General features: G+C 66.4%; 48 protein-coding genes (2 of these 48 only partly in view). 25 read left to right on the forward strand and 23 right to left on the reverse strand.

The window, feature by feature from the left end; all coding sequences use genetic code 11:
• From deoC to AC5RVG_RS13960, 3 genes are all read left to right on the forward strand, one after another.
• A protein-coding gene (gene deoC / locus AC5RVG_RS13950) for a deoxyribose-phosphate aldolase (RefSeq protein ID WP_494014388.1) crosses the window boundary here: on the forward strand, positions 1-492 show its 3' portion. It extends 231 nt beyond the left edge of the window; only the last 492 of its 723 coding nucleotides appear in the window; the start codon falls outside the window, past its left edge; its stop codon occupies positions 490-492.
• Positions 493-524: 32 nt separating this feature from the next.
• Positions 525-752 carry a hypothetical protein gene (locus tag AC5RVG_RS13955; RefSeq protein ID WP_494001347.1) on the forward strand — a complete coding sequence of 76 codons (228 nt, stop codon included), beginning with the start codon at positions 525-527 and terminating at the stop codon, positions 750-752.
• Positions 753-1,055: 303 nt separating this feature from the next.
• Positions 1,056-2,771, forward strand: coding sequence for a sensor histidine kinase (locus tag AC5RVG_RS13960; RefSeq protein WP_494014286.1), 1,716 nt, complete (start codon positions 1,056-1,058; stop codon positions 2,769-2,771).
• A 23-nt stretch (positions 2,772-2,794) separates the two neighbouring features.
• Here the strand turns inward: AC5RVG_RS13960 and AC5RVG_RS13965 are convergent, their stop codons facing one another.
• Positions 2,795-4,309, reverse strand: a complete 1,515-nt coding sequence (locus AC5RVG_RS13965; RefSeq protein ID WP_494014287.1) for a M20/M25/M40 family metallo-hydrolase — start codon at positions 4,307-4,309, stop codon at positions 2,795-2,797.
• A gap of 291 nt (positions 4,310-4,600) precedes the next feature.
• On the opposite strand from AC5RVG_RS13965, the gene AC5RVG_RS13970 reads away from it, so the two are divergent.
• From AC5RVG_RS13970 to AC5RVG_RS13980, 3 genes are all read left to right on the forward strand, one after another.
• Positions 4,601-5,044: a VanZ family protein gene (locus AC5RVG_RS13970; protein ID WP_494014288.1), complete on the forward strand. Its 444-nt coding sequence runs from the start codon at positions 4,601-4,603 to the stop codon at positions 5,042-5,044.
• A gap of 49 nt (positions 5,045-5,093) precedes the next feature.
• Positions 5,094-6,407 (forward strand): UDP-glucose dehydrogenase family protein, encoded by a 1,314-nt coding sequence (locus AC5RVG_RS13975; protein WP_494014289.1) that lies wholly within the window; start codon positions 5,094-5,096, stop codon positions 6,405-6,407.
• 179 nt (positions 6,408-6,586) lie between these two features.
• On the forward strand, positions 6,587-8,623 hold the full coding sequence (locus AC5RVG_RS13980) for a M1 family aminopeptidase (RefSeq protein ID WP_494014290.1): 2,037 nt from the start codon (positions 6,587-6,589) through the stop codon (positions 8,621-8,623).
• A gap of 100 nt (positions 8,624-8,723) precedes the next feature.
• Here AC5RVG_RS13980 and AC5RVG_RS13985 read toward each other — a convergent pair whose 3' ends face one another.
• The 6 genes from AC5RVG_RS13985 to AC5RVG_RS14010 form a co-directional block, all read right to left on the reverse strand.
• Positions 8,724-8,975 (reverse strand): SHOCT domain-containing protein, encoded by a 252-nt coding sequence (locus AC5RVG_RS13985; protein ID WP_494001353.1) that lies wholly within the window; start codon positions 8,973-8,975, stop codon positions 8,724-8,726.
• Between the two features lie 177 nt (positions 8,976-9,152).
• Positions 9,153-10,136, reverse strand: a complete 984-nt coding sequence (locus AC5RVG_RS13990) for a hypothetical protein (RefSeq protein WP_494014291.1) — start codon at positions 10,134-10,136, stop codon at positions 9,153-9,155.
• On the reverse strand, positions 10,133-11,041 hold the full coding sequence (locus tag AC5RVG_RS13995) for a hypothetical protein (RefSeq protein WP_494014292.1): 909 nt from the start codon (positions 11,039-11,041) through the stop codon (positions 10,133-10,135). Before AC5RVG_RS13995 ends, AC5RVG_RS13990 begins: the two co-directional genes overlap by 4 nt.
• A gap of 1 nt (position 11,042) precedes the next feature.
• Positions 11,043-11,726, reverse strand: a complete 684-nt coding sequence (locus AC5RVG_RS14000; protein WP_494014293.1) for a signal peptidase I — start codon at positions 11,724-11,726, stop codon at positions 11,043-11,045.
• An 11-nt stretch (positions 11,727-11,737) separates the two neighbouring features.
• Positions 11,738-12,313 carry a SipW-dependent-type signal peptide-containing protein gene (locus tag AC5RVG_RS14005; RefSeq protein ID WP_494014294.1) on the reverse strand — a complete coding sequence of 192 codons (576 nt, stop codon included), beginning with the start codon at positions 12,311-12,313 and terminating at the stop codon, positions 11,738-11,740.
• An 81-nt stretch (positions 12,314-12,394) separates the two neighbouring features.
• Positions 12,395-12,934 (reverse strand): alternate-type signal peptide domain-containing protein, encoded by a 540-nt coding sequence (locus AC5RVG_RS14010; RefSeq protein WP_494014295.1) that lies wholly within the window; start codon positions 12,932-12,934, stop codon positions 12,395-12,397.
• 376 nt (positions 12,935-13,310) lie between these two features.
• Here AC5RVG_RS14010 and AC5RVG_RS14015 point away from each other — a divergent pair, with 376 nt between their 5' ends.
• A complete protein-coding gene (locus tag AC5RVG_RS14015) occupies positions 13,311-14,150 on the forward strand; it encodes a response regulator transcription factor (protein ID WP_494014296.1) in 840 nt (279 codons plus the stop codon).
• Here the strand turns inward: AC5RVG_RS14015 and AC5RVG_RS14020 are convergent.
• On the reverse strand, positions 14,117-14,581 hold the full coding sequence (locus tag AC5RVG_RS14020; protein ID WP_494014297.1) for a hypothetical protein: 465 nt from the start codon (positions 14,579-14,581) through the stop codon (positions 14,117-14,119). The genes AC5RVG_RS14015 and AC5RVG_RS14020 overlap by 34 nt on opposite strands.
• A gap of 190 nt (positions 14,582-14,771) precedes the next feature.
• Between AC5RVG_RS14020 and AC5RVG_RS14025 the strand changes: the two genes are divergently transcribed.
• On the forward strand, positions 14,772-15,128 hold the full coding sequence (locus AC5RVG_RS14025) for a hypothetical protein (RefSeq protein ID WP_494014298.1): 357 nt from the start codon (positions 14,772-14,774) through the stop codon (positions 15,126-15,128).
• Between the two features lie 7 nt (positions 15,129-15,135).
• Here the strand turns inward: AC5RVG_RS14025 and AC5RVG_RS14030 are convergent, their stop codons facing one another.
• Positions 15,136-15,552 carry a MarR family winged helix-turn-helix transcriptional regulator gene (locus AC5RVG_RS14030; protein WP_494014299.1) on the reverse strand — a complete coding sequence of 139 codons (417 nt, stop codon included), beginning with the start codon at positions 15,550-15,552 and terminating at the stop codon, positions 15,136-15,138.
• Positions 15,553-15,671: 119 nt separating this feature from the next.
• Between AC5RVG_RS14030 and AC5RVG_RS14035 the strand changes: the two genes are divergently transcribed.
• Positions 15,672-17,453, forward strand: coding sequence for an ABC transporter ATP-binding protein (locus AC5RVG_RS14035; protein WP_494014389.1), 1,782 nt, complete (start codon positions 15,672-15,674; stop codon positions 17,451-17,453).
• A 12-nt stretch (positions 17,454-17,465) separates the two neighbouring features.
• On the opposite strand, the gene mfd is transcribed toward AC5RVG_RS14035, so the two are convergent.
• Positions 17,466-21,080 (reverse strand): transcription-repair coupling factor, encoded by a 3,615-nt coding sequence (gene mfd, locus AC5RVG_RS14040; RefSeq protein ID WP_494014300.1) that lies wholly within the window; start codon positions 21,078-21,080, stop codon positions 17,466-17,468.
• A gap of 150 nt (positions 21,081-21,230) precedes the next feature.
• Between mfd and AC5RVG_RS14045 the strand changes: the two genes are divergently transcribed.
• The gene (locus AC5RVG_RS14045; protein WP_494014301.1) at positions 21,231-21,731 is read left to right on the forward strand and encodes a DUF2505 domain-containing protein; all 501 of its coding nucleotides are present in this window, start codon (positions 21,231-21,233) and stop codon (positions 21,729-21,731) included.
• A 16-nt stretch (positions 21,732-21,747) separates the two neighbouring features.
• Entirely contained in the window at positions 21,748-21,969 is a 222-nt protein-coding gene (locus AC5RVG_RS14050) for an SCO4848 family membrane protein (RefSeq protein ID WP_494014302.1), read from the forward strand.
• A 71-nt stretch (positions 21,970-22,040) separates the two neighbouring features.
• On the opposite strand, the gene sufU is transcribed toward AC5RVG_RS14050, so the two are convergent.
• Both sufU and AC5RVG_RS14060 read right to left on the reverse strand, forming a co-directional pair.
• Positions 22,041-22,502, reverse strand: coding sequence for a Fe-S cluster assembly sulfur transfer protein SufU (gene sufU / locus AC5RVG_RS14055; RefSeq protein ID WP_494014303.1), 462 nt, complete (start codon positions 22,500-22,502; stop codon positions 22,041-22,043).
• A 1-nt stretch (position 22,503) separates the two neighbouring features.
• Complete coding sequence (locus tag AC5RVG_RS14060; protein ID WP_494014304.1) at positions 22,504-23,820, reverse strand: cysteine desulfurase; 1,317 nt, start codon at positions 23,818-23,820, stop codon at positions 22,504-22,506.
• A 256-nt stretch (positions 23,821-24,076) separates the two neighbouring features.
• On the opposite strand from AC5RVG_RS14060, the gene AC5RVG_RS14065 reads away from it, so the two are divergent.
• Entirely contained in the window at positions 24,077-25,720 is a 1,644-nt protein-coding gene (locus AC5RVG_RS14065) for a RecQ family ATP-dependent DNA helicase (protein ID WP_494014305.1), read from the forward strand.
• Positions 25,721-25,772: 52 nt separating this feature from the next.
• Here AC5RVG_RS14065 and AC5RVG_RS14070 read toward each other — a convergent pair whose 3' ends face one another.
• The gene (locus AC5RVG_RS14070; protein WP_494014306.1) at positions 25,773-28,682 is read right to left on the reverse strand and encodes a PKD domain-containing protein; all 2,910 of its coding nucleotides are present in this window, start codon (positions 28,680-28,682) and stop codon (positions 25,773-25,775) included.
• Between the two features lie 245 nt (positions 28,683-28,927).
• On the opposite strand from AC5RVG_RS14070, the gene AC5RVG_RS14075 reads away from it, so the two are divergent.
• From AC5RVG_RS14075 to AC5RVG_RS14100, 6 genes are read left to right on the forward strand one after another with little or no spacing between them, the layout of a single operon-like run.
• Entirely contained in the window at positions 28,928-29,800 is an 873-nt protein-coding gene (locus AC5RVG_RS14075) for a hypothetical protein (RefSeq protein WP_494014307.1), read from the forward strand.
• 23 nt (positions 29,801-29,823) lie between these two features.
• Positions 29,824-31,197 carry an O-antigen ligase family protein gene (locus AC5RVG_RS14080; protein WP_494014308.1) on the forward strand — a complete coding sequence of 458 codons (1,374 nt, stop codon included), beginning with the start codon at positions 29,824-29,826 and terminating at the stop codon, positions 31,195-31,197.
• Positions 31,194-32,432, forward strand: coding sequence for a hypothetical protein (locus AC5RVG_RS14085; protein ID WP_494014309.1), 1,239 nt, complete (start codon positions 31,194-31,196; stop codon positions 32,430-32,432). The genes AC5RVG_RS14080 and AC5RVG_RS14085 overlap by 4 nt, the downstream gene beginning before the upstream one ends.
• Positions 32,433-32,439: 7 nt before the next feature.
• Positions 32,440-33,291 carry a sulfotransferase gene (locus AC5RVG_RS14090; protein WP_494014310.1) on the forward strand — a complete coding sequence of 284 codons (852 nt, stop codon included), beginning with the start codon at positions 32,440-32,442 and terminating at the stop codon, positions 33,289-33,291.
• 11 nt (positions 33,292-33,302) lie between these two features.
• On the forward strand, positions 33,303-34,130 hold the full coding sequence (locus AC5RVG_RS14095; RefSeq protein WP_494014311.1) for a hypothetical protein: 828 nt from the start codon (positions 33,303-33,305) through the stop codon (positions 34,128-34,130).
• A complete protein-coding gene (locus tag AC5RVG_RS14100; protein WP_494014312.1) occupies positions 34,127-35,062 on the forward strand; it encodes a glycosyltransferase family 2 protein in 936 nt (311 codons plus the stop codon). The genes AC5RVG_RS14095 and AC5RVG_RS14100 overlap by 4 nt, the downstream gene beginning before the upstream one ends.
• Here AC5RVG_RS14100 and AC5RVG_RS14105 read toward each other — a convergent pair.
• Positions 35,037-36,086 carry a sulfotransferase domain-containing protein gene (locus AC5RVG_RS14105; RefSeq protein WP_494014313.1) on the reverse strand — a complete coding sequence of 350 codons (1,050 nt, stop codon included), beginning with the start codon at positions 36,084-36,086 and terminating at the stop codon, positions 35,037-35,039. The genes AC5RVG_RS14100 and AC5RVG_RS14105 overlap by 26 nt on opposite strands.
• 341 nt (positions 36,087-36,427) lie before the next feature.
• On the opposite strand from AC5RVG_RS14105, the gene AC5RVG_RS14110 reads away from it, so the two are divergent.
• From AC5RVG_RS14110 to cysC, 5 genes are all read left to right on the forward strand, one after another.
• Positions 36,428-38,086: a P-loop NTPase family protein gene (locus AC5RVG_RS14110; protein WP_494014314.1), complete on the forward strand. Its 1,659-nt coding sequence runs from the start codon at positions 36,428-36,430 to the stop codon at positions 38,084-38,086.
• A gap of 15 nt (positions 38,087-38,101) precedes the next feature.
• A complete protein-coding gene (locus AC5RVG_RS14115) occupies positions 38,102-39,745 on the forward strand; it encodes a lipopolysaccharide biosynthesis protein (RefSeq protein WP_494014315.1) in 1,644 nt (547 codons plus the stop codon).
• A 148-nt stretch (positions 39,746-39,893) separates the two neighbouring features.
• Complete coding sequence (locus AC5RVG_RS14120; protein ID WP_494014316.1) at positions 39,894-40,805, forward strand: glycoside hydrolase family 26 protein; 912 nt, start codon at positions 39,894-39,896, stop codon at positions 40,803-40,805.
• Positions 40,806-40,956: 151 nt separating this feature from the next.
• A complete protein-coding gene (locus tag AC5RVG_RS14125; RefSeq protein WP_494014317.1) occupies positions 40,957-41,919 on the forward strand; it encodes a sulfite exporter TauE/SafE family protein in 963 nt (320 codons plus the stop codon).
• Positions 41,916-43,235, forward strand: coding sequence for an adenylyl-sulfate kinase (gene cysC, locus AC5RVG_RS14130; RefSeq protein ID WP_494014318.1), 1,320 nt, complete (start codon positions 41,916-41,918; stop codon positions 43,233-43,235). The genes AC5RVG_RS14125 and cysC overlap by 4 nt, the downstream gene beginning before the upstream one ends.
• Positions 43,236-43,337: 102 nt before the next feature.
• On the opposite strand, the gene cysN is transcribed toward cysC, so the two are convergent.
• The 7 genes from cysN to AC5RVG_RS14165 all read right to left on the reverse strand — a co-directional run bounded on the left by cysN (position 43,338) and on the right by AC5RVG_RS14165 (position 54,608).
• Entirely contained in the window at positions 43,338-44,588 is a 1,251-nt protein-coding gene (cysN, locus tag AC5RVG_RS14135) for a sulfate adenylyltransferase subunit CysN (RefSeq protein ID WP_494001396.1), read from the reverse strand.
• Positions 44,588-45,508 (reverse strand): sulfate adenylyltransferase subunit CysD, encoded by a 921-nt coding sequence (gene cysD / locus AC5RVG_RS14140; RefSeq protein ID WP_494014319.1) that lies wholly within the window; start codon positions 45,506-45,508, stop codon positions 44,588-44,590. Before cysD ends, cysN begins: the two co-directional genes overlap by 1 nt.
• Positions 45,509-45,551: 43 nt before the next feature.
• Positions 45,552-46,361, reverse strand: coding sequence for a 3'(2'),5'-bisphosphate nucleotidase CysQ (locus tag AC5RVG_RS14145; protein WP_494014320.1), 810 nt, complete (start codon positions 46,359-46,361; stop codon positions 45,552-45,554).
• A 73-nt stretch (positions 46,362-46,434) separates the two neighbouring features.
• Positions 46,435-47,997, reverse strand: a complete 1,563-nt coding sequence (locus AC5RVG_RS14150) for a sugar transferase (protein ID WP_494014321.1) — start codon at positions 47,995-47,997, stop codon at positions 46,435-46,437.
• A 124-nt stretch (positions 47,998-48,121) separates the two neighbouring features.
• On the reverse strand, positions 48,122-48,907 hold the full coding sequence (locus AC5RVG_RS14155) for a NeuD/PglB/VioB family sugar acetyltransferase (protein WP_494014322.1): 786 nt from the start codon (positions 48,905-48,907) through the stop codon (positions 48,122-48,124).
• A gap of 359 nt (positions 48,908-49,266) precedes the next feature.
• Entirely contained in the window at positions 49,267-51,894 is a 2,628-nt protein-coding gene (locus tag AC5RVG_RS14160; protein WP_494014323.1) for a LuxR C-terminal-related transcriptional regulator, read from the reverse strand.
• Positions 51,891-54,608 (reverse strand): AAA family ATPase, encoded by a 2,718-nt coding sequence (locus AC5RVG_RS14165; protein WP_494014324.1) that lies wholly within the window; start codon positions 54,606-54,608, stop codon positions 51,891-51,893. Before AC5RVG_RS14165 ends, AC5RVG_RS14160 begins: the two co-directional genes overlap by 4 nt.
• A gap of 458 nt (positions 54,609-55,066) precedes the next feature.
• Between AC5RVG_RS14165 and pssD the strand changes: the two genes are divergently transcribed.
• Entirely contained in the window at positions 55,067-55,516 is a 450-nt protein-coding gene (gene pssD / locus AC5RVG_RS14170; RefSeq protein WP_494001403.1) for a PssD/Cps14F family polysaccharide biosynthesis glycosyltransferase, read from the forward strand.
• Entirely contained in the window at positions 55,513-56,139 is a 627-nt protein-coding gene (locus tag AC5RVG_RS14175; RefSeq protein WP_494014325.1) for a glycosyltransferase, read from the forward strand. Before pssD ends, AC5RVG_RS14175 begins: the two co-directional genes overlap by 4 nt.
• 699 nt (positions 56,140-56,838) lie before the next feature.
• On the opposite strand, the gene pth is transcribed toward AC5RVG_RS14175, so the two are convergent.
• Together pth and AC5RVG_RS14185 are read right to left on the reverse strand one after the other, a co-directional pair.
• A complete protein-coding gene (pth, locus tag AC5RVG_RS14180; RefSeq protein ID WP_494014326.1) occupies positions 56,839-57,432 on the reverse strand; it encodes an aminoacyl-tRNA hydrolase in 594 nt (197 codons plus the stop codon).
• Positions 57,433-57,546: 114 nt separating this feature from the next.
• Positions 57,547-57,671, reverse strand: the end of a protein-coding gene (locus tag AC5RVG_RS14185; RefSeq protein WP_494001406.1) for a 50S ribosomal protein L25/general stress protein Ctc. Its footprint extends 475 nt past the window's final position; 125 of the gene's 600 nt are visible here — the last part of the coding sequence; its start codon lies beyond the right edge, outside the window; it ends in the stop codon at positions 57,547-57,549.

A 57,671-nucleotide genomic window follows, 5' to 3' on the forward strand; every position in this document is an offset into this window, starting at 1 on the left:
GTCGTCGGTTTCCCGTTCGGCGCCACTCCCACCGATGTGAAGGTACACGAGGCCCGCGGCGCCACTTTGGACGGCGCCGACGAGATCGACATGGTGATCAATATCGCCGCGGCCCGGGCAAACGACCGCGCCGCGATCATCGATGACATCGCTGCGGTGGCCGAAGCCGTCCACGCCGGCGGCGCCATCCTCAAAGTCATCCTGGAAACCCATTTCCTGAGCGACGAGCAAAAGCGGATGGTCTGCGAAGCCGCCGCCGAGGCCGGGGCCGACTTCGTCAAGACGTCCACCGGTTTCAGCGGTGGCGGCGCCACCGTCGAGGACATCGCCCTGATGCGGGATGCGGTCGGGACGCGCCTGGGCGTAAAGGCCTCGGGCGGCGTGCGATCCGTCGATGATGCGCGCGCCATGCTCCGGGCCGGCGCAACACGAATTGGTGCCAGCTCATCAGTGGCTATTGTTAAAGGTGAGCAAGCCGCCGGCGGCTACTGACGCCGCATCGCACTATTGAGGAGAAACACCCCATGGCCCACCCCAAGCAGCGCACCCATTCGGGCGAGGGACACCTGGTCGGCAATCTGGTCACCTTCGCGGTCATCATGCTGATGTTCTTCGGTTCCCTGTACGCCTTCAGCCTGGAGCCGGTCATCGGCCCCATCCCGGCCTTCGCCATCGGGCTCGGCCTGTTCACGCTGGCGTTCTTCATTCCCAAGCAGTTCCTGGGCCGTTCCGACACGCACCACAACGCCTGACGTTTTTCGCGGGCTTTCGCGGGCGCCCAGTCAGGAGGCAGGCAGGTCCTGTTTCCCATGGCGGGGCGCCCTGCGTATTTAAGGGCGGAGCCGGTCCCGGGCCCGAACGGAACCGGCGCGCAGCGGACTGATCCGCCAACCCGTCTGCGCCACACCCAACCCGCACCGCTGCGACTTGCGTCACAGACCGCATAGTTCCACGGCGCGGGCCAACACGCGTGCCATACTGAACCAGTCATGGCCAGCCCGGCTCCGCAACGCAACCGACAACGAGGGCTGCCCGGAGTAAGGGGACCTTCGATCATGTCTGCCGCACCAAGCCCGTTGTTGTCCTGGCTGACCGGACGCCGTCAGTTCCATGAGCTGCCCCTGCGCGCACGCGTTTTCCTCAGCCATCTGCCGCTCTGCATTTCGGTGACGCTGACTGCGGTGATCGCCGCCGCATTCTTCCCCCAACTGCTGGGCAACGCGCAATTCACCGGCGGACTCATCGGCATTGCCGTGTTGTGGATCCTCGGCGCCGCCATCCCGTGGGACCGGCTGCCCTATCCGTCGTACTGGGTGATCCCGCTGCTGGATTTCGTCGCCATCGGGGCCCTTCACCAGGGCGCCGGGACAGAACTGGCCGGCGTGGCCCTGTTGGCGGTTTTCCCGGTGTTCTGGATGGCTTGGTCGGAGATCGCCCCCGCCGCCGCGCGCATCGTCAGCTTCGCCGCGCCGCTGCTCATCGTCTGGATTCCGGTGTTCACCGGCCCGGAGCCGGTAACGCCGGAAACCCTGTTCGGCCCGATCCTGATCCCCATCGTGACCCTGGGGGTCTCCATCACCGCGTCCGTTTTCTCCCTGAGCATGACGGCGCAGCAGCAAGCCTTGGCCGGCAAAGACCGCGAACTGCGGGCCTTGCTGGAAGAAAGCAAGGTCCACGTGCGACGGCTGGACACCGTCCTGAACGCCGTCGCGGTGGGGGTGCTCGTCACCGATGCAGACGGCCGTGACATCCTGAGCAACGTGCAACAGGATCGGGACCGTTTGCTGGCCATGCCCCAAGGCATCGACAATCCGGACGAGGCCGATTTGCTGGTCTTCGAACCGGACCGGGTGACCCCGGTGGTCCCCGAAGACCGCCCCATTCGCCGTGCCATTCAGGGGGAGTCTTTTTCCGACCGGCTGGTGTGGATCGGCGACGGCGACAGGCAACGGGCCATGTTGTGCACGGCACGCCCCATGCAGAATGACCTCGGCCAGTTCGACGGCACCGTGATGGCCTTCAGCGACGTCACCGACCTGGTCAATGCGTTGACGGTGAAGGAAGAGTTCGTCGCCGGCGTCTCGCACGAGCTCCGCACTCCCCTGACCTCCATCATGGGCTACCTGGACCTCGCGCTCGAGGACGCCGACCAGCTGCCGCAACATGTCACCGCTTCCCTCGGCATCGCCATGCGCAACTCCGAACGCCTCCTGCAACTGGTGGAAGACCTGCTCGTCACCGCCTCCGGAACGCTGAGCATCGAGCCCCGCCGCACGGCGCTGGCCGACCTCGTCGCTACCAGCGTTGCGTCGGCCATGCCGCGGGCAGAACACGCGGGCGTGGAGTTGGTCATCGACGCCGTCGACGGGCTGGAAGCAGAGATCGATCCCAACAGGATGGGTCAGGTGCTGGACAATTTGCTCTCCAATGCCATCAAGTACTCCCCCGACGGCGGACGCGTCACGGTACGGACCCTGGCGGCCGACGGCGCCGTCCTCCTGGAGGTCAGCGACACCGGCATGGGCATGTCCGAAGCGGATCAGGCTGAAATCTTCACCAAGTTCTTCCGCACCAGTGCCGTCCGTCAAGCGGCCATTCCAGGGCTGGGGTTGGGGCTGGCCATCAGCAAGTCGATCGTAGAAGCCCACGGCGGCACGCTGACCTTCACGAGCGTCCTGGGAGCGGGCACGACCTTCAGCGTCGCGATTCCGCAGCGCAGCGAAGAGGGAGGCCGTCCGGAGACGGCCTCCCTGGGCCAACTGCTGCCGTAGGAGACAGCGCCGGTCCGGTGGGGTCAGCGAACGGCGTGCGGCCCCTTGAACGGCATCTTGGTGCTGCCCGTTCCCTTGCCCTTGGCCGTGCCGTTGACCGCTGAGGTCGTTTCGGCGAAGGTCAGCGTGGCATGCGCAATCGCATCAGCCATCTGATCGAGTACCACAAGGTCCACATTGGCAAGCGTGTCGCAGGCCTCGTGGTAGCAGGGATCGTAGGCCACGCCCGCGGTGCCGCCGTAGATGGCCGCCTGCTCTTCGGTCTTGATTTCCTCGGCACCGGTGAACAGGCCGCCGGCGGGAATGCCGTTGTTGATGAAGCCGAAGTAGTCCGAGCGCCCGTCGAACGCCGTCGGTTCCGTGGCGAGTCCCTGCGAAGCGAAGTAGTCCTCGAAGACGCGCTCGATGGTATCCGAACCCTTCGGCCCGGTCAGCCCAAACGCGTCGCCGTCGCCGTCGTACACGAAGCGAACGGCATTGGGCGAACCGACCATGTCGAAATTCAGGTTGAGCGCATGCTGCTTGATCTCGCGCTTGCTCAACTGGGACACGTAGTAGTCGGAGCCGAGCAGCCCATCCTCTTCACCGCCCCAGAACGCGAACCGCACCCGGTTTTCCGGGGCGTCACCCGATGCCGCCATCTGAAGCGCCGTTTCCAAAATCGCCGCGCTGCCGGAACCGTTGTCGTTGATGCCCGGACCCTCGGATACAGAATCCAGATGCGCACCGACGACGACGGTGCGGTCCGCGCGCCCGGCCGTGTCGGCGAGGATGTTGAACGTCTCCGTCACGACGATCTCGGCGTCCACCGCGATCCGCAGTTCCAGGCCGGCGGTCCCGGCGAGCTCGGCCCCCAGGTCGAAGCTGGTGCTGACGGCCGGGATGGCCTGCGGCGTCCCCAACGTGCCGCCGAACAGGTCCGTCCGGTCCGGTGTTCCTCCGTTGCCCTGATTGAAGATGACCACGCCGGCGGCGCCTGCTGCCGCGGCATTCGAGACCTTCGTGGCGAAATCGCACGTACCGCGCTGGATCAAGGCGATGTTTCCGGCGGGGAAGCTTGCGAAGTCGGTCGCCTCGCAGCCGCTGGTGGATGCCCTGTCGCCTGCGAGGTTGATATCCACCGCGGTCACCGGTGCCGTGACGTCGCCGGACGCGGAGTAATCCATGGCCAGAAACTCCTCCCCTGCCGTGTAGATCGTCGGCGTCGGGGCGACCTGCTCGAACTCTGCGCCGTGGAGCACGAACCGTTCATAGGAGAACGCCTGCCGAACGGGCGTGTACCCGGCGGCCGACAACTGGGCCTCGATGTATTGGGCCGATGCCTCGTAGCCCGGCGTGCCCGCAGCGCGGTTGCCGCCGTTGGCATTGGCCGCGTCCTGCAGGGCCTGCAAGTGGCTGACGATGTTCTCGACGGTGACCGCGTCCCGCAGGGTGCTGGTGTCTGTCCCGATAGCGGCTTGGGCGGGCAACCCGGTTCCGAACGCCAATGCGGTGGCGGCAGCGATGGCCGCACCCCGCCTGAAACTGTGGGTCTGCATGCTGGTTCCTCCATAAGGTGTGGATGCAAGAATCCCGCTGTCCCCGCAGCAGGATCCTGCCCGGAAGCTACCCCATGGCCCCGGAAAGCGACAGACCCAGCTCGTGATATCCCTCACAAACACCTGAAAGAACCATTTCAGCCTTGCAAGCGGCCGGTCTCGCGTCGCCGAGGCAGTGTCCCACACCGGCAGGCTGGAGCGGGCGGGCGGCCGGTCTTGGTGGCGCACCGGTACCATGGCATTCCGTCGCCCGCGCATCAGCGCGGCCGCCCACACCGGAGAGGAAGACCGATGCGGCTTGGCACGTCCCGGGAGCCGTCCCGCCTGCTGCATTTTTGGCTGTTGGCCGGCTATACCCTCCTGGTCGCCGTCGCAATGTTGTGGCCTACCCCAATTGATGCCGGCGCGAACAGCACCCTCCAGGCAGTTCTCGCGGCTCTGCATGACGCAGGCGGGCCGCGCTGGGTCGACTACAACCTGGTCGAATCCGGGGCCAACGTCCTGATGTTCGTGCCGCTCGGTCTGCTGGCCGCCCTCCTGATGCCGACCGGTTGGCGCTGGTTGACCCCGGCCGGAGCCTTCCTCCTCTCCGGTGCCATGGAGTGGGCGCAACGAGAGTTCCTCCCCGGCCGCTATGCCTCGCTGCAGGATGTCTGGACGAACACCCTGGGCGCGGCACTCGGCACGGTGCTGGCCTATGCCTGGCTGGAATTCCGGCAGAACCGGCACCGGTAACGCGCTAAAGTCGAAGTAGTCTCTACTCAGGCACGCGTAAAGGACCACTATGCGAATCTCCGTCATCGGCTGCGGCTACTTGGGGGCCGTGCATGCCGCGGCCATGGCCAAACTCGGGCATGACGTGGTCGGTATTGACGTGGACGAACGCAAGGTCTCCGAACTCCAGGCCGGCCGCGCCCCGTTCTTCGAGCCCGGGCTGCCCGAACTGCTCGCTGAGGTTCAGCAGACCGGCCGGCTGACGTTCAGCACCGAGATGGCCGACGCGGCCGGAGCCGCGGTGCACTTCGTGTGCGTGGGCACACCGCAGCGCAAAGGCGAGAACGCCGCCGACCTGCGCTATGTCGATGCCGCCTTCACGTCCCTGGCCGTGCACCTGCGCCCGGACGACGTGGTCGTCGGCAAGTCGACCGTGCCGGTGGGAACAGCATCACGGTTGGCAGAGGAAATCCGGGATATTGCCCCGGGGGCCATCCTGGCGTGGAACCCCGAGTTCCTGCGCGAAGGCCACGCCGTCAAGGACACGCTGACTCCGGACCGCTTTGTCTACGGTGTGCCTTCGGGTGCACCCGGTGAAGCCGCCACCGCGGCCATGGACCAGGTCTACGCGACGCCGCTGGCCGACGGGACTCCGCGGCTGGTGGTCGACTATGCCACCGCAGAGCTGGTCAAGGCCGCTGCAAACTCCTTCCTGGCCACCAAAATCTCCTTCATCAACGCGATGGCGGAAGTCTGCGAAGCCGCCGGCGCCGACGTCACCGCCCTGGCCGACGCGATCGGCATGGACGAGCGCATCGGGCGCAAATTCCTCAACGCCGGCGTCGGCTTCGGCGGCGGCTGCCTGCCCAAGGACATCCGGGCCTTCATGGCCCGGGCGGGCGAACTCGGCGCGGACCAGGCCCTGACATTTCTGCGTGAAGTGGATGCCATCAACATGCGCCGGCGCACGCGCGTGGTGGAACTGACGCGAGAGCTCTGCGGCGGGTCGCTGATCGGCAAACGCATCACCGTGCTCGGAGCCGCCTTCAAGCCGCAGTCCGACGACGTCCGTGATTCCCCCGCGCTATCGGTTGCCGCGCAACTGCAGCTGCAGGGTGCCACGGTAACCGTCACCGATCCGGAGGCGCTGGCCAACGCCAAGCAGCGTTTCCCGGAGCTCAGCTACGAACCGGATACCAAAACGGCCATCGCCCGTGCCCACGCGCTCGTGCTGCTAACGGAGTGGAACGAGTACCGCGAGCTGGACCCGGTCGCCGTCGGAAACCAAGTGGATGAAAAGAAAATCCTGGACGGACGCAACGTGCTGGACCCGGCAACGTGGCGCCAGGCCGGCTGGGCCTTCAAGGGCATCGGCCGCCCCTAGCGTTTTCCCAAGTCCGGCCTTCCAGAATGTGCCCGTACAGCCAGGTTGTGCGGGCCCATAGTCGTATCCGTTGACAGGGGTCCCGAACAGGAGCATCTTATGTAGATGGCCAGCGCGTGAAGCCGCCGACCCCGCATATCCACGGGTCCGTGCAGCATTGGCCGATGGGGGGACGTTGCATGATGGCTCGGAGGGGTCTTGCCCTGGTTGCGGCCGCGCTCGTTGGTGTGTCCGGCGTGGGCCTGTCTGTCGCCCCGGCCGCAGCAGCACCCGATCCCGGCCGGCACGTCTTCGAACCCGGCTCCGCCACCCTGCATGACGAGTATTTCCCTGACGCCGGGAACGGCGGCTACCAGGTGTCCCACTATGGACTGGATCTGCTGTACGACCCGCCCACGGACCGGCTGGAGGGCACCGCCACGATCACGGCACAGGCCACGCAGAACCTTTCGGCGTTCAGTCTGGACCTGGATGGCTTGGCCGTCGACTCCGTCAGCGTCGACGGGCGGGACGCACGGTTTGTCCGGACCGGCACCAAGCTCGCCGTCACCCCCATCCGGGGTGTCCCGAACGGCGACCGCTTCACCGCGGTCGTGGCGTACTCCGGCACCCCCCGAACCCTCGCCCTCCCCGGTCCCGCCGGGTTCATCCATACCGACGACGGTGCCCTCGTCACCGGCCATCCGCTGAGTGCGCCAACTTGGTTTCCGGTGAACAACCATCCCAGCGACCGTGCCGGCTACACCTTCAGCATCTCGGTGCCCGACGGCTGGCAGGCGGTGGCCAACGGCTTGCCGGACGGCAGGGAGGCCGAGTCCGGCCGCACCGTCTACACCTGGAAGGCCGACGAGCCGCTGTCTCCGCATTTGGCGACCATCGCCGTCGGGCACTTTGACGTGGCGGAGCGCACCAAGGGCGGCATCAGCTACGTGGACGCGATGGATCCGGTGTTGAAGGAGGCGGTGGTCCCGCGCAACGGCGACGGGCTTGCCTGGTCGCAGAGCGACAATGCCAGCTACAAGCGGCTCACCCGCACGGTCAGTGTCCCCCCATCCGGCGGTGAACTCTCGTTCTGGATGCTGCGGGACACGGAGCCCGGTTGGGACTATGCCTTCGTGGAGGCGCGCACGCCCGGCGGCAGCGATTGGACCACGCTGAAGGATTCCACCGGACTCGCGAACGACGAAACGGGTAATTCCTGCCCGGCGTGGCATCACGTGCACCCCTTCCTGAAGCACTACCAGACGGACGACGGCGGCGGTTCCTGCACCGCAGAAGGCGCCACCGGCCAATGGTGGGCGGCCACCGGCGCCAGCGACGGCTGGGAGCACTGGGAGTTCGACCTGGCAGATTACGCCGGCCAGGATGTGGAGCTGTCCATCACCTACGCCAGCGACATCACGGGACAGAACGACGGGGTCTTCGTCGAAGACATCAAGGTGCCGGGCGGCGGAGGGTCCACGTCCTTCGACAGCGACGGCGACCGCTGGGACGGCTGGAAAGCGCAGCCTGAACCGGACGGCAGCCCGGAGAACGCGAACGGCTGGACGGCCGGGTCCGCTGCTCCGCCGTCGCAGGCGTACAGGATCCAGCAGTCGCTGGACAGGCAGCCGCAGATCATGCAGTTCCTGTCCACCGTGTTCGGCAAGTATCCGCTCAAGAGCGCCGGCGGCATCATTGACCGTGCCGAGGACCTTGGCTTCGCCGTTCAAATGCAGGGTCGGCCGGTCTACCCCGTGGACGGCTTCTACAGCGAGGCCAGCGGAAATGCCATGATCGCCCGGGAGTTGGCGCACCAGTGGACCGACTCGCAATTGCCTCCACCGCGGTGGCAGGACAGCTGGCTCAACCAAGGCCTTGCTACCTATGCCGAGTGGCTCTGGAACGAACAGCAAGACCTGGGCAGCGCCGATGACACGTTCTATTTCTACGCCGGCATCCCGGCCGACGACGACTTCTGGCAGGTGCGGGTGTCGGATCCTGGCGTCGATCAACTTTTCGCCGGTAATGTCCAGACCCGGGCCGCCATGGCGCTGCATGCACTGCGGGAAACCGTGGGCGACAGAGACTTTTACAGGCTCCTGAAGACCTGGGTCCGGAACGGATCGGGCAAGCCGGTCGATTTCGAAAAGCTGGCCGAGGATGTCACTGGCAAAGACCTCGCTGCACTCTTCAAGGCCTTTGTATCGACGGCTGGGAAACCAGGGGTTTTGTAGCGGCAAGGCGTCGCGGAGGGCAGGCCGGGAGCCACCTGTCAGCGACTCCATTCACCGGCTAGCCGTCTCCGGCTAACGGTCCTCGCCTGGCCGTCTGCTGCTAGCGGTCTTCGCCGAGGACGCGCAGGCCTTCTCGGTAGGCATCTGCCGTCAACTCGCCGCGGGCGAACCTTTGGTCGAGGATCTGTCGGGCGGTGCTCCGCCGGTGCGACTGCTGTATTTGACCGCCTGCTGCTGCCAAAGCATCTTCCACGTCGCGCGGTCTCAGCCCCATGAACGCACGTATCACCAGGACGGCCAGCAACGCCACAATCGCCAACAACAGCAGCCCAAACAGCCATGCCAAGCCCATATCTACCATGATGAAAGCACCCCTTCGATCACGACGGAACGATGGCTTTTCTACTCCGTTCCCCTAGGGTCAGGATACGCGTCCGGTCCGACAACCAACAGGGACGGGTACACCGAAGCGCCGCCTGTCTTCAGGGTTTTTGGCAGGCCGACATTCCGAAGCCCGGGGGCATTCCTACTACTCCGGCGAGGCAGCCTCATGGAGTGTCGTGCCCCATGGGAAATACTTCAGGGTCTTGTAGACGGGATCGCCGGCAACAGTTCCGTTCATGGGCTGGATCCGCAAGCGGTAATCTGCAAAGAATTCACCGCCGGTCTGGGAGAACGGCAGCTCAAAGTCGGCGCTGGTCGCCTGCACCCTCGTTTCAGCGCCCCAGCCGTTGGCGCCCTGCAGGGACACCTCGTAGGAGGTCGCGCCGGCCGATTCGTTCCAGCTGAAGGACACGTGCCGGCGGTCGTCGGCGGGCGCCCTGACTGCGTGCTTCACACTCGTCAACAGCCCCAGGGGCGGATGCTGTTTGGCGTCGTAGTAGCAGTTTTCCACGTTTGAGTGCTGGTACTCGTACGCCAAGTAGGCAGCATCGCCGGCGGAAGTCCCGTTCATCGGCTGGACCCGCAGGCTGTAAAGCCTGTAATAGGGTGCTTTTGTCCCGGCACCGTCGAGCGGATTGCCCAGGCGGTCGGAAGGAATGCGAGGCCTGCTGAAGGTGACCGATTCCCCTTTGACCTCGGCCGCAAGGTTGTAACGCGGATCGTCCGAGGTGAGCGTGACGTTGTAATGCGTGACGCTTGAGGCTCGGCTCCAACTGAAGGTGACGTCGACCTTGTCGCGGTTCTCCAACTCTGCCTTGGTTTTCCCCACCACGCATTGCACGGATTTCCTTCCCGGCCCTATGGGGCGGGGCTTTAGTTGGGCGCCGGCCACAACACGGGCAGCCCCGGATCCGGGCGGCGGCCCTGGCACCGGCCCCACCGTGATGTTCAGGGTGGCGGTGGCCGTCTGCTGCCACTTGGCCGCGGCGACGGGCACGCCGGCGCCGAGCAGAATGACCAGGAAAAATGCCACCAAGGCCGGCACAAAACCGGGCAAAGCCCTCAACCGCATCAGAAAACCAGGGCCTCCAGCGGAATCCGGCGCGTCGGGGTCTCGAGGTGTGCTCATGAACGCTTCCCTCGTTTCATCAGGACCAGGAACAGAATTCCCATCAGGCCCAAAGCCACCGCCAGCCACCCGCGACTGTTGGCGGACACGTTGCCCGCAATCCAGGTGGCCGGCTGACTTGCGCGACCTGTTTCAGTCGCCGGCGCACCCGCCTCGGTACCGGGCAACGGGAACTCCTGGTCTTCGGCATCGGCAGTCACGACGGTGTCGAGGGCATGTTGGCCGTGCGGCTCACTGGGGCGGGTGGCGTCTGTACCGTTTCCGGTCAAGCCGGCGGCGCCCGCGCGACCGAGCCCGCTGACGGGACCGGCAGCCGCCTCGTCCGGCGGCGGGCCGCTCGGGTTGGATCCGGTGCCTGCGGGGCAGGCGGCGCGGGCCGCCTGTCCTCCCGCCGTCGCCTGCAACGTCACGGCCACATCCACGTCAGCGGTCTTGAGCCGGGTTTCGTTCGCAGCCTCTTGGTCGAGGCGCAGTGTCATGTCCAGGTGCAGGATCTCCCCCGCCTCGAGAATCCAGACGGTGTTAATACGGGAACAAGACCACGGCCCGGTCAGCGAGGCTTCGACGGCAGGTTCCTCGCCTGACTCGACCTGCAGGACCAGATTCCTGGCGATCTGCACGTCGGCGTCGCCGACGACGCCGGCCACGGTCAGGGCTCCGGCGTCACTGCCGTTGTTGCGAATCCACAGGCCGGCCGTCATGGATCCGCCGGGCACCAGCGGCGCATTCTGTTCAAACAACGGTGCCTGAAGCCGCGGTGCGAAATCCCGTCCGTCCAAGCTAATTTGCAGACGTTCATCGCCCGCGAATGCCGGACTGGCCGGCGCCAGAACCAGGAGGATCAACAGGACCGAAACCGAGGCGCGCCAGACACAGGGCCGTGGTTCCTTTCGTCCGGTCATCACGCTAAATCCTGTTCTGTTCCCTGAGCGAACGGCGGGTCGGCAGCGCTTCCGTCTGGGACACGGCAGTGGTGCCGGCGCGGGCGTGGAGGTTGTCCCGCGCGTCCGTCTCCGGCTCGTTGTCCCCTCCTGCCGGATTGGACGGGGCCCCGGGGACGGCATCTGAGCTGCCTTGTTGTCTCCGCTGGCGGAGCCCGCGAAGCATCGCAAAGCCGCCATAGGCAATGAGCGCGAGGGCTGCAATCTGAACGAGGCTGCCGCGCCCGCCTTGTCCCATGGCGCTGGCAACATAGCCGACCGAGGGCACGGCATAGAACAGTTTGCCGCGGACCTGCACTTCCATGACGGGCATTTCGTCCTCCAGGGAGTTGTTATCCCCCTTGGTCACCAGCAGCCGCTCACCGTCCTGCGCCGTGATGATAGCGGTGACGCGGTGGGTGACGACGACGGGGCTGTTGGATTCCACCTGGTAGGTGATGACGTCGCCGGTACTCAGCTCTGCGAAAGGGACAGGCTTCACCACCAGGAACGTGCCGGGCGCGTATTTGGGCGCCATGGAGTTCGTCAGCACCGTGTATGTCTGAGACCCGGTAACCAGAGGTATAACGACCAGTACCAGTGCTGCCAGGGTTACCGTCAGGAAGGCCAGGTAGGCAAGTCCCCTGCCGATCAGGCGAACAACATGCATGGGCTTCTCTCTCACATCTGAGCGGCAGACAACGGAATGGAAATCGCTGTAGACGAACCCTCCAGTGCGGCAGGCACGTCATCGGCGAGTTTCACCTGGAAACAAAAGGCGCCCGCTTGCCCCTTGGCCAGGCGGAACGAAGGGAGCACTTCGGGGGCGGCCGCAAAAAGGGCGGGATCCGAGCAGGAGGCGAGATTTCCCGCAGCCGCGGATCGGACCTTGAGAAATTTGCCGAGCTCCTGCGATTCCACAATCGGCGCTACCGCCACCTTTGCCTCGACAGTGAAATCCGCACTTGCGTTGGTCTCGTTCGTCATGACGATGCCGGCATAGACAGTTCCGCCCGGGAGCAGGGCGCCCGCTGGCTTCGTGGCCAGTGCCAGCGTCGCCGGAGCACCGTTGGCCAGCGTCATATCCATGTGCCGGCTTTCGTCCCCGCTGAGGGTGACTGTGAAGTCGGCGGCCTGGACGGTGCCGGCATCGGCCGACACGCTCGCATTCCAGAGGGCATAAGTGACTTGAACGGCGAGCAAACCCAGAAAAACCGCACCTGACATCAGCGCCGCTGCCGTCGCAAAACGCCGCATCCAACTCCCCCCTGCCTCCCACTTGGCTGGAGCCGATGCCCAGCGGCCTGCTGACGGTCAAAACAAGGCAACCGGCACCCGCTACTTCACGGGCGTAGGCGTAACCTGCTCAAGCTTGAATGCCACGTTGCTGAAGTCATACTTCGCGTTCACGCTCTGCCTCTGTGCAGTGTCCGCGTTGAAGGTAAAACTCACGGACGCTGTGATGCCCTCGACCGATTTCGAGAGGACGTTGGTCAGGTCAACGCCTTCCTTGGCCAGGGTGACTTCCGGCTTATTGATCGTCCCGTCGACGAAGGCTGCGTCGAGAACGTTCTGCCCGTTTTTCCCGTCCACGCTGAGTTTTGCCTTGAGGGCGTTGCCCTCCAGAACAACGTCCAGGTTCTGCTTGTAAGTCAGGGTCTCGCCGGGAACGATTCTGTGGGTTGCGAGGTCCACGGGGGCTTCCATCAGGTTGCTCGTCCAGATACCCGGCCCGGCTTTCAGGTTGAGGTTACCGGCCTGGATCGTGCCCATTTGTGCGGTCTGGTCCGCGTTCCAGGCTGCCAGCGTTCCGCCGCCGCCGAGGAGCAACAGCGCGCCGGCGCCGATCGCAATAGTGCCCTTAACCATCTTGTTCATCTTCGACCTCATGCTGTGCTGACCCGGTAGGACGTTCCTCCCGCTGCTTCAACTCTCATCGGCACAACCAAAGATGAACGGTTGCATGAGCCAAAGGTTCTCGAAATTCGTGGCTGGACGGCCGTGCGAACCTCAAGAATCACCTCCAACCTCAAGATCATGGAGTCCGAAGAGGATCGGAACACGCTGCAGACGACAAAACGCCGGCCCCCACCGTCCTACGACTGTCAGGCACCATCGGCCACGCGAGGGGTTGAACGTTACAAGGGAGCAGGGCATCGTAGCTAGGAAGGAGCCTGAGAGCTGGCCCACATATCGGCTCAAGCGTTCTTCGACTGCACCGCAGGAATCGGCAGACGCACAAGAAATGGGATAGATGGACACTCCGCAAGTAGCCGTTGTCATAGAAGACGACCAAGACATCCGGCGGCTCATCAGCAGTGTCCTCACCCAATCCGGTTTTTCGGTTCACGCTGCCGCCAGTGGCCAGGAGGGCGTAGCTGCGGTGAGGAAGTACTGTCCCAGCATCGTGACCCTGGACGTGGGGCTGCCGGACTTTGACGGTTTCGAGGCCGCACGGCAGATCCGCCTTTTCAGCGATGCCTACATCCTCATGCTCACGGCGCGGTCGAACGAAATCGACACCGTGTTGGGGTTTAAATCAGGCGCGGACGACTACATCAACAAACCGTTCCGACCGTTTGAACTGCGTGCCCGGGTTTCGGCCATGCTCCGCCGGGCCCGCAATACCGGGCCGCTGTCATTGCAGCCTCCTGCGGCCCTTGCAGTACCGACGGCTGTCCCTGCCGAGCAACCCGCGGCCCCCGCCCTTCGGCCGGCCACAGGAAAGGACGGCGGTGCCGCCGGCGCTGTTGCGCTCGGCACGTACGACCACAACGGCCTCTCGTTGGACTATCCGACCCGCACGGTGACCGTGGACGCGGCCGCGGTGGAGTTGACCCGGACGGAATTCGAATTGCTGTTGACCCTCATGGACGGCGGCCGCACCGTGCGCAGCAAGCAGGACTTGGTGCGGCGCCTGCGGTTTGAGGAGTTTGACACGGGCTCCTTCGTGTCGGAGGCCGACGAACGCGCCGTCGAGGTCCACATGGCCAACCTGCGCCGCAAACTCGGAGATGATCCGCGTTCGCCCCGGTGGCTGGAGACCGTTCGCGGATTCGGTTATCGGATGGCCCCGTCGGCTGTCGCCAGGTAATCGGCAGCAAGGCGCCGCATCGTCTCGTCGCCGCAGCTTCCGATCGGGTCCAGCAAATCCCGCGCGGTCGCCAAGCCATGCCGGTTTCCCTCCGCGAATTCGGTGGCCAGCCTTTGAACCTGCCGGCCCCAAAACGACAGCCGCAGTGCCCCGGCTACGCTGCTGGCAGTCTTGAGGCTCAGGGAAACATCCATGACCTTGTCCAGATCCTGTTCCTGGACCGCCTGGACCAGCCGCGTCCTCCGGAAATCCCACATGTCAATGTAGTCGGCCACGAACCTGCGGCAGGCGTGTTCGTCCCTCAGGTCCCTCGCCAGGGCATGCAGCACCGGCATCGAGACCACCGGCAGTTCGCAGGCGGCCAGGAGGAGGGACACCGCGGGTCGGCCAGAGCCCGTCTCGCGTAGGCGGGGCTGGTCAGGAAAACTCATAGGTGCCAGTCTGGCCCCGGCAGCTCAGGAAGCCGGGCGGCGCAGCCCGAAGATCGGCCAAAGGAAAGCTGAACGAGGCGGCAGGCCGACACGACAAAGGAAGATGCCCGGATTTCCGCGCCGGCTACCTAAGATGGCTATGCCACGTCTGTGCGTACCACACCCGTTCCTGATGGCTGAAAGGCCAGTAATGCCCAATCCTGCCCAAGACACTCAACTGCCGAGCCGGCGCGACGTTCGCACGGGGGCAGCCGAGCCCGCGCCGCCGACGGGCATGATTCCGGTGATCCCGCTCGTGTCCAAGCCGTCCGGTGACCCGTATCCCGCCCGGCGGGAGTTGCGCACCGGCCTCATCCAAGTAGTGGCACCGGCGGACGGTCAAGCGGCCGGTCCTGCGAAGTATGTGCGCATCGAGAAGCCGCAGTCCGGTATTCGGTCCGCGCAGCGCCCCAAAGCACCCCGAAAGACGGTCAGGACCGCCTGGGTCGCCAGCACCGTCGTCGTGCTGGCTGCCGTCGCCGTCTTGTGGTTCGCGTTCTTGCGGTAGGCCCTTCCTAGTCCTCCCCCGACGTGAGCTTGGCCAGGAGTGCAGCAAGTTGGGAGCGCTCGGCTGCCGTCAGGGCGCCAAAATACTTCTCCGCATGCCTCACTTGGACCTCCCGGATGGCCTGTCCTATCTCCCGCCCAGCCGCGCTCAGGACGACCACCGTGGCCCTGCGGTCCGCCGGATCAGGCTCCCGCGAGCACCAGCCCCTCTCCTGCAGGCCATCGACGATGTCCGTCGCCGACCGCGGTGCTATCCGAAGCCGCTCGGAAAGTTCACCCAACCGCAGCGGGCCGTGCTGGCGGAGCATGCGCAGTGCCCTCGCTTGTGACGGGGCGACGCCGAGCGGGGCCATGCCCTCCCGGGCGCCCCTCCTGAGTTGACGCGACACTGCCCAGAACGCGTCCAGTAAACTTTCATCTGCCACGGGAATAGGCTACCAAGTTTTCCTGTTGTAACCTCATATTGAGGTAACCTCAGCAATGCGGGCGGCGCACGTTGCCCCCTTCATCACGGATCGAGGTGGTTCCGACGGAAACCTTCGGAATGCCCGCCGGCCGCGGGCCCGTAAGGGAGCCGACGGCCGCAGAAAAAGAACAAGCCCGGCACGTACCGCTAAAGCGGATCGCCGCCCTGTTCCGCCCGTACCGGGGACAACTGGCCCTCGTCACCTGCATCATCGTCGCTTCCTCTGCCGCCGCCATGGCCTCGCCGTTCCTCCTGCGCGCGGTGATCGACACGGCCCTGCCCCGCCAGCAGCTCCCGCTGCTGGCTTGGCTGACCGCCGGGATGCTGGTTGTCGCTGCGGTCACGGCCCTGTTCGGCGTTTTGCAGACGTGGATTGCCACCCGGGTGGGCCAACGCGTCATGCACAGCCTGCGGACCGAGGTCTTCGCGCACCTCCAGCGCCAGTCCGTCGGCTTCTTCACGCGGACACGCAGCGGGGAAATCCAGTCCCGCATCACACACGACATCGGCGGCATGCAATCGGTGGTCACCTCGACCGCAACAGGGATTGCCACCAACCTGACCACCGTCGTCGCCACGGCAGTGGCCATGGCGGCGCTGTCCTGGCAGCTGTCACTGATCTCGCTGCTGGTCATGCCGCCGGCCGTTGTGCTGACCCGCAAGGTGGCCAAGGTGCGCCGGGAGCTGACCGCGCGCCGCCAGCGGGAACTGGCCGACATGAATGTGACCATCGAAGAATCGCTCTCGGTCAGCGGAATCCAGCTGAGTAAGACGCTGGGCACCGCAGACGACCTGGCCGCCCGGTTTTCCGCCTCGTCGGAGCGGCTGACCGACCTGGAACTTCGTTCCGAATTGGCCGGGCGCTGGCGGATGGCAACCATGAGCATCATCTTTGCCGCCGTCCCCGCCGTCATCTACTTCGCCGCCGGCCTGCCGGGGGCGGCAGGGAACATCAGCATCGGCACGGTAGTGGCGTTCACGGCGCTGCAGGGCGGCCTTTTCCGGCCGTTGCTCGGACTATTGAACGTGACGATCACCGTCACCAGCTCGTTGGCGCTCTTCGCCCGGATTTTCGAGTATCTGGACCTGCCGGTGGAGATCGCCGAGCCAGCCTCCCCCGCCCCGGTGGATCCGTCGAAGGTCGCCGGCCATGTCCGCTTCGAGAACGTCAGCTTCAGCTATCCGGACAGCGGGACACCGGCCATCGAGCATGTGGACCTGACTGTCCCCGCCGGTTCCACCCTGGCCCTGGTCGGCCCGACCGGATCCGGAAAGAGCAGCCTGGCCGCCCTGGTGGCCCGCCTACAGGATCCGACGGAAGGTCGCGTCACCATCGACGGCGTCGACCTCCGCTCCCTGCGCCTGGCCGACCTGGCCGCCATTGTGGGAGTGGTCAGCCAGGACACCTATTTGCTCCACACCACGGTGCGGGAGAACCTGCGCTACGCCAAGCCGGATGCCAGCGATGCCGACATCGAGCAGGCCGCACGGGACGCCCAAATCCACGACCACATCGCGGCGCTGCCGGATGGTTACGACACCGTCGTCGGGTCCCGCGGGCACCGGTTCTCGGGCGGCGAGAAGCAACGGATTGCCATCGCCCGGACCCTGCTGCGCAATCCCCCGGTGCTGGTGCTGGACGAGGCAACCAGCGCACTGGATACCCAGACCGAACACGCTGTCCAGCAGGCCTTCGACCGGCTGGCCGCCGGCCGCACCACCATCACCATCGCCCACCGGCTCTCGACTGTTCGGAATGCCGACCAGATCGCCGTCCTCGAGGCCGGCCGGATCGTCGAACAGGGAACGCACGAGTCCCTGCTCGACGCCGACGGCCGGTATGCGGCGCTGGCGGCCTAGCCACCCGCGCCGTTACTCCTTGAACACCGCGTCGATGACGCCCTGCGCCCATTCAAGGATGGCCAGGTCGGCCAGGTCCTTGCCGCCGATCCGGGCGGTCTTTGGCTTGGGGACGAGGATGAAGTCCAGCGCCGGCTTCACCTGCGACCCGGGGTACATGCGGTTCAGCCGCATCACCTTGGACTCCGGCAGCGCCGCGGGCGCGAACTTGATGAAGTTGCCCTGCACCGCCACGTCGGTCAGCCCGGCGGCGCGGGCCTCGACGCGGAAGCGCGCCACCGCCACGAGATTCCGGACGGGCTCGGGCAGCTCGCCGTAGCGGTCGGTGAGCTCGGCCACCACTTCGTCGATGGCTTCGTGTGTACTTGCCTGGGCGAGCTTCCGGTAGGCCTCCAGGCGCAGGCGCTCCCCCGGCACGTAATCGTGCGGCAGGTGCGCGTTGACGGGCAGTTCGATCTTCATTTCGGCGACCTTCTGCTCCGTTTCGCCGCGGAAATCCGCCACCGCCTCGCCGACCAGCCGGATGTAAAGATCAAAACCGACGCCGGCAATGTGCCCGGACTGTTCCCCGCCCAGCAGGTTGCCCGCGCCACGGATCTCCAAATCCTTCAGTGCCAGCTGCATGCCCGCGCCCAGCTCGTTGTGCGCGGCCACGGCTTTCAGCCGCTCGAGGGCAACTTCGCCCAGTGGTTTCTCTGCGTCGAACAGGAAATAGGCGTACGCCCGTTCCCGTCCGCGGCCCACCCGCCCGCGCAGCTGGTGCAGCTGGGAAAGGCCGTACCGGTCCGCCCGGTCAACGATCAGGGTGTTCGCATTGGAAATATCCAGCCCGGTCTCGATGATCGTGGTGCAGACCAGGACGTCAAAGCGCTTCTCCCAGAAGTCAACAATGATCTGCTCCAGCCGTGACTCGCTCATTTGCCCGTGCGCCACTTCCACCCGCGCCTCGGGCACCAGCTCCCGGATCCGCGCCGCCTGCCGCTCGATCGACGACACCCGATTGTGCACGAAGAAGACCTGGCCCTCGCGCATCAGCTCGCGCCGGATGGCAGCGGTCGTCTGCTTGTCGGTGTACGGGCCGACATAGGTCAGCACCGGATGGCGCTCCTCCGGCGGGGTGGCCAGCGTGGAGGTCTCGCGGATGCCGGTCAGGGACATCTCCAGGGTGCGCGGGATCGGCGTCGCGGACATGGCCAGGACGTCCACGTTGGTGCGCATCTTCTTCAACGCTTCCTTGTGCTCGACGCCGAAGCGCTGCTCCTCGTCCACGATGACCAGTCCCACGTCCTTGAACTGGACCTCCTTGGACAGCAGCCGGTGCGTTCCGATGACGACGTCGATGCTGCCGTTCTTGATGCCTTCCATCGTGTCCTTGGCTTCCTTGGGGGTCTGGAAGCGGGACAACGCCTTGACCCTAACGGGGAACCCGGAGAAGCGTTCGCTGAACGTCTCGAAGTGCTGCTGGGACAGCAAGGTGGTGGGAACCAGGACGGCGACCTGCTTGCCGTCCTGGACCGCCTTGAACGCGGCCCGCACCGCGATCTCGGTCTTGCCGTAGCCCACGTCGCCCGAGATCAGCCGGTCCATCGGGACTTCCCGCTCCATGTCCGCCTTGACCTCGTTGATGGTGGTCAACTGGTCGGGCGTCTCGATGTAGGGGAAGGCTTCTTCCAGCTCGCGCTGCCACGGGGTGTCCGGTCCGAAGGCGTGCCCCCGGGAGGCCATCCGGGCCGAGTACAGCCGGATCAGTTCGCCTGCAATCTCCTTGACCGCCTTGCGGGCCTGGCTCTTGGTCTTGGCCCAATCGGAGCCGCCCATCTTGGACAGGACGGGGGTCTCGCCACCCACGTACCGGGTGACCTGGTCCAACTGGTCCGTCGGCACGAACAGCCGGTCCCCGGGGGCGCCGCGCTTGGACGAGGCATATTCCAGCACCAGGTATTCGCGCATGGCCTTGGTGGGTCCGGCACCGGTGGAGCGCTGCACCAGTTCAATGAACTTGCCCACGCCGTGCTGCTCGTGCACCACATAGTCGCCCTCGGTCAGCTGCAGCGGATCCACGGCGTTGCGCCGCCGCGACGGCATCTTCCGCATGTCCTTGGTAGAGCGTGCGGTGGCCCGGCCCAGCAGGTCGGCTTCGGTCAGCAGGCCGAGCTTCAGCCCGTCGAAAACGAATCCCTTGCCCGTGCTGGCCGTGGTGATTTCGATGATCCCGGGCTGCGGCTCGTTCTCCAGCGATTCGACGCGGGAGGCCGGGATCTGGGCATCGTGGAAGAGTTCGGCCATGCGGGCGGCGGGGCCCGGGCCTTCGGTCGCCACGACCACACGCCACTGGTCGCGCACGCGGGAACCGATGAACTCCATCATTTCGGCCACATCGCCCTGGTAGCCCCTGGGTTCCCTGGCCGCGATGGTCAACGTGTCGATGTCCAGCACCGTTTCGTCGTCCGGATTGAACGAAGTGATGGACCACCACGACACCTGCTGTTCCGCGGCCGCAGCCCGGGTGTCCCCCAGCGACCGGAAGCCGGCCTGCTCCAGATCCCCCTGCAGCGCCAGGTCCAGCGGTGCGTCCCCGCCCTCGGAAGCCGTCGCCCACGCGGCGGCCAGGAACTCGTCGTTCGTCGTCTCGAGGTCATGGGCGCGGCCGCGCACCTTTTCCGGTTCGATGACGACGGCGATGGAACCGGGCGGAAGCTCCCCGATGAACGGCACCATGGCGTCCACCAGCACCGGCGACAGCGATTCCATGCCTTCGACGGCGACGCCCCCGGCGATCTTCTCCAGCATGTCGGCCGCCGCCGGCATCTGCCCCTTCAGTTTGGCGGCGCGGCTCATGACCGAAGGCGTGATCAACAGCTCCCGGCACGGCGGCGCGTACAGCTGGGCGGGGTGCTTGACGTTCTCCCCGGCCAGGGAGCGCTGGTCGGCAACGGCGAACCAGCGCATCGATTCGACCTCGTCGCCGAAGAACTCGATCCGGACCGGGTGGTCGTCAGTGGGCGAAAAGACGTCCAAGATCCCGCCGCGCACGGCAAACTCCCCGCGCCGGCTCACCATGTCCACCCGGGCGTAGGCGGCTTCGGACAACCGCCGGACCACGTCGGTGAAGGCGACCTCGTCGCCCACCGTAAGCGAGACAGGCTGCAAATCCCCCAGTCCCTGCACGAGCGGCTGAAGCACCGCGCGCACCGGCGCCACCACCACCCGCAGCGGCGCCGCCCCGTCGTCGTGCTTCAGCCGGCGCAGCACCGATAGCCTGCGGCCCACCGTGTCCGACCGCGGCGACAGGCGCTCATGCGGCAACGTCTCCCAGCTGGGGAACTCCTCGATCGACTCATCCGGCAAGTAGCTGCGCAGCGCCGCCGCCAGGTCTTCGGTTTCCCGCCCGGTCGCCGTCACCGCCAGCACGACGCCGGGCCCGGACCCGTCGCCCGGCGCGGCCCCCTCGCCGGCGCCCGCCTCCAGCCCTTGCACCATTTCGGCCAGCAGGGCGGCCCGCAGCCCGGGCGGCGCACCGATCTGCAGATCCTCGCTGCGCTCTGCCACGGGCCGGGCCGACTGCAGCCGTACCTTCGCGAACGATTCGTCTTGGGCGAGGGCTGTGCGCAGTCCGTTCAGGCTCATTGTGTTCCATCTTCTTCCGGTCGGGCGCAACACGAATACCCTCCAGTTCGGCGCACCTGGATCCGGCGCAACTGAGGGTCAGGGACCAACTTTACCGCGCACAGTAGGATGGATGCTGGCCCAACCAGTTCCGACAAACCGGGAGTCTTCATGGCGCTCAGCGCTTCCACCACCCTGCCCTATCCCGCAGCCAAGGTCACCGAAACCTTCACCGACGAGGCGTTCCTGCGCCACATCAGCGAGTTGGTCGGCGGCACGCTGGAGTCCGTGCAGCGCGACGGCGATGTTGCGGGCGCCTTCACGCTGACCGTGGTCCGCAAGGTTCCCAGCGCGCGGCTGCCGGAGATCGCGAAGAAGATGCTCGGTGACTCGCTCACCGTCACCCAGACCGAACGGTGGCAGGCGCCGGCGGCCGACGGTTCCCGCACCGCCGACGTCAGCATGAAGGTGGCCGGTGCCCCGGTGGACGTCACCGCGGTCCAGCAGCTCGTGGCCGACGGCGGCTCCACGCGGGTGGACCTCAGCGGAGACGTGAAGTCTTCGATCCCGTTCCTGGGCGGCAAGATCGCCGCCGCCGCCGAGCCGATGCTCGGCAAGGCCTTGAACATCCAGGCGCAGCAGGCCGAGGCCTGGCTGTCCGGCCGCGCCTGATCCGGGAGCCGCTGCAGTGAATATTCCGGCTGTCCTGGCCTGGGTGCTGATCCTTGCCGGCGTCTGGGCTTTGCTTGTCTGGGCCCCGCATCTTGTCCGTGTGTGGAAGGATCCCCGCTCCACAGACGACAAGGGCGCCATGACCCGCTACTTCACCATGGAATTCATGAAGGCGACCACCTCCATGATCCTGGGCATCGCCACGCTGGTGATCGGCGCCCGCGGACTGGCGGGCTAGGCACCACGCTTAGAGGCCACAGGAGGGGCCGGGCGGCGCATGACGCGCCGCCCGGCCCCTTGTGCATCCGGTCAGTTCGCCGCCAGCAAGGCTTCCTCCAGCGCCACCCAGGCGAGCATGGCGCACTTCACCCGCGCCGGATACTTGGAGACGCCGGAAAACGCGGCCGCATCGCCGAGGATTTCTTCGTCGGCCTCAACACTCCCCCGCGAGCGCATCAGTTCGCGGAAGCTGTCCACCACCTTCAGCAGCTCCTCCCGCTCCATGCCCTGCGCCAGGTCGCTCAGCACCGACGCGGAGGCCATCGAGATGGAGCAGCCCTGCCCGTCCCAGCTGACGTCGGAGAGCATGGTCGCGGCGCCGTCCTCGTGCACGGCGGCGCGGAGCGTGATTTCGTCGCCGCAGGTGGGGTTGAGCATGTGCGACTCGCCGGACTTGTCTCCCGGCGGCGGATCCGCCAGGGGCGCCCCGTGCCGTTTCTTGGCGTGCTCCAGGATGATCTGCTGGTACAGCTGCTGCAGTTCAGCACTCACGTCAGTTAACTCCAAAGAACGGGCGGACCCCGGCGACGGCGTCCAGGAAGGCGTCGACATCGTCGGTGGTGTTGTACAGATATGTGCTGACCCGGGTGGTGGCCACCAGGCCGAGGCGCCGGTGCAGCGGCTGCGCGCAGTGGTGGCCGACGCGCACGGCGATGCCCTTGTCGTCCAGGAACTGGCCGACATCGTGGGCGTGGACCCCCTCGACGTCGAAGGCGGCCAGACCGATCCGTTCGGCCCCGGCGGCCGGGCCGAGCACCCGGACACCGTCGACGGCGGAGAGTCCGGCCACCAGCCGCTGCCCCAGTTCGGCCTCCCAAGCATGGATCCGGTCCATGCCCGTCTCCTGGAGGTAGTCGACCGCCGCGGCCAACGCCACCGCCTGCGAGATGCGCTGGGTCCCGGCTTCGAAGCGTTGCGGGGACGGCAGATAGTCTGCCTGTTCCATGGTCACGGTGGTGATCATGGAGCCGCCGGTCAGGAACGGCGGCATGGCGTTGAGCAGCTCCGCCTTGCCGTACAGCACGCCGATGCCGGTGGGACCGAGCATCTTGTGCCCGGAGAAGGCGGCGAAGTCCACGTCCAGCGCCTTCACGTCCACGGCCATGTGCGGCACTGACTGACAGGCATCGAGCACGACGACGGCGCCCGCCTTGCGGGCAAGCTTCACCAGGTCCTCCACCGGGTTGATGGTCCCCAGCACATTGGAGGCATGGGTGAACGCCACAACCTTGGTGCGCGGGCCGATGACGTGCGCCGCCTCGTCGAGGCGCAGCGCACCGGCGTCGTCCACCGGGATGAAGCGCAAGGTGGCGCCGGTGCGGAAGGCGAGCTCCTGCCAGGGGATCAGGTTGGCGTGGTGCTCCATCTCGGTAACCACCAGCTCGTCGCCGGGCCCCAGCGCGAAACGCGACGCGGCCGCCCCGCCGCGGCCGGCGCTGGCGTTGGAAAAGGCATAGGCGACCAGGTTGATGGCTTCGGTGGCATTGGAGGTCCAGACCACCTCGTCGATGCCGGCATTGATGAAACCGGCGACGGTTTCCCGCGCGTTCTCGAAAGCGTCGGTGGCGGAGACGGCCAGCATATGCGCACCCCGGTGCACAGCGGCGTTCCGCTGTTCGTAGTACTCCTGTTCGGCCTCCATGACGGAGAGCGGATTCTGCGAGGTGGCGCCCGAATCCAGGTACACCAGCGGCGAACCGTTCACCTGCTGGTCGAGGATGGGAAAGTCGTTGCGGATGCGCCGCGCTTCAGCGTTGTCGATCATGCCGGCGGCATGCTTGAGGGTTGCGGGGGTGGATACCACAGACACCTGGGGTGCTCCTTGGATCGATGGCTGGAACCGGTTTGTCCCGCTATTGGCCGACAATACGCAAGACAAGTCTGCGCTAATCATCCCACTTCAGCGGGTGCGGGGTCACCTGAGCCATGCCTTACCCGCGGGCCCCGGTCACCGCGGGCGGCGGCGAAACTGTCGTCGGTCCGCCCTTATCGGCTATATACAAACCCCTGCGGATTCGTTAGAAACGAACTGGAACCCCGTCATTGACCCGACCTGCAGGAGCCTGATGCCCGAACATTCCCAAACGCCCGACCACGACGAATTGCGCAAGGTGGCCGAAGAATCCTTCGGCTGGGACGTCCTCCGCGAGGGGCAGTTGGACGCCATGGCGGCGGCCGCCCGCGGTGAGGACGTCCTGGCCGTGATGCCCTCCGGGCACGGAAAGTCCGCCATCTATCAGGTTCCTGCCGTGGCGTTGCCGGGCACCGCCGTCGTGATTTCTCCGCTGATTGCGCTGCAACACGACCAGGTGGATGCCATCAACGCCGATCTGGGCGCGCAGCGGGCCTTCGCGGTGAATTCGCACGTGAGGTCCTCCGCGGAACGGGCGGCGTGGGACGCGGTGGCCGGCGGGGAGGCGAAGTTCCTGTTCCTGGCGCCCGAACAACTGGCCCGTGAAGAAACCCTGCGGCGGTTGGCCGAACAGGACATCTCGCTGTTGGTGGTGGACGAGGCACACTGCATCTCGTCCTGGGGACACGATTTCCGGCCCGACTACCTGATGCTGACCTCGGTGGTGAAGCGGCTGGGGCACCCGCCGGTCGTCGCGCTGACCGCCACCGCATCACCGCACACGCGGACGGAGATCGTCGACCGGCTGGGCATGCACGACCCGTTCATCAACGTGCAGAGTTTCGACCGGCCGAACCTGCACCTTCAGGTCCTGCGGCATCACGAGGACGGCGGCAAGCGGCGGGCCGTGGTGGACCAGGTGGCAGAACTCGGCGGGCCCGGCCTGCTGTACACGGCCACCCGCAGGGACACCGAGAGATACGCCGCCGAGCTGGCCGAGCGCGGCCTGCGGACCGACGCCTACCACGCAGGCCGGACGGCCGCGGACCGGGAGGCGATCCATGAGCGTTTCCAAGCGAACGGGGTGGACGTGGTCGTGGCTACCTCCGCCTTCGGCATGGGGATCGACAAGCCGGATGTGCGGTTCGTGGTGCACGCCGACATCCCGGATTCGCTGGACAGTTACTATCAGGAGATCGGCCGCGCAGGCCGGGACGGGGAACCGGCGCGGACCATCTTGCACTATCGGTCCGAGGATTTGGGCCTGCAGCGGTTCTTCGCCGGCGGCGCCCCCGACCCCGATGAGCTCGCGGGTGTCTTCAGCGCCGTCCGGGACCACGGCCCCCTCCGGCCCGCGGCGCTGCGCGAACACACCGGCCTGTCGCAGCGGAAACAATCCCGCCTGCTCAACTTCCTGGAGCACAGCGGCAGCATCACCGTGAACCGCAAGGGCTACCGGGCGGTCGGCGGCGCGGACCCCGCTTCCGCCGCGGAAAAGGCACTGGCAGAAGCCGACGCGCGGCACCGGATCGACGAGTCGCGGATTGAAATGGCCCGCGGCTACGCCGAGACGGATCACTGCCGCCGCGACTGGTTGCTGAACTACTTCGGCGAGGAGACGGACGGCTACTGCGGCAATTGCGACAACTGCGAGGCCACGTCCGAAACGGAGGTTGAAGCGCGGGAAGCTGAGATGCCGGAGGGCTACGAGATCCAGCGTCCGGTGAAGCACCGCGAGTGGGGGCCCGGCATCGTCATGGGCACCCAGCCGGACCGCATCACGATCCTGTTCGAATCGGTCGGCTACAAGGACATCGCCCTTTCGGCCATCGAGGCGGACGACGGCCTATTGACATAGGCAGACCCCGCCGGCTGGTGAGCCGGCGGGGTCTGTTTGCTGCCAGTTGTTGCTACGGCGTCGCCGGGCGGATGACGATGGTGCCCATGACGGCGTTGGCGGTGGCGCTGTCAGCGGTAGCGGTCAGGCCACCGGCCCTGGTACCGGACACCGGGCCGTTGCTGTCGGCGACCAGCCAGCTCAGGTGTCCGGTGCCCGTCCCGGCGCCGGTCTGGCGGATCGTCACGCCGGCAGGTGCCGTCCAGGACGTCGTCGAAGCGGTCTTATCCGCCCAGTACGACAGAACCCAGTCACCGGCCGCGGCAGTCATCACCGGAGTGGTGTGGGTTGCCCGGCTCACGGTTTCCCGCTCGAACCCGAAGGACGCGGCACTGATCTGTGCCCCGCGGTAGGCCGAGACCGCCAGCGAACCACGCGCCCAGTCGGCGGTGCGTACCGTCACCGTCGCCCCGGCATCCTGCGCCGTGGCAACCTTCGAGTACAGCACCGAGCGCATGGACGTCGTCCCTACCTCCGCAGTCAGGGTCCACCCCGCCGGCGGCGTCAAACCGACCGTGGCCGAGTTCGCCGAGAACGCCGCGACCAGCACGTCGCCGGCCGCTACCTGCGCCGGCAACTGAACGCTGTGGTTCATGGCCGAGCCGGTATTGGAGCTGGCCACCGAACCCACGAACGCAACCTTGGCGGACGGATCGGGCTGCGAGGAACCCGATACGGTCACCGTCCGGGTCACCGACGCGGTTGCACCGGCGGCATCCGTCACCGTCAGGGTCACCCCGTAACTGCCAGCCGCGGTGAAGGTGTGCGAGAACACCTCGCCCGTGGCCGAAGGTCCGCCCGCGACCCGCCAGGCATGAGATGCGATCGTACCGTCAGGATCGGATGACCCCGAGCCGTCGAAGACGCAGCTCAACCCGTTGCACTCCGCCGTGAACGACGCGACCGGCGCCTGGTTCTGCGGCGGAGCGGACGTGCTGGTTCGTGCGATCAGCGACCGGGCGGCCCAGTTAGCGCCGTCCAGGCCCGGGCCGCTGACCGCCGCGGTGGTGCCGGACACCCGGCCATCGCGGCCGACGGGTTCGGTCCAGTTCACCGCATTGAGGTTGCCGTTGGCGGAGGCCCAGTACAGGGTGTTTCCGGCCAGGAACATGCCGCTCACGTTGCGCCAGTCCACGCCGGCGGCTGCGCCGGTGATGACGTGCTGCTGGGCGCCGATGGTGCCGGTGTCCAGTTCGAAATACCGCATGTACAGGTTGGGCTGGCCCTGGACGGTGTAGTACATCCGTCCGTTGGAGTAGAACAGGCCGGTCATGCCCTGCAGCTCCTGGCCCAGGTTGGCCAGTTTGTAGCTGGAGGTCTGCCGGCCGAACGTGGCCAGGTCGGTCCTGTCCAGGTTCCGCAGGTTGACCTGCTCGGCCGCGCCGATCTGCGTTCCGTTGAAGGACCGCTTTTCCATGGTCCCGTTGGCCATGGCCAGGTAGAGCGAACCGCCGGCCACGAAGCCGCCGCGAACATTGGCCCAGTCCACGTTGCCGGAGGGCACCCCGGTGACCGGAGTGGCCCTGCGGCCGTCGAAGTAGACCTGCTGGACAGCGCCGGATCCCGACTTCAGGACATCCACGGGAAGCCGCGGTGCGCTTGCCGTAGCCGCCGCATAGCCGCCTGCCAGCGGGAAATGCGCGATTCTGGCCCGGTACTGGGAGTTGGCGATGCGATCGGTGTCGGACCCGACCCACAGGCCGGTGGCCGTGGCCAGCAGGTCGAAGACTCCACGACCGCGGTCACGTCCGGGATTCCACGCCAAGGCCATGCCGTTGGCGGAACTGATGACGCCAATGCCTTCGCGGACTTCCGCACCGGGTCCCGCCGCGTCACCCACGAACGGATTGTTCGTCCAGCGGTTGTGCCCGCCGAAGTAGATGTGCGCGCCGACATGCTCCAGGGCATAGATGCTGTCGCCGCCGACCCAGTTGATCCAGGTCGGGTCGAGCTGCTGGCCGGAGGCGGCGGTGTCCCAGCGCGCGATGCTGTCGCAGAGGCTGGGCGGACCGGAGCCATAGCCGCCAAATGTCGAGACTGCCAGGTTTGACCCGTCCGGGGCGAAGTCCAGATCGTTCACATAGTAAGCCCGCTGGAAGTTGCAGCGGGCATCGTAGCGGTCCGTGTGCCAGTTTTGGTCCACCGTAGCAGTCGCACCGGCGAGATTGATTTTCGCGATCTGGTTTCGATCCGCCCCGTTGACGGTGGCGAAGTGCCCGGTGATGAACATGGTGTTCCCGTCCGGGGTGGTGTCGAACTTGTGCACGAAGACGTTGATCCCGGCGTCGCCGGTGCCTGTCGCGCCGCCGACGAATTCGAAGTTTACGGTGGGACGCAGCGCGCCGGACGATGCATCCAGCTCGGCTAGCTTGCTGCGTTGCTGCCCGCCAATGCTGTCGAACTCACCCCCGATGAACAGCCGGTTCCCCACCAACTTCATGTCGTGCACGACCGAGTTGATCTGCCCCGGATTGAAGCCGGTGACGCGGGCCCCGTTGCTCACCGAGAGCCTGGTGACCTTCTGCACGCTGGCCCCGTTCAAGGTTCCGAACTGCCCGCCGACGTACACGGACTGCCCGTCCGCGGATGCCACCACGCTGCGGACCGTGCTGTTGAAGTCCGGTGCGAACGAGTTGCTGATCGCGCCGGTGTTCTTGTTGAACGCGACGATGCGGTTGCGGACCAGTTCCGGGCCTCCCGTGCTCGCCTGCACCCGCGTGAACGAGCCGCCCAGGATGATCATGTCCCCCGCTTCCGCGATGGAGAACACGATGCCGTCGAGCACGTGCGGCGTGTAGTTGACCGGGTTCGCCCGCACCACCTGGGTGTGGCTAACGTCGGCGGCCACGGCCGCCCCGGTCGTTGCCAATCCCATGCCGGCGACCAGCAGTAGTCCCGTAAATATGGATAAGAGTCTTCGCATTGTTTATTCCTGTTCTCCCCCGTTTCCGCTTTCGCGGCGGAATAGCTGCGGCCCCTCATTCGGTATCCCGGACATGCAAATCGGGATCAAAGAAAAGACCCTAGGCTGCACCAATATTGCCGGGGATCAAACAAACGGGAAACACTCGGCGGGGGCCTGCGGCTACCAGTTCTTCTTTCGCACTACTCGAATTCCCCTTGTCCGCTACGGGCCGAATACCCGGTCTTTCCCACCCCGGTAACGGTGTGGGAAAGAGTCGGGTATTTGAAACCTTTTTCTTCCCACATGAAGGCCATACGATCGGGTCAGCTTCGTTCCCCGGCGCGTTGGCTCCGGGGTACGCCAGCCTCGTTCTTGAGGTTCATCTGGGGGGAAGAATGAAACGAACGATGGCCCGTGGCTGTGCCGCGCTCGGCCTGGTTGTGGCCTTGTCCGCGTGCAGCGGTGGTGCCGATCCAGCGGCGGCCGACCTGCCCACCGTGGGCGGGAGGGCAAGCGGGACTCCGGCCAAGGCAACACAGCCCGGCAGCGGCAACAAGGAGGAGGCGACGGCGAAACCGTCGCCCTCGGCCACGGCAGATGCCGCCAAGAAAAAAACGCCTGACCCAGCCGCCAAGAAGGACAGGCCTGACGCTGCCGCCCCAAAGGATCCACTGGCTGAACTCGACCTCAACGACCACGGCAACCTGCCGGCGGAAGTCGGGGAGGCGGGAGTGCTCGGCGAACCAACCGGCAAGAAGTTCGCCGAGATGGAGGCCAGTGAAATCCAAGCCGATTTCACGTGCACGGCGGACACCGCCCTGCCGAGCATCAACGGGCAATTCGTTGCCATCCATTTCTCGGTGAAGGCCCACCCCGAGCTGCCCGAATCCGGCTGGCCCTATTTCGCCATGTCGGTGCACGACTTCCGTGCCTGGGACGGCGACGGCGAACAGGTGGTGGATCCAGTCGGCAACAGCGCGGGCTGCGTGCCCGAGGCCGATCTACTGCCCAACCCGGTGAATCCCGGCGGTGACGCCGAGGGGCTGATCATCCTCGATGTCCCGGAGGGCAACGGCTCGGCTTCGTTCCGGATGGGCGGCTTCGAGGGCGCTTACGGCTGGGAATGGTCCTGGTAAATAACGGCACAGGGGGCATCTTGATGTTGGGGGCAAAAAATCGGGTGGCGCTGCATGCGTGGCCCTTCGTGCTGTTCTTTGCCGGTTTTCCCGTGTGGTGGCTCCTGGGATTCGGGGTGCTGGGTTTCCTGCTGATGGCGGCTCCCCTGGGCTATCACCTGCTGCGACGGCGCGCAGTGCTGCTCCCGCACGGTTTCGGGATCTGGTGGTTGTTCCTGGCGGTGGCTGCCATCGGCGTCGTCGTGCTCTGGATTCCCGTCCCCGGGCTGCTGCCCGAAGAAGGACCCGTGCGCTTCCTGCCGTGGGCCTACCGTATGGCGTGGTTTGTGGCGGTAACCATCGTCATGCTTTACATCGGCAACACCTCCGAGCGGGAACTTCCCCGCAGGCGCATCGTGCTGCTGATGGCATGGATGTTCGTCATCACCGTTCTCGGCGGATATGCCGGACAGTTCCTGTCGCGGCTGGACTTTCCGTCACTGCTCGAGGCGGTACTGCCGGCCCAGCTGGCCTCGAACGCGTTCCTGAACGGCCTGATCCACCCCGGCCTGGCCCAAGTGCAGGGCATTCTGGGATTCGACAACCCGCGGCCGAAGGCACCGTTCGAGTATGCGAATTCCTGGGGCGCAAACTTCGGCATGTTCCTGCCGTTCTTTATGCTCTCCTACGCGTACGTGCGGAATTGGTGGCAGCGCGCGCTCTGGGCCGCGGTATTGGTGGCTTCGGTGCCGCCGGTTGTCTTTTCGCTCAACCGCGCGCTGTGGCTCGGTCTCGCCGTCCTGGCCCTGGCGGCCGGGATACGGATGGCGGTGCGCGGCAAAGTGGTGGTTCTCATTGCGATGGCCGCCGCATTCGTGGCCGCCTTGATGGCGGTGCTGCTGACTCCTTTGGGCTACCTGGTGCAGGCACGCCTGGAAAATCCACACAGCAACCAGGGCAGGTTCAATCTGGCCAAGCGAAGCATCTCCACCATGCTGGAACATTCGCCCGTCATCGGCTTTGGCGCCCCGCGGACCCAACAGAACAACTTTTACTCCATCGCGGCCGGCGCAACCGCCGATTGCAGCCAGTGTTCGCCGCCGCAGCTGGGCACCCAAGGCGCGCTCTGGTACCTCATCTTCTGCACGGGGGTACTCGGTGCGTTCCTGTTCCTCTGGTTCATCTTCCGGAGGTATTTGCCCTCGCTGCGGACACGCGACCGGGACTCGGCCGCCATGCTCTACGTCTTCCTCTTTTTCCTCTGCGTGCTGCCGTTCTACGACACCATCGCCGCCCCGCTGATGACCCTGATGATCGGCATCGGCCTGCTGTGGCGGCGGGAACTGGAGCAGCAGCCTCCGCCCCACCACCCTTTGGCCACCCGCCGCAAGCAGCCAACGAAAGAGCCGGTTTCATGAAAACAATCCGCAACAGCCCGGCGCTGGAGGACCTGGTGTCCACCGTGGAGCAGTTGTTCCCGGATTCCAGCGTCAGCGCCGGCCCCGTCGGGCCCGGACGGCACGCCTTCCGCCTGGTTCCCGGCCCGCGACGGCCGCGCCTGCTGGTGCCGGCCCACTCCAGGGCGGCGGCAGTAGACGCGGTAAACCGCCCCAGCGCCAATGACTCGTTCAGCCGTTCGGCGCAGCGGTGGCTGCTCGCCAAGCTGCTGACGTCACCGGTCGGCGGGGCGCTGATGCCCTACGGGCTGAACGTCTCCCCCGGGTCCGGATCCATCAGCGACTACTTGGCCGACGTCGTCGGCGCCCCGGTGATGCTGTCCCTCTCCGTAGGCTCCGCGAGGGCGAACCGGAAACCGGTCTTGAACGTCCACACGGCAGACGGGCGGGAGATTGGATTCGCCAAGGTGGGACTCAACGGCTTGACGAACGCCCTCGTGGACCATGAGCACAGCGCGCTGCGCGCCTTGGCCAGTCACCGGTCGGCCTCTTTCGCAGTGCCCGAGGTGATTCACCACGGCAACTGGCGCGGCAACGCGGTCTTGCTGATGACCGCCCTGCGCGCCGACAGGCGGCGGGTACAGAACGGGGTCCCGGTTGCGGCGGCGGCCGCTATCGCTGCAACCGGTACCATCGGATCCTGCCCCGCCGAGTCGGGCCCTTGGTTCACCGGGCTGCGGCGGGAGCTGACGACGCTGCACGGCACGAGCGAGAGCGTGCTGCCGGAGCTGGCCGATGCCTACGGCGAGCGCTTTGCAGGCCTGGACGTGCCCCTCGGAGCGTGGCACGGCGACTTCGGCGCCTGGAATCTGGCTGCCACCGCCGGAGCGCCCCTGGTCTGGGACTGGGAACGGTACGCTCACGACGTCCCGCTGGGCAGCGACGTCGTTCATTACCTGGTCCACCCGGTGTTGCGGGCGGTCGACCAGATGGCCGCCGCGCGCAGCTCTCTCGGCGTCGACTGCCGTCCGGCGCTGGCACAGGCAGTCGCCCGCAGCGCCGGGCCGGACCCCGCCCGCGACCCCGCGGTACTGGACGCGCTGGTACTGGGCTACCTGCTGACCATCACGGCCCGGTTCACTCTCGACAGCCTGACCCCTGACGGGGCTGCGGTCCGCCCGTTGGCACGCTGGCACCAGCGGGTGCTGGCGGACCGGCTGGAGCATCCCGCCCTCACCACCCTCGGCAAGAAATGAGAGATCGATGACCCTGACCGAACGGCTCAACGGTTCCGCCCGCGCTGCTGCCCGCACCGCGGCCACCTCGGTGGGGAGGCTCAGCGCCGATTACCGGATGCGTCCGTCGTTCCTGATCGCCGGCGCCCAACGCTGCGCCACCACCAGCCTGTTCCGCATGTTGGCCCAGCACCCTGGCGTGCGCCCGCCGCTGCTCAACAAGGGCATACACTTCTTCGACACCGCGGACCGGTTCCGGCGCGGGACGCGATTCTACGCCGGGCATTTTCCCCTGCTCCGCGCGCGTGGGCAGGAGATCACCGGCGAAGCCAGCCCGTACTACCTCTTCCACCCACTGGCACCCGGACGGATTGCACAGGAGCTGGGACCGGTGAAAATTATCGTGCTGCTGCGCGACCCGGCCGAGCGGGCGTTCTCCGCTCACAAGCAGGAGTACGGCCGGGGATTCGAGACCCTTGGCTTCGCCGAAGCACTGGCAGCCGAACCGGGGCGCCTGGCCGGTGAAGAAGAACGGATCGTCGCCGACCCGGGCTATCAGTCGTTCGCGCACCAGCATCACGCCTACCGTGCCCGTGGCCGGTACGCGGCACAACTGGAGCGCATGTTCGACGCCGTAGGGCGGGAGCACGTACTGGTGCTGGACGCCGACGACTTTTTCCAGCCGGGGCTGCCGCAGTGGGACAGATTGCTGGAGCACCTCGGGCTGCCGGATTGGCGCCCTCCCGCGGCCGTGCATTCCAATTCCCGTCCCAGCCGGCCGATGCCGGAGCGATTGCGCAGGCAGCTCCGCGACGATTTCGTTGACGACGACGAACGGCTCGCCCGGCTGCTGGGCGTCACTCCGAGCTGGCGCAGATAGCGGTGGCCGACATGAAGATTCAGGACCGACACCCGCACCGGCAGGCACGGCTCCGGTCCCCGGACCGCGGACATGGACTGAGGTATCGCGGCCTGATGCGCGACAACTGGCGGACCGGCTGCGCCGTTATTGCCGCCATGCTGGCCGCCGGGCTGGGACTACATGTCGCCAAGGAACCCGAATACACCGCCCGCACCGACGTGGTGGTCGTGGCGGTCTCGGACCTGGCCCTCAGCGACGCCCTGGTCGTGGATGTTTCCATCGACTCCGCCGTCCAGTTGTTGCTCTCTGACCGGGTCTTGGGGCAGACTGCGCGCGGCTTGGACTACCCGGGAGGTACTGCCGGGCTGTTGGACGACGTCACGGTTTTGCCCGTGGTCAACTCGCGGATCCTGCAGCTCTACGTCTCAGCGCCCGAGGCGCGGACGGCGTACAGGGCCGTCGCCGCCCTGGCCGAAAACTTTCTTGAGGTCCGCAGCGAATCGCTCGCGGCGACCACCCGGGACCGGGCGGAAACGATCGCCGCCCAGAAACGGGTCATCGAGCGCAGCATGCACGACCGGTCGAGCACGGCCCCTGCGAACACTGCCGTGGGAGTCAATACGCTCAGCCGCCAACACGCGCAGCTTGAGGCAGAACTGACGGCGCTAAGCGTCCACGACCCGGAACCCGGCTACATCTCCCGGCCGGCCGTGCTGCCCGACCGCAGCAAGCGCGCCGGGCTCCCCACCGCGATCGGGTCCAGCTTGGCGGCCGGGCTGGCCTTGGCCGCGGCCGTGGCTGCACGCAGCCAGCGCAGGCACGAACAGAGGTTTCCACACGAGGGAAGGACGTCATGAACACACCTACGGGGCTGGAGCTCGATGCAGCCGTCGACGTCGTCATAGCCACGCACAACCGGCCCGAACTGCTCCGCCAAGCGATCGGCAGCGTCATGGCCCAGGATTATCCAGGCGCCATCCGGGTGACCGTGGTCCACGACCGGTGCGCCGAGGACCCGGCCCTGGCCAGAACCGAACCCCGTCGCCAAGTCCGGGTGATGTCAAACCGCCGCACTCCCGGCTTGGCCGGCTCGCGCAACACCGGCCTGCTCGCCGCCGACGCACCGCTGGTGGCGTTTTGCGACGACGACGATGCCTGGCGTCCGGACAAACTGAGGCGGCAGGTGCAGACCATGGTCGACCGGGCCGCCACCGCCTGCGTCACGGGCATCGAAGTCCACTACGGGGAGAGACGGTTGGTTCGCATCCCCAACGTCCGGGAGATCACGGCCGGGCAGCTCACCGGCAGCAGGTTGACCGGGGCGCACCCGTCGACCTATCTCCTGCTGCGCGAGCACCTGCTCGAGAGAGTCGGGTTGGTGGACGAGGATCTGCCCTACGGCTACGGCGAGGACTATGACTTGCTGCTGCGCGCAGCCCAGCACGGGAAAGTGGCAGTACTCGGGCAGGTGGGGGCCGACGTGCTGTGGCACCCCGACGGTTCGTACTTTTCCCGACGCTGGGACGCGATGGCAGACGGCCTGGAGTATCTGATGGCCAAGCATCCGGCGATCGCGGCAGACCGCCGCGGCCGGGCGTGGATGCAGGGCCAGAGGGCGTTCGCGTTGGCTGCCCAGGGGAACAGCAGGGAGGCCGTGCGCACGGCGGCCGGGTCGTTGGCCGGCAGCCTGCTGGAGCCGCGGGCCTACCTTGCGCTGGCGCTGGTGCTGAAGCTGGTCAAGGCGCCGGTGGTGGTCCGGGCACTCAACGCCCGCGGCCGCGGCATCTGAGCTTCGCTCCGATGCGCGCCGCGGCATAGGCGGCGCGCAGCGGGGCGCTGAGCACGGCGGCGATCCGCCGGTCCCGCACCGGCATCTGCCGCCGCCAAGCCTCATCCAAACGGATGGGCAGCGCGCCTGTGCGGAACCGCATCGGGTTGCCGGCCACGGTGTGATGGGCAGCGAGTTGCACTTCCGCGGGGCTGATGTGTTCCATCGCCGCACCGGCGTTCACGCCGGCGAATCGGAGGACATCGTGGACTGTTTCGCGTGGCCTGGCCATGAAATCCTCATAGTGCACGGTCATGACCGGTACGCGCAGCAGGGTCAGGGCGTGGAAGAGGACTCCATACAGGGTCCAGCGGGTGACCGCGGCAGCGGTCGAGTACCGGGGCATCAGCGCCTCCGCGCCCGTGCTCTCGGGACGCCTCACAACTTTGGCCCATGAGTACGCCACCCCGCGCGGGTCCCGGACCACCAGCACGCATCGAAGCCGCACGTTGGCCGCACGAAGCAAGTATGCGTACGCGGGATGTTTGCTGGAGTCGATGATGAGACCGGCACCGCTGACCTGGGCAATCGCCCCGTACAGGGAGTCAAGCCGGTGCAGGAGGCGCTCCCGGGCCTTCCTGCGGCCCGGCAGCGGCAGCCCGGACGCCAGCTCCGGCAGGAAGCGGTTCCGCACGACCGCGAAGCGGTCCTGAATCGCCTGCACGGAATCCACCCGCGGCCAGCCGCCGTAAGCAGCCTCGCCAACCTGCTGCCAGAAACCGCACTGGCTGAACGGCAGGCCGCAACCACAGAGCTCGTCGTCGCGCAGCCCCCGTTCCCACAGATGAAGCACTTCGCCCACGCCGACGGCGTCGGGGCATTCTGCCAGGCAACGTTCCAACAGGGTGGACCCGCTGCGGCCGAATCCACCGAGCATCAGGACCGCCGGATGATGCCGCCCTTGCAGCGCGCCGCCGTGCTCCCCCGGCGCGGTGAGTGGCGCCATGAAGCGCACGCCGCTGTCCTCCCGCTTTGCCGCATCCACCCGCGGCTTTACAGCCGGCCGAGCGCTTGACATGTTGATACCCATCACGACTCCCCCATGGCTGGAAGCCGTTCCCCGCGGCACGGCAATTGCGCCGGCCGTTCGCCCCCAGATTTGCCAATAATCACGGCGGCGTTGATTCCTGTCAAGGATTTCGGGGAAAGCATTGGCGCTATTGATGAAAGCGTTAATTTTTGCCCCAGCAGGCTATTCCACACGTTGTGGTTCTGTGCAAGACTGGGCACCACGCACCGCTTGGGGCATGAGGCGGGCGTTTTTGGGGGAAACTTTTGGGGGACGCCGGAGGCGGAAGCCGGCCGGCAAAAGTTGGGGGTTTAATCATGGACCATTCATCGGCGCGCCCAGCATTCTTTGGCCGTGCCATGCGCCGGCATTGGCTGTTGCTGCTGGCCGTGGTGCTGCTGGGGGTACTTGGCGCCGGAGCCTATGTTGCGGGCAGCGTGCCCAAGTATTCGTCGACCAGCGTTGTCTTCTTGGAACCGTTATCGGGCAATCCCTTCTCGCCGGCGACGCCGCCGACGCGAAACGAGCAGCTCGCCGCGTTAACCACCGAGGCCGGGCTGGTCCACACGCAGGCGGTGATCGGACTCGCCAGGGAATCTGTCGGAGATGCGCTCGGCGAAGATGCCGGGCAGCTCATCGCCACGGAGGTGCCGTCCAACTCCCAGGTAGTGCACATCACCTACACCGCTGACTCACCGGCCCAGGCCCAGTCCGTGGCCGGGGCGCTGGCCGAGGCCTACCTGCAGTACCGCAGCGACCGGGCCGCCGACGTACTGGAGGCCCGATCGGCGATGCACGATGAGCAGATCGCGTCCGCGACGCAGCTGCTGGACCAGGCGTCCGCCGCGCTAAACGAGGCGCGGGCCGCGGAAAAACCAGACCAGGCGGCCGTACTGGACCTCGAGCAGCAGGTCTCCCTGTACGCCAACCAGCTTGCGGAAATAAGGCTGGAGGCTTCGGACGCGGAGGCAGGATCCTTGGATCCCGGAGACATCATCGATCCGGCCAGCCTCCCCACCGTCCCTGACGGCGTGGACCCGCTGCTGATTGCCGGGGGGATAGTCCTTGTGGCCGTGGCAGTGGGCGTCGGGCTGGCCCTCTTGCGCGAGCATCTGCATCAGCGGATCCTTGACGGACCGGATCTTGTTGCCGCGGGAACAGGTCCGGTGCTCGGCACGGTGGAAGCGCTCGCGGCAGGGGGGAACGCGGAGACCGCCTTGGACGACTATCGCCGGCTGAGCAACGCGTTGCAGCGCGTGACGTTCCTGCCGAACAACACTGTCCTGCTTGCCGGTCTCTCGCAAGGAACGGCGGCACGGCAGGTGTCCGAAGGGCTGGCGCAGGCGTTCGAGGAAGCCGGTCTCCGCACCGTGGTGGTGATGGCGGACGGCACGGCGCCGCTTGATCGCAAGGCGTCCGCCCCCGGGCAGGACGGTGCAGCGGCCAGGGATGGCTTGAGCGAGCTTTTGAACGGCCAACGTCCGCCGTCGGAAGCCCGGACGCTCCTGGTTCCGGTTTCCGAGCACGTAGCGGTGCTGGAAACGGGGCGGGAGCCGCAACGCCTGTCGGCGCTGGTCCAGCACCGCGGCCTGGGCACCGTGCTGGCCACCCTGCAGAACGCCTCGGATTTAGTGCTCGTTGTTGGACCTACCGCCGACTCGGCCACTGGCGGCTCGCTGATGCGCGCTTGCCGTGAGGCGGTGTTGGTCGCGGCACAGGGCCGGTCTACAGCCATGGAAGCGTCGGCGGCCCGCGAACTGCTGGGCAATGGTGGTGCCGCCATGCTTGGATCGGTGCTCCTCCGCCGGAGTTCCAGGCGGCGCAGGGCCACGCCGCCGCCGCCCGCGACCCAACGCCAGGAAGCGGCCAGCCTTGAACCGGTCCCGGTAGGGGGACCCGTCGATGGCGGGAGCACCGCCGACGGGCCAGGCTCAACGGGGGTCGACGAGCGCACCCGGCCGCTCTCCCGCAGCTGACCGGTGGCGTCTTCCGTGTTCGCCAAGGGTAACGGGCGCGTCCGGCAGGATGACGACGACGGCCAAGCCGCAGTCCGCCGGATAGCACGCTCCGGCAGTGTGAACATCCTGGGGAGCGGGATCTCTGCCGGGGCAAACTTCGTGCTCATTGTCCTGGTCTCCCGGCTCTGGGACTTGGAGACCGCCGGTTCCCTGTTCGCCGTGACGTCGCTGTTTTTGATTGCCTTGGCACTGTGCCAACTCGGCGTGGACCAGGGACTCATCCGGTCCATTGCATGGAACAACGCTCGCTCCGAGAGCAGGCACAACCGCCGGCTGGTTGTGGAAGGCCTGCTGGCCGCCCTGACCGCCAGCCTGGTCGTGATGGCCGCCGGAATGCTGCTGGCCGGGCCGCTCGGACAGCTGCTCGGAGGCGCGCCGGCGACACGGGACGTGATCGTGGTCTTCGCCGCCGCGCTGCCCATTGGCGCAACGTACGAGCTTCTGCTGGCCGTCTCGCGGGGACTTGCGCACATGCGGCCGACGATCGTCGTCGAGCGTCTGCTGCGCCCCTGCCTGCAGCTTGCCTGCGTCCTGCTGGCAGGCTTATCAGGTGCCGACGCCGTAGGGCTGGCCCTGGCCTGGACGGCGCCCTACCTGCTGGGGCTGGTTCTCGCGGCCGCGGGGCTGCTGCGGATCCTGCGGGCGAATCCGGGCTCGCTCACCGGCACCTCGCCGGCAGCCGTCATCGACTGTCCCAGCAGCGCCAACGCTGCGCGCGCCGCATTTTGGAAGTTCACGATCCCCCGCGGCTTGGCCCGGCTGGCGCAGGTCGGGCTGCAGCGGGCGGACATCGCGCTGGTCACGGTGCTCGCCGGGCCGTCGGCCGCCGCGCTGTACACCGCCGTCACGCGATTCCTGGTGGTGGGCCAGATGGCCACCAGCGCGATGCAACAGGTCAGCGAACCGCAACTTGCGCGGCTCCTCGCGCGCGGGCAGCCGGACCAGGCCAAGATGGTGGCACGGAAGATGACTCTGTGGGCGGTCATGTTGACCTGGCCGGTGTACCTCTTGATCGCTGCCTATGCCGAATGGCTCCTGGAACTGTTGTTCGGTTCCTCCTTCGCCCTCGCTGCCGGAAGCCTGCAACTGCTGGCCTGCGCCATGCTGATTGGCGCGGCCATGGGACCGCTGGACGTGTTGCTGTTGATGGCCGGACGCAGCAGCCTGTCGCTGATCAACGTCGCGCTGGCACTGGCCGCCGATGTGGTGCTCTGCCTGTTGCTGGTCCCGGTGCTTGGCATCTTCGGGGCTGCGGCAGCGTGGGCCTCGGCGATTGTACTCAAAAATGTCCTGTGCCTGATCCAGGTGCACCGGACACTGCATATTGTGCCGACCTCGCGGGAAGTTGTGGCGATGGCCGCCTTCCTGTTGCTGGTCTTCGGTGCGGCGCCGTGGCTGGCCGCACATGTGCTGGTGTGGCCGCCGGCTGTCCAGGCGGCGGTGCCGGCGGCAGCCGCGGTGCTCTATGCGGCGGCGGTGTGGCGGCGCCGGGCGTCGCTGCTGCGCGGGACGCGGGCGCGGGAAGCTCCGGAGGCCGCCGCCGAACCGACAGGCACCCGAGAGGGCAGCCGGACGCACGCTGTCAGCCCGACTAATGCAACCACCCACCGGGTGTGAAGGCACACGCCGGAGGAGGAGGATGCGGATGAGACGTCGTGTGCTGCTTGTTGCATCAGTTGCCGCCGCGGTGTCCCTCCCCTCGTGCTCGCTGCCATTCCCGCAGGCCGATGGGCGGGCGCAGCCGGCCTGCAACGTCCTGCTGGGCGTGGCCGCCAACCCGCTGCCGGGCCAGGACTGGGATGCCGCCCTGACCGATTTTGAGGCGGCGGCCGGACGGAACGTGGACGTGGTCCGCTATTACAAGCGAGGCCAGGAGAAATTGTTCCCCGATGAGATCGAACGCACACGCAGCAACGAATCGGGTCAAAACAGGATTCTTTTCTACAACTGGAAACCGGACGGGCTGACCTGGCGTCAGGTTGCCGACGGCGCCGCCGATCAGTACCTTAACCGGTTGGCCCGCCAGCTGGCCGCGCATGCCAAGCAGCCGTTTTTCCTGTCGCTGAACGCGGAGATGGAAGACGAGGTCAACACGGACCCGGATTCCGGTCAGACTGCCGATGATTTCCGCCTGTTTTTTCGCCACGTCGTGTCGACACTGCGGTCCAACGGTGTGGACAACGTGGTGACGGTGATGAACTACACCGGTGCCGAAAAGTGGGCCATGAAAGACTGGTTCGGCGACCTGTACCCAGGTGACGACGTCGTTGATTGGATTGCGCAGGATCCCTATGCCTACCCCGAATCCGGCACCACGGACTTGGCGGGGCTCGTCAACCGCACGAGTGGCGGGGCCTGGCCCGGTTTCTATGATTGGGCGGTGGCAAACTACCCGGACAAGCCCCAGATGCTCGCCGAATGGGGTGTTGCGGCGGAACTTCCACCAGCCGGCGCCAAGGCGGACTTCTTCAAAACCGCCGCCGACGACCTCGCTGCCCTGCCACAGCTGCGCGCGTTGGTGTATTGGAACCATTCCGGCCCTGACCAGGAAGACCATCTGGCGGTGGGTGACACCTCCATCGATTCGCGTCCGGGGGACTTGGCCGCTTTCCGCGAATTCATCGAAGACGGCGCACTGAATTCCCCTTCTGCATGCCGACTGGCGCACGAACAATGAGCCAGCGGGTGCGCCTCGCCGGCGAAAACAATGGGACGCACCCGCATTCCAGAAAGAATTCTCCTGCGCGCGGGGCCGGGTCACTTATTCCAGTAGCAGCACGGAAAAATACTCTATTTCCCCGGCGGCAGGGCTGCCAGAATATCGTTTCATGGACATGACTATCGGCTTCGCCGCGTTCGGCATCGGCATCGTCGTCGGGCTGACCGGCATGGGCGGCGGCGCTTTGATGACACCGATGCTGGTGCTCTTCTTCAACGTCCCGCCGCTGACGGCCGTCTCCAGTGACCTCCTGGCCAGCGCAGTCATGAAACCGGTCGGATCGGCGGTTCACCTGCGCCGGAAGACCGTGAACCTGCAGCTGGTTAAGTGGTTGGCTATCGGGGCCGTGCCATCGGCTTTCTGCGGGGTCCTGATACTCAAGGCGCTCGGCGACGACGCCCGGGTCCAAGACGGAATCAAACTCGCCTTGGGCTGCGCCCTGATGCTCACCGCCGTGCTCTTGGTCGTCCGTGCCTACATCCGGTTGGTCGAACGCGCGAAGTCACGCGACGGGCTGGGCGCGAAGCTGCCGCTGGATAGACCGGAAGTAGCCGCCCGGATCCTGCCGACGGTGCTGCTCGGCGTCGTCGGCGGCATGATCGTCGGCCTGACATCCGTCGGGTCAGGTTCGATCATCATCATCGGTCTCATGATGATCTATCCGGGACTCAAGGCTTCCCAGCTGGTGGGCACGGATCTGGTGCAAGCCGTGCCGCTTGTCGTGGCCGCTGCCATCGGTCATATGCTGTTCGGGTCGCTGGACCTGGGAATTGCCCTGCCACTGATTCTGGGCAGTATTCCGGGCGTCTGGGTCGGAGCCCAGATGTCGTCCCGGCTCAGCGGTGGTTTCGTCAGGCGGGCGCTGGCCTTCGTCCTTCTGGCCTCCTCGCTGAAAATGCTGGGTGTCGACAACACCACGACGGGGATAATCCTGGTCGTGGTGTTGCTGGTGGCACCGCTGGTCTGGATGTACATCCGCCGGCGCCGGGGCTTCCCCGCCCTGGCCTGGACCGAGAAGCACGAACGGGTCCGCGCAGCGGCTGGCCAACCGGCGTCGGAGGTGGCGCAATGAGTGACTGGTCCGCTTCCTTGCACGAGCCGGTGTTCGCGCTGTGCGGCGCCAGGCTTGACGAGCTGGAGTTGCTCACGGGCGGCTTGTACGCGCCAGCGGACGGCTACTGCCGCCCGGGCGACAAACCGGACGGCTGGCCGCACGAGTTCACGCTGCCCGTGCCGCCCGATGTCGCCCGGCGAGGCGCCGCCCAGGGTGCCCTCCTCCTGTCTGATCCGGAAGGCACGCCGCTTGCCCGGCTCGCGGTTGCTGAACGCGGCAACCGCGGAGAGCCAGACAACCGGGAGGCGGCGGCAGGCACGGGCGGCAACGGTACCGTTTATGTGAGCGGCACCCTGGAGCCGTTACAACGGGCAGAACACCCGCCGGCGCGGAGACTTCGCCTGACCGCTCCCCTGTCGGAGGCGGACGGCCCGTGCCTTGTTGCAGCCTTCGCCGTACCGCCGGAGCCGGCACAGATCGCCGAGGCGGTGGCCGCCGCCTCCGGGGCCGGTTGGCGCCTGTTGCTGACCGCCGTCGTGAGCAGTTCCGCCTCCGCCACCCGGGACCTTGGGAGGCTGCTGGACGCCCTGGACCGCTGCGCCCATCGGGTTTCCGGCGCCTTGGTGCGTCTGCTGGTCATACCGGATGCCCAGGACCATTCCCTGCTGCGAAGCCATGCGCTGGAGCGGCTTGGCGCCGCGGCTGTCATGGATTTCACGGCGGCTGATGCGTCCGGCGCCTCCCCTTCGCCACCCGCCGCCCCGGCCGCCGGAGCGCGGCCGGAGGGCCTGGTCGTGCTGTTTACGGGGCTTTCCGGCTCCGGCAAGTCGACCTTGGCCCGCCGGTTCACGGAACGCTTGCAGGGTTTGGATGACCGCGAGGCCATCCTGCTGGACGGCGACGAAATGCGCCGCATGCTGTCGGCGGGGCTGGGCTTCTCGCCGGCCGATCGTGAGCTGAACGTCCGTCGAATCGGTTGGGTGGCGGCACAGATTTCACGGGCCGGGGGCATAGCGGTCTGCGCACCGATTGCACCCTTCGAAGCCACACGCCGGGAGGTTGCGGCGATGGCCCGGGAGACGGGCGGTTACCTTCTGGTGCACGTCTCGACCCCCTTGGAGGTCTGCGAGGCCCGCGATCGGAAGGGCTTGTACGCGAAGGCTAGGGCGGGCCTCATTCCAGACTTCACCGGCATCGGTTCACCCTACGAAACGCCGCAGGACGCCGATTACGTGGTCGACACTTCCCGGGTGGGCATCGAGGAGGCTGTCGCGGAGCTCCTCAGCCTGGTGAGAGCGGCGCAGAAGCCGCTTACTGCCGCGGCCAACCGCTAGGCGAGCCAGCGGAACCGGCTGTCCCTCACGTTCCAACCACCCTGCATAACAGCCCTGCCCGTGGCCTGGACCCACGGGCAGGGCTGTTATGCAGAGGCAGTATCAGGCCGTGGCGACGATCATTCCGGCCCCCACCGTCGCATTTGTAGCCTCGTCTATCAAGATGAAACCGCCAGTCTGCCTGTTCCTCCTGTACTCGTCGGCGAGCAACGGCGACGTGGTGCGCATCCTGATCCGGCCGATCTCGTTAAGGCTGAGCGAGTCCGGGTCGGGCCGGCGATGCAGGCTGTTGATGTCCAGCCCGTACTGCAGGTCCTTAACCAAGGCCCGCGCGCTGCGCGTGGTGTGTTTGACCGCAAGCTTCTGCCCCCGCTGCAGCGGCTTGTCGCTCATCCAGCACACCATCGCGTCGATGTCCTGGGCCACCATCGGCTTGTTGTTCGGCCTGCAGATCATGTCACCGCGGGAGATGTCCAAGTCGTCTTCGAGCCGCACGGTGACCGACATCGGAGCGAAGGCCTCGTCTACCGGTCCGTCCGGGGTATCGATGGCGGAGATCCGCGAAGGCAGGCCGCTGGGCAGGACGATCACCTCGTCGCCGACCTTCATGACGCCACCGGAGACTTGGCCGGCATAGCCGCGATAGTCGTGGTTGCGGTTCTGGTGCGGCCGGATCACGTACTGCACGGGAAAGCGCACGTCCACGAGGTTGCGGTCGCTCGCAATGTGCACGTTCTCAAGATGGTGCAGCAGCGACGGCCCCTCGTACCACGGCATGTTCTGGGACCGCGAGACCACGTTGTCGCCCTGCAGCGCGGACACCGGGATGATCGAAAGGTCGGTGATTTCCAGTTTGCTGGCAAATCCGCTGAACTCCTCGCGGATCTGATCAAACACGTCCTGCGACCAGTCGACCAGGTCCATCTTGTTGACGGCAAGCACGAGGTGCGGCACCTGCAGCAGCGACACGAGGAAGGCGTGGCGCCGGCTTTGTTCCACCAAGCCCTTCCGGGCGTCCACGAGGACGATCGCGACGTCCGCCGTGGAGGCGCCGGTGACCATGTTGCGGGTGTACTGCAGATGGCCCGGGGTGTCGGCGATGATGAACTTGCGCTTCGGCGTCGCGAAATACCGGTACGCGACGTCGATGGTTATCCCTTGTTCCCGTTCGGCGCGCAGCCCATCGGTCAGCAGCGCCAGGTCTGTGTACTCGTCGCCCCGTTCTCGGCTGGTGCGTTCGATGGCTTCCATTTGGTCACTGAAGATCGATTTTGAGTCGTAGAGCAGGCGTCCGATCAGTGTGCTCTTGCCGTCGTCGACCGAACCCGCAGTGGCGAAACGCAACAGATCCATCAGAAATACCCCTCTTTCTTGCGGTCTTCCATGGCCGCTTCGCTTACTTGGTCGTCCCCACGGGTGGCGCCGCGCTCCGTGACGCGGGTCGCCGCCACCTCTGCGATGACGTCCCCGGCCGTCGTCGCCGTGGAACGGACGGCGGCGGTGAGGGTGGCGTCGCCGACGGTGCGGTACCGCACCGTTTCCCTGAAGGTGCGCTCGTTGCCTCGCGGCTGACAGAAGCGATGCACCCCGAAGAGCATGCCGTTGCGTTCGAAGACTTCCCGCTCGTGGGCGTAGTAGATCGACGGAACTGCGATCTGCTCGTGCGCGATGTAGCTCCAAATATCGAGTTCGGTCCAATTCGAAATCGGGAACACGCGGATGCTCTCGCCCAGGTGGATTCGGGGGTTGTACAGGCCCCACAATTCCGGACGCTGGTTCTTGGGATCCCACTGGCCGAACTCGTCACGGAATGAAAAAACCCGTTCCTTGGCCCGGGCCTTTTCCTCGTCACGGCGCGCCCCGCCCATGAGGGCGTTGAAGCCGTATTTTTCGGCAGTCTCCAGCAGCACCGCGGTCTGGATGCGGTTGCGGGACCCGTTGGGTTCCTCCTGCACCAGCCCGCGGTCGATGGCATCCTGCACCGAGCCGACCACCAGGTTCACCCCGAGTTCTTTGACCAAGGAGTCGCGGAACTGCAAGACCTCGTCGAAATTGTGGCCGGTATCGACGTGTACCACCGGAAACGGTATCGGCGCAGGTGCGAAGGCCCTCGCCGCGAGATGCAGCATGACGATCGAGTCCTTGCCGCCGGAGAACATGAGCGCTGGTTTCTCCAGTTCGGCGGCGACTTCGCGGATGATGTAAATCGCCTCCGACTCGAGAAGTTTAAGGTGGCTCACGTGATAGCGCGGTCCACTGGTTGTTTCATTCATTTCTTTCTTCCCCCTTTGTTTGTGCCAGCCAGCACGTAACGGCCTATTCCCGCGGCAACCGGCTGAGCCGCTGCAACAGGTCGCCTGCCAGTTCCTGCCGGCAGACCAGCAAATCGGGCAAGTACGCACTCGGTTGGTTGTAGACCAGTGGCGAACCGTCCAGCCTGCTGGCATGCAGGCCACGGCTGCGGGCCACGGCGACCGGAGCCGCTGAATCCCATTCGTACTGGCCGCCGCTGTGCAGGTAGGCATCCACCTCGCCGCGGATCACAGCGGCGATCTTGTAGCCGGCAGAGCCCATCGGCAGGACTGCCGCGCCCGTTTCCTCGGCCAGCGCGCCAATGACGGCGGGAGGCCTGGTCCGCGATACCGCGATCCGCAACCGGCGGCCCGGCGGGAAGCGGGACGGTTGCAACCGGACCGCGGGGTCGGATGTGTCCAGGGTCGTGGAAAGTCCCGGCAGCGCGACGGCCCCAGCCCGCAGGCTGCCCCTGCACCACAGCGCCACGTGGACCGCCCAATCCCGGCGCCCTTCGGAGAATTCGCGGGTGCCGTCAAGCGGGTCGATAATCCAGACCCGTTCGGCCCTTGGGCGCGCCGGGTCATCCTCGCCCTCTTCCGATAGCACCAGGTCCTCCGGCCGAGACCGCCGCAGCGCTGCGGCCAGCAGTTCATGCGAGCGCGCATCACCTTCTGTTTTCAGCCGGTCGGCTGTCCATCCGGCGACCGCGGCGTCCCACTGCAACTGCCGCAGCATGGCCCCGGCCCTGCCGGCGAGCTCCGGCGCCAGCGCGGTGTCCGGAACGTGCCGTCCCAAGTCCAGGCGGTTGACCGCCTGTATATCCGCCCCCATCAATTTCCCCTTTCCCTGCTCAATCCCCTTGTTGCTGCCGGTAGCGGGCGCGCGTCGCGTGAACGGCGGGCCCTCAATAAGCGCCGGTTGGATTCAGCATCACCTTCAACGTGCGCCACATGATCATGAGGTCCCCGGTCAGCGACCAGTTCTCCACGTAGTAGAGGTCGAGCCTGACGCTCTCGTCCCAACTCAGGTCGGACCGCCCATTGATTTGCCACAGTCCGGTCAGCCCCGGCTTGATGTACAACCGGCGGCCCACGTGCCCCTCGTAGCCGGCCACTTCCGAGGGCAGCGGCGGCCGGGGCCCGACCAGGGACATTTCACCCCGCAGGACATTGAAGAACTGCGGGAGTTCGTCCAGCGAGTACTTGCGCATCCAGGCGCCCACTTTGGTGACACGAGGGTCAGCCCGCAGCTTGAACAGCGGCCCGCTGCCTTCGTTCATAGCCTTGAGGGCCTCAAGTTCAGCCTCAGCGTTGGCGGTCATGGACCGGAACTTGAACATCTCAAACGTCTGTCCGTTGCGGCACACCCGGCGTTGCTTGAAAATGACCTTGCCGGGCGAGTCCCAGCGGATCAGGCCGGCGAAGACAGCGAAGGCCGGCAGCAGGGCGAGCAGGGCGGCGGCGGAGACGACGACGTCGACGAACCGCTTGAGCAAGTACCGGTAACCGGAGAACTGCGGCCTTTCGACATGCATCAGCGGCAAGCCCTCCACCGGACGCATCTGGATCCGGGGACCTGCAACGTTGGTCAGCGATAGCGCGACCACCAGCTCGGTGGCGCTCTCCTCCAGCCGCCAGCCGAGTTCCCGGAGGTAGCCGCTGCGCTGCCCCACCTGTCCCGCAACGATGACGGCGTCTGCGCCAAGGATGTCCACGGCCCGCTCAACGTCGTCCAGCCCGGCCACCACGGGGACCTGCCGTGCGGCGAGGGCGTCGCTGTCGGCCGGGACGCCGTCCAGCGCTGCCCCCACCACTTGGTACACGGCGCCGGATTTCTTGGCGATCTGGTCTATCACGTAAACGACGTCTTCATAGGCGCCGAGGACGACGACCTTCGAGAGGTAGTGTCCGTTCTCCCGCTGCTTCGTCAGCCACCGCCGCCAGCCCCAGCGTCCCGCCAGCAGCGCGACGATGCCGACCGGCACACCCGCCACGAATGGAGGTGCCAACTCCTCCGCCTGCAGGGCGAGGAGTACGACGGCGAGCATCCCGTAGGCCCCGGAGCTTGCCCTGATCACCTTTTTGTACTCGGCGGCTCCGACGCCGATCACCCGCAGGTCCCGGGTCCTCCCGACCGCAAGGGCGCAGGCCAGGACAGCGCCGGTGACCAGGGCAAGGGTCGCACCGGCCCCGGTTACCTGACCACCAACGAGCAGGAGTGCCACACCTACCGAGAGCACGAGGATGGCAGTGTCCGTAGCGAGCAGTTTGGCCTGGTAGCGGCGGGCCCACGGCTTGGACGTGCGGCCGCGCGTTCCCGGACGTGGAACAGCGGGCTTCAGGAGAGTCGGTATGGACAATTTCGGCGCAGCCGGCGTCTCGAACCCGAACGTTTCCGCGGCGACACCCACCAGCGGGGCGACCGTGCGTTGCAGGTAGCTGTCCGTGGACACCTGGGCATCATGCATGGCTAGCGCTTCCCTTCTGGAACCGGAAAGTCCGGCGTAGTGATCATTGACCGGTGCGAAAAGACCCGGCGGCTGGCATTGGCTGTGCCGGAGGCCTCGGAGACACGCGGGGTCTTCGCCGCCCTCATGGCGTCTTCAGCAGGGCTGCCGCTGCAGCCAATCGCTCGAACGCCGAGCGGCCGACGCTTCCCGGCGCACTCCGGTTGGACGTTGGCTCCTGCGATTCCCCGCCAACAAAAAGCTGATTGGGGGCCAGTTGGTCTGCAGCGCCGGCTACGGGCCGTGCCGGCACGCCTGCCCAGCATTCTTCGGGCGGCACCTGTCCCAGGACCGCCGAGCCCATGCCCACCGTCGCGTCCCGGCCGATGGCAACACCGGAGGCGACGCTGCAACACATCTGTAGCCAAGCGCCACTCCCCACCTGCACGCGGCCGGCAAGGGCCGCCCCTGCCCCCACGGTGGCAAATGCCGATACCGTCACATCGTGCGAAAGTGACACCCGCGGCATGATGACAACGTGTTCCCCCAGGGTTACTCCCGCGGCCAGGACACTTTCCGCCAAGACAAGGCTGCCGGCACCGACCCGGACACTTGCCGAAAGCGGTGCGCGGAGGCCGACGAATGTGGCGTAGCGTTCCGGCCCGGCTCCGTACTCTGCCAACCGGTCCACCAACCGCCGGCGGATGGCCGGGGATTCGTGGCATACCAAAAGCCGGCAGTCCGGGTATCGGTAAACCGCCTCGACGGGCCCAAGGACTTGCACACCATCCACGTAACGTCCATGGACATCGGGGTCCTCATCGAGCACGCCGACTACGTCCCACCCGCCTGCAGCGCGCATCGCTGCCAAAACTTCCCTGGCCAGTCCCCCTGCCCCCACCAGCAGCACACGAGTTACAGAATCCCCCATTGCACATCTCCCCCCAGAAATGCACTTCCCGCTATTGTCCGGCAGCGGATGCCGCAGCCGGCCTTTATGCATGTACGGGTTACTTGCCCCCAGCGATCCCTCCCTGCGTCCTTGCAGGACCGGTGTTTTCCGTACCCACAGAAGCCTACGGGGGCACGCCGGAGTGCGGGCGCGTACCGGCTACTGGATTGTCCGGCGCGCTACTCAGGTTTCTGCTTCCAATTTTTCGGCGTGGGGGGTACCAGCGGGGTGCGAAGAGGAGGGCTTTGCCGGTTTCGGGACGCCTGATACCCGGACATGGAACGACCACTACCGGCGGCATACTCGCCTCTGGCAGTGGTCGTCCCCATGGGCCGCTCCTACAGGTGTTCGCGCCCCAGCTGCTCCCGACGGTTGATGCCCAGCTTCTCGAACATGCGGTAGATGTGGCCTTCGACGGTCCGGACCGACAACGAGAGCGCGTCCGCGATCTCCGCATTGCGCTTGCCCGCGATGACCAACGCCGCGATGTCGCGTTCCCGGCGTGTCAGCGACATCGAAGACGGGACCTCCCGGGCGATGGGTGCCGCCTCCTGCCACTGCCCGAGCAGTGCGCTAATGCGTCTTTGCGCGGTCCTGTTGCGTTCCGCCTTGGCAATCCGCAGCGCCTCCGACAAGGTGTGGAGCCCAAGGGAGACCAGCCCTGATGAGTGCACTTCCTCGGCCGTGTGCACTAATTGCTCGATTCCGCCTATGTCGGCAGCCTCGCAGTATTGGGCTGCCAACGCGGCCTCCCTTCCCTCAATGGACGCGGCCAACGAACGGACCTGGCCGATCCTGCCCATGTCACCCAGCTGAATGGCCAGAAACCTCAAGGCGAGTTCGAGGGAGCTCCACCCCCGACTCCCCGCGGTGTCTGCCAGGGATTGCAGTTCGGACAGCGCCTTGGTGCCGGGAAACTGGAGAAGCCGGGCGGCAGCAGCCAAACCGTCGCTGAAAAGGCCGGATGGAGTAGCGTTTCCGGTCCCGGCCATTGCGTAATCGGACAGGTACTGCCCGGCCGGCTCATCCTGCCCGTTCAACATCGCCACATACGCACCGACAGCGAGCGCCACTGGGCGCAGGCCCAACGGGTCGTGGTGCTCCAGTTCCCCGGCTGCTCCGGCCAGCATACGGTGAGCCTCGGCATAATCGCCCCGGCGCCCGAGGATGATCCCGGCCGCCACATCGACTGCTCCGCCGTAATGGACCAGCTCGTTCGGCCTTGCGTCCCGGAATCCATCCACTGCTTCCGCGGCGTCGCCCCAGCGCCCCGCCGTCAGCAGCGCCGCGATATGGCGGGCAACGACAAACGTCCGGCTTGCTACCTGCGGCTCGTGCACTTCCAGCGCCTGCAGGGCCTTGGTCGTTTCCGCTGCCGCGTGATCCGCTCGCCCGGTGACCGTATAGACCTGTGCCAACAGCGCGCGCGCCAGCACCAGGCAATCCAGGTCCTGGGCAGATGATGCCTCCGCGACGAGCACCGTCAGGGGCCCGCTCGCCGCCGTGTGTCCGCCGTCGGCAACAAGATGGCGCAATTCAAGCAGCCGGAGGCTCCGGTCCAAAGCCTGGTCCATACCGGGCTTTGACTCGGAATACGTCGGCAAGCCCTTTGCTTCGGCGGCCCAGTCCTCCAGGCTGCGGTGCCTCCAAATATCGGCGGGATACGGCCGTTGTACTGCCAGCAGTGCTGCGTCCCGGGCCTGTTCCGCATTACCGGCCGCCGCGACCAACCCCTCGATGAGGGGCCCGGACGTGGGATCGGAAGGGCAAACTGCCCTGGCCCGCTGCAGCTGGGCCGCCCAACGGAACCCACCTGTCGTAACGGCGCCGGCTGACCGTACGGCGAGCCTTGTTTCTCCCGCGTTGTTGGCCGCCGCGGCGGCCTTCACCAGCTCATCATCCGGCAGTTGCACGCCGCTATCGAGCGCCCATTTTGCACGCCGGAACAGCATCTCGCCCGATCCGCTGACCGGCAGGACTTCCTCCAATTTCCGGTACAACCTCAGCCTTCGGAACACCGGCACCAGAGTCGGCAGGGCCTGTGCGTGAACCGGGTTCCGCAACCAGATACGCGGTTCGGGCGGCGGCGAAATCTCGATGAGTCCGTTTTCCATCAGCCGGTCGATGGCCTGCACGTTCCCGCATTCGAACATCACCGTCAGGGGGACTGCCCCGAGCAAAGCCACGAAATCCAATACTTCGCGCTCGTCGGCGCTTAGTTCGCTGAGCTCCCGCTCGATCAGCTCGGAGAGGCGGGCGTCCGCCTCCGGCAGCGCATCGCGCATGAGCCATACGCCGCGGGTCTGGACCAAGCGCCCGGCCTGCCGGGCCTGCTCCAGCAGGCTTAGCAGGAAGAGCGGGTTGCCGCCGCTTGCCCGGGCAAGCGCGGCACTGGCACTGGCCGCCGTTTCCCCACCGAGTACCTGGTTGCACAGTTGGTGTACCTGCCTGTCGGTCAACGGGTCCAGCGACCGGCGGTGCAGCAGCCCCTCGACCGCCTCTCCCAGGATCGTGGGCGGTTCGGCCAGGCTGGGTCGGCTGAGCAGCAGCGCCTTGACCTGCATCGAGGCGACCAGTTGGCCAAGAATTTCCGCGCTTCCCGCGTCCAGGTCGTGGGCATCGTCGACGACGAGCAGGGCCGGCTGCAGGCCGGTTGCGTCTGCCTGCAGCCGCTCCGTCAGCGTGCGCATGGTGGAAAAATGCGAGCCCAGTTGCTGTGCGGTCAGATTCGTGAGTAGCGGGGCCAAGGCGCCGTACGGGACCGAGGAGAAGGTGCGGCTCGCATGTACTCGAAACGGCCGCACATCGTCCGACAGTTCCTGCAGCACGGCGGCCGCCAAGGCGCTTTTGCCCAGCCCGGATTCAGCGACGATCCATGCCCCGTTGCCATTGCGGATGTTCTCGGTGGCAGCCATGACATCGGCGTCCCGCCCCACCAGCCTGCGTCCTTGACCTGTATCAGTCATGACGCCGACCCCGCCGCTCCCAGCAGTTCGCGCAAATCGGCGCGGCCCGAGACATGGAGCCGGGCGAACATCTTGCCCAAGTGCCAATCAACGGTCCGTGGCGACAGATGCAGCCTCCGGCCCAGCGCTGCACTGCTGCTGCCTTGCGCGGCCAGTTGCGCCAAGGTCAGTTCGAAGGGACTCAGAGACTCCAGCATGGCAACGATGGTGCTGGAGTCCTGGAGCATGCGGTAGCCCGCGTTTTCCAAGGCGCGCGCCTTACGGGCCGCTGCGCGGTCGCCTCCTGTGACCGCAGCGCTCTGGGCGGCACGGGCGGCGTCGTAGCTGAACAGGACGTCGCCCAGCGCCGCTGCACTTTCGGCTGCTTCAAGCAGAATCACGGGGTCTTGGGACATCAGACCCTGGCTGTACTCATGGCAGAGCCGTGCGGTTTCGCCGTCGCAGGCGGCAGCCGATGCCTGCAGCTGGCGGGCATAGGACCTGCCGCCCACCCGCGCTGCGGCAGCATGAAAAATCATGGCCGCACCGGAATTCCCGGCGGCCAGTTCTTCGGCGCCCGTCTGATCCAGCGCCGCTGCTCCGTCGTCATCCCGCCGCAGCCGCTGGGACGCAAGGATGCTGAAGTATTCCGTGGCCCGGGCCGTCACCCGGCGGGGACGTCCCGGTGAAGAAGCGGCTGCGGCCAGGTGGCGGCGGGCATTCTTCTCATCCGACAGCAGGGAGTAGGAGTAGGCGGCCGCCGCGTTGGCAAGGCCAACGCCGCCGCTGTTGCCGGCCACTCTCAGCTGGCTGATGGCCGGTAGCAAGGCAGCAAGGGCCTTTTCCGCCCGACCGGCGCGTGCGTGGACGAGTCCCAAGGCCAGCTCGCTCCCGTCGCTGCACAGGAATGTCCCCGCCTGCGCCGCGAAGGTTTCGCAATAGCCAAGGCATGAATCAAGCCGCCCTGCCACGATGAGGGACGTGAAAATCCGGGTTTCCACGAAGTCACGCAGCACCTTGGGCAGGCGCCGATCCGCCAGCTCCGCGAGCAGCATGTTTCCCAGGTTATGCGCTTCCGTTTGCCGGCCCATGACCGCCCATGCTTCGCAGAGAAGGGCTCCGGCGCGGAGCCTGGTCTGCGGCGGTTTGTCCCAGTCGTCGCGCAGCAGCTTGACCAGCTTGGAGACTTGCCCGTACCGGCCGTCGAAAGCGGCCTGGTCTGCTTCGATCAGCAGGGTTTCATCGATCGTGGTTTCCAGTATGTCCTTCGCACGGGCTGCATCACCGAGAACGTGCCCTTCATTGGTCTCCGTCACCGCTTGCAGTTCTGCGGCGAGCCTTGCGCGCAGGTTTCTCAGCTCCTCCAAGCAGGGGTCGATGGTTCCGCCCGTGGCCCGCGAAACGGCGAGACGCTCGCCGGCCAGCGCGACCAGGGCAGCCATGGGGTCCTTGCCGTCCTCCGGGAGGTGGGCCGCCAGCAGGTCTGCGGCCTGGCTCGGCTTTCCCAGCAACAGCAGTGCCCGGGCTTCTTCCCGGAGGCCGGCCGCGCAGCGGTGTTGCCGGCCCAGCGCCCGGACCAACTGCAGCGCGCGTCCCGGCTCCAGCTGGTCGTTGGCGGCAGCAGCAGCCCGCAGGGTCTCTTCCGGGTTCAGCGCGGCGCCCCCCTCCAACGCCCAGATGCCGAGATCCGGCAGGTAGCGCTCCGGCACTTCCGCGGGGTGCAGCACGTGCGCGACCTCATCCCACAGTGCACGCGTCCGGCCGGGCGTGAGCATGCTCTTGACGACTCCGCCCAGGAAGTGACCGCCCACCCGCACCAGCGGGTCGGCGCCTAGGTCGACCGTGATGGTACCGCGGGCCTCCAAGTGTTCCAAAGTCAGCGGGTCGGCCAACCGCTGAAGAGCCGAGAGCGTGACGCCGCCCGCCAGCGCCAGTTGCTCGACGAGGCGCCGATGCCCGGGAGGCAGTTGCAGCAACCGCGGCCGCATCACCTCTGCAATGTCTCCCGTGAAGACGAGCGGCTGCGCCAACACCCACGTCCCGCCCTGCTCAACCAAAGTCCGTGCTGCCACCTGGTCTCGGGCCAGAACCCGCAGGTAGCGCGGATTTCCACCGGTGTTCAGCCACAGCGACCGTGCAGCGACGGAAGATATGTTGCCCCCGAGAATTTCGGTCAGCAGCGCCTCACTGTCTGCCGGATCCAGCGGAGCAACGTCGAACCGGCGGAGGTCTCCCTCGATCCACAGCTGCATAAAGGCGCGGTCGCCGGCCGCAACGTCCTGGCTGGCCACAAAAAGTGTAACGACTCCGGCGCGCGCCAATTGGGCCAAGGCAGCGGAGGTGAACGCGTCGAGATTCTCGGCGTTGTCCACGAACAGGACAATCCGATTGCCCTTGGCACGGTTCAGCAGCGTAGCAGCGATTCCCTCAAGAACGAGCGCCGGGTGCTCCAGTCCGTCGTCGCCCACTCCCCCGAGCAGGATTCCCAACGGGGCGTAGCTGGTGCGGGACGAGGCCTGGCTTCCCCGGACAAATTCGACGTGTGTTTCCGGGCCGAACCACTTCAGCACCTGCTGGGCGATGGTGGATTTCCCCATGCCGGCGGCACCAATCACCAGCACCCCCTGCTGGCCTTGTTGCAGTGCCGCGAGGATGTCCTCTGCCAGACGGCGGCGGCCGGGTGAAATAGAGTCGGCAAGCGGACCATTAAACGGCCCATTAAAAACAGCAGTCATCAGCGTCTCCCCCCAAAGTCGCTCAGACGCGGCCATGCATTGGCATCGGCCACGCGTTCGCACCGGCCACGAGCTGCGTTCCCCCAAGGTCCGCAAGGCCCGGTCCCCAACCGGTGAGGTCCACAGTCTAAAGCCGATTCCGCGCCGCGTCTATGGAGGGGGTGTCTCCAAGTGCGCAACATGCAGGTAGCAATCGTGCGCCCCGGCCAAGTAATGCCCGTACCCATCACCGCAAAGCCGAGTGTTCTCCTGTTCTGCTCCGGGAAAGCATTCTGGATCCTCGCGCGGATTCTCCGGCAAGCCCGGTAGCGGAAACGGCCCAGGCCGGGGCAGCTTCGGGATCCCGGTAAGCACCACTCGTGTATCGGCCGCCACCTGTCAATAGGCTCGCTTTATCACCGCAGAGGTCGGTGATCCGGGGTGCCTTGGGGCGCATCCCGGTAGGGGGAGGACGGCGCATGAAAATCATGTTCGTGACGTCGGCGGGCGGGCATCTGGCCCAGCTGCTGCCGTTGGATAAGTGGTGGAGCCAGCACGCCCGCAGTTGGGTGACGTTCCAGCGGCCCGAGGTCGAGGCTGCTTTGCACAACGAAAACGTCACCTGGTGCTTTTATCCCACCACCAGGAATGTCCGCAATGCCATCAGAAACCTGCTTTTGGCCTGGCCGACGCTCCGCCGGGAGCGCCCCGACGTGGTGGTTTCCGTTGGCGCCGGCGTGAGTGTCCCGTTCTTCCTGGTCGCCCGCCTGCTCGGCATCCACACGGTGTACATAGAGTGCTTTGATCGGATTACCATGCCGACCCTGAGCGGCCGCCTTTGCTACCCTTTGTCCGAGCTCTTCTGCATCCAGTGGGAAGAACAGCGGCGCTTCTACCCCGAAGCCGTGAATATCGGACCGGTACTGTGAACAGCGCGCACCCCGCTCCGCAGGTCGTGGTCTCGTTGGGAACCGACCATCACACGTTCGACCGCTTGGTCGACTGGATCGACGACTGGCTGGCCGGTCTTTCCGATCCACCGTCGTGCCTTGTGCAGCACGGAGCCAGCCGTCCGCCCCGGCACGCAGACGGGGTCACCAGAATGCCGCGCGAGGACTTGCTGGCACTGTATCGAACTGCCACCGTCGTCGTCGTCCAGGGCGGGCCAGGCTCCATCCTCGATGCCCGTGAGGCCGGCCATCTGCCGATCGCGGTGCCCCGGCGGCCGGAACTGCGGGAGGTCGTCGACGGGCACCAGATTGCGTTTACCGAGACGATGGCGCAGCACGGGGACGCGATCCTCGTGCAGGACCAGCGGTCGTTGGCCGCCGAACTCGAGAGGACGCTGCTCGACCCCTCGTCTGTTCGTACGCCGCCGCGCGTTTCTTTGGCAGCCGAGGCTGCCGAACGGCTCGGCGCGGCAGTCGAACAACTGGAACAGACACCCACCGGGCCTATTGCGCTTCGCCGTATCCGGCAGCTTCTGGCGCTGCGGCAGAGGGAAGTCCACACGCACGCGGGGTTAAAAGCTCCCCGCGTCGTTCGAAACTAGGCCTGCGGCAGTCCGGATCGAGCCGGAACCGCCGTAGTCCCGCTAGACGGGGACGAGCCCGCCCTGCGCAGGCGGGCAGAATCCCTGACCGAAGGGTTGCGCTGCGTTAAATGCCCCCGACGCAGCGCAACCCGAGGTTTGCCCGCGGCACGCCTGCATCGGAATGGCCATGAAAAAGGGGCCGACGATGGGATGGGGGTGGCCCAGTCTCGGAGGCCGCCCATCGTCGGCCCCGCTCAGGGAGCCACTCAGGCTGAAACGATTTTATGCACGGTTGGTGCGGGCGTGCCAATCCACGGTTGTGTGACGCCTTGCGCCGGCGCCCAGCCCTCCATCGCGGACCTGCGTTAGGCGGCGACTCAGTTGACCGTCCGCTACGACGATCCCTGTTGCTTCCGCATTGGACCGTCTTTCTTCCCGAGCCCGAATTTCTTCGTTATCCAGCAGAGACCGACGGGGCCTGGGGGGAAGGTTCCGCCTTCGCGGTTCCTCTGGCTTTCGCCAACCCCGCCGGTCGGCTGGATGCGCCCGGGCCCTTCAGCTCCACGCGCACGGTATTGCGACTCCGCCTTGACGGCGCAACAACACCTTCTCAGCGTAAAGAGCCGAGGGCGACCTGACACGAGTAGTCACCACTCGTTCTTGGGTTAGGTCGCCGCGCCCATGACCCGCGGGATACCCCTGCGGTCTTCCTGACACTCACCCCTGCTTGGCGTTGGCGTGATACTTTTGCTGCGCGGCGAGAAGCCCGTCGGACAGGAGCAGTTCCACCGCGTCTGCTGCATCGTCCAAAAGGAAGGGAAGGTCTTTCTTTTCCGCCGTCGAGAAATCGCGCAGCACGTAGTCCGCCGTATCCATCCGGCCCGGCGGGCGGCCAACGCCTATGCGAATCCTGTAGTAATCCTTGGTCGCCAGCGCCTTGGACATGTCGCGGAGTCCGTTGTGCCCGCCCTCTCCCCCGCCGATCTTGAGTTTGATCGTATTGAAGGGGATGTCGATCTCGTCGTGCAAGGCGACCACGTGGTCCGGTTCGATTGAGAAAAACCGGCACAGCGCCGACGTCGGTCCCCCGGACAGATTCATGAACGTCAGTGGCTTGGCGAGCACAACCCTGGGCCCGCCAATTCCCAGGCGCCCTTCCAAAACCTGTGCGTGCGCCTTGTGCGACTTGAACGAACCGCCGACCCTGCCGGCCAGCTCGTCGAGGGCCATCTGGCCGACGTTGTGCCGATTGCCGCTGTAGCCGGGGCCCGGGTTCCCCAAACCGATTATCAGCCAGGTGTCGGTGCTCACGTAGACGGGTGCTCCTCGGACGGTAGATGCGAAGGATTCAAGATCATCCTAGGGATAGACCAAAACCCCCGGCGAATGCGCACGCGCGTCGCCGGGGGCTTTGAGGCCGTGTTGTTACTCGGCCGGGGTCTCGGCAGCCGGCTCGGCGGCTTCGCCTTCAGCGGCTTCAGGCTCGGCCACGGTCGGAGCGGAAACCGCGGCGATGACGGTGTCCTCGGGGATCAGCAGGCTGACGCCGG

Source organism: Arthrobacter senegalensis, from assembly GCF_059091765.1.

Excerpts from the sequence above, each read along its gene's own strand:
- AC5RVG_RS14005 (WP_494014294.1), bottom strand. The coding sequence starts at position 12,313 with ATGCGGCGTTTTGCGACGGCAGCGGCGCTGATGTCAGGTGCGGTTTTT.
- AC5RVG_RS14165 (WP_494014324.1), bottom strand. The coding sequence starts at position 54,608 with ATGACTGCTGTTTTTAATGGGCCGTTTAATGGTCCGCTTGCCGACTCT.
- AC5RVG_RS14100 (WP_494014312.1), top strand. The coding sequence starts at position 34,127 with ATGAACACACCTACGGGGCTGGAGCTCGATGCAGCCGTCGACGTCGTC.
- AC5RVG_RS14080 (WP_494014308.1), top strand. The coding sequence starts at position 29,824 with ATGTTGGGGGCAAAAAATCGGGTGGCGCTGCATGCGTGGCCCTTCGTG.
- AC5RVG_RS14160 (WP_494014323.1), bottom strand. The coding sequence starts at position 51,894 with ATGACTGATACAGGTCAAGGACGCAGGCTGGTGGGGCGGGACGCCGAT.
- AC5RVG_RS14155 (WP_494014322.1), bottom strand. The coding sequence starts at position 48,907 with ATGGGGGATTCTGTAACTCGTGTGCTGCTGGTGGGGGCAGGGGGACTG.
- AC5RVG_RS14045 (WP_494014301.1), top strand. The coding sequence starts at position 21,231 with ATGGCGCTCAGCGCTTCCACCACCCTGCCCTATCCCGCAGCCAAGGTC.
- AC5RVG_RS14125 (WP_494014317.1), top strand. The coding sequence starts at position 40,957 with ATGGACATGACTATCGGCTTCGCCGCGTTCGGCATCGGCATCGTCGTC.
- AC5RVG_RS14070 (WP_494014306.1), bottom strand. The coding sequence starts at position 28,682 with ATGCGAAGACTCTTATCCATATTTACGGGACTACTGCTGGTCGCCGGC.
- AC5RVG_RS13985 (WP_494001353.1), bottom strand. The coding sequence starts at position 8,975 with ATGGGCTTGGCATGGCTGTTTGGGCTGCTGTTGTTGGCGATTGTGGCG.
- cysN (WP_494001396.1), bottom strand. The coding sequence starts at position 44,588 with ATGGATCTGTTGCGTTTCGCCACTGCGGGTTCGGTCGACGACGGCAAG.
- AC5RVG_RS14015 (WP_494014296.1), top strand. The coding sequence starts at position 13,311 with ATGGACACTCCGCAAGTAGCCGTTGTCATAGAAGACGACCAAGACATC.
- AC5RVG_RS14000 (WP_494014293.1), bottom strand. The coding sequence starts at position 11,726 with ATGCATGTTGTTCGCCTGATCGGCAGGGGACTTGCCTACCTGGCCTTC.
- AC5RVG_RS14110 (WP_494014314.1), top strand. The coding sequence starts at position 36,428 with ATGGACCATTCATCGGCGCGCCCAGCATTCTTTGGCCGTGCCATGCGC.
- AC5RVG_RS14145 (WP_494014320.1), bottom strand. The coding sequence starts at position 46,361 with ATGGGGGCGGATATACAGGCGGTCAACCGCCTGGACTTGGGACGGCAC.
- AC5RVG_RS14035 (WP_494014389.1), top strand. The coding sequence starts at position 15,672 with ATGCCCGCCGGCCGCGGGCCCGTAAGGGAGCCGACGGCCGCAGAAAAA.
- AC5RVG_RS13990 (WP_494014291.1), bottom strand. The coding sequence starts at position 10,136 with ATGAGCACACCTCGAGACCCCGACGCGCCGGATTCCGCTGGAGGCCCT.
- AC5RVG_RS13965 (WP_494014287.1), bottom strand. The coding sequence starts at position 4,309 with ATGCAGACCCACAGTTTCAGGCGGGGTGCGGCCATCGCTGCCGCCACC.
- pssD (WP_494001403.1), top strand. The coding sequence starts at position 55,067 with ATGAAAATCATGTTCGTGACGTCGGCGGGCGGGCATCTGGCCCAGCTG.
- mfd (WP_494014300.1), bottom strand. The coding sequence starts at position 21,080 with ATGAGCCTGAACGGACTGCGCACAGCCCTCGCCCAAGACGAATCGTTC.
- AC5RVG_RS14150 (WP_494014321.1), bottom strand. The coding sequence starts at position 47,997 with ATGCATGATGCCCAGGTGTCCACGGACAGCTACCTGCAACGCACGGTC.
- AC5RVG_RS13955 (WP_494001347.1), top strand. The coding sequence starts at position 525 with ATGGCCCACCCCAAGCAGCGCACCCATTCGGGCGAGGGACACCTGGTC.
- cysC (WP_494014318.1), top strand. The coding sequence starts at position 41,916 with ATGAGTGACTGGTCCGCTTCCTTGCACGAGCCGGTGTTCGCGCTGTGC.
- AC5RVG_RS14010 (WP_494014295.1), bottom strand. The coding sequence starts at position 12,934 with ATGAACAAGATGGTTAAGGGCACTATTGCGATCGGCGCCGGCGCGCTG.
- AC5RVG_RS13975 (WP_494014289.1), top strand. The coding sequence starts at position 5,094 with ATGCGAATCTCCGTCATCGGCTGCGGCTACTTGGGGGCCGTGCATGCC.
- AC5RVG_RS13980 (WP_494014290.1), top strand. The coding sequence starts at position 6,587 with ATGATGGCTCGGAGGGGTCTTGCCCTGGTTGCGGCCGCGCTCGTTGGT.
- AC5RVG_RS14025 (WP_494014298.1), top strand. The coding sequence starts at position 14,772 with ATGCCCAATCCTGCCCAAGACACTCAACTGCCGAGCCGGCGCGACGTT.
- AC5RVG_RS14065 (WP_494014305.1), top strand. The coding sequence starts at position 24,077 with ATGCCCGAACATTCCCAAACGCCCGACCACGACGAATTGCGCAAGGTG.
- AC5RVG_RS13970 (WP_494014288.1), top strand. The coding sequence starts at position 4,601 with ATGCGGCTTGGCACGTCCCGGGAGCCGTCCCGCCTGCTGCATTTTTGG.
- AC5RVG_RS14095 (WP_494014311.1), top strand. The coding sequence starts at position 33,303 with ATGAAGATTCAGGACCGACACCCGCACCGGCAGGCACGGCTCCGGTCC.
- AC5RVG_RS14085 (WP_494014309.1), top strand. The coding sequence starts at position 31,194 with ATGAAAACAATCCGCAACAGCCCGGCGCTGGAGGACCTGGTGTCCACC.
- AC5RVG_RS13960 (WP_494014286.1), top strand. The coding sequence starts at position 1,056 with ATGTCTGCCGCACCAAGCCCGTTGTTGTCCTGGCTGACCGGACGCCGT.
- AC5RVG_RS14090 (WP_494014310.1), top strand. The coding sequence starts at position 32,440 with ATGACCCTGACCGAACGGCTCAACGGTTCCGCCCGCGCTGCTGCCCGC.
- cysD (WP_494014319.1), bottom strand. The coding sequence starts at position 45,508 with ATGAATGAAACAACCAGTGGACCGCGCTATCACGTGAGCCACCTTAAA.
- AC5RVG_RS14020 (WP_494014297.1), bottom strand. The coding sequence starts at position 14,581 with ATGAGTTTTCCTGACCAGCCCCGCCTACGCGAGACGGGCTCTGGCCGA.